This is a genomic window from Prescottella subtropica, assembly GCF_005434945.1.
Classification (GTDB): Bacteria; Actinomycetota; Actinomycetes; order Mycobacteriales; family Mycobacteriaceae; genus Prescottella; species Prescottella subtropica.
The window spans coordinates 1-57671 of the sequence record NZ_SKCH01000004.1 but is presented as its reverse complement, the minus strand read 5'-3'; the positions used below and the strand labels follow the sequence as shown (position 1 = coordinate 57671).

48 protein-coding genes and 3 pseudogenes (1 of these 51 running past the window's edge) are annotated in these 57671 nt (G+C 68.8%); 24 read left to right on the top strand and 27 right to left on the bottom strand.

The window, feature by feature from the left end; all coding sequences use genetic code 11:
• Positions 1–272, bottom strand: partial view of a MerR family transcriptional regulator gene (locus E0497_RS06170; protein WP_170312887.1) — the 5' portion only. 28 nt of this gene lie to the left of the window's left edge; 272 of the gene's 300 nt are visible here — the first part of the coding sequence; it begins with the start codon at positions 270–272; its stop codon lies off the left edge, out of view.
• Between the two features lie 575 nt (positions 273–847).
• Here E0497_RS06170 and E0497_RS06165 point away from each other — a divergent pair.
• The gene (locus E0497_RS06165) at positions 848–1147 is read left to right on the top strand and encodes a WhiB family transcriptional regulator (protein ID WP_137723913.1); all 300 of its coding nucleotides are present in this window, start codon (positions 848–850) and stop codon (positions 1145–1147) included.
• Between the two features lie 16 nt (positions 1148–1163).
• On the opposite strand, the gene E0497_RS06160 is transcribed toward E0497_RS06165, so the two are convergent.
• The 3 genes from E0497_RS06160 to E0497_RS06150 form a co-directional block, all read right to left on the bottom strand.
• On the bottom strand, positions 1164–1757 hold the full coding sequence (locus E0497_RS06160) for a TetR/AcrR family transcriptional regulator (RefSeq protein WP_137723912.1): 594 nt from the start codon (positions 1755–1757) through the stop codon (positions 1164–1166).
• 100 nt (positions 1758–1857) lie between these two features.
• On the bottom strand, positions 1858–3435 hold the full coding sequence (locus tag E0497_RS06155) for an alkaline phosphatase D family protein (protein ID WP_241665745.1): 1578 nt from the start codon (positions 3433–3435) through the stop codon (positions 1858–1860).
• A 126-nt stretch (positions 3436–3561) separates the two neighbouring features.
• Positions 3562–4749 (bottom strand): glycoside hydrolase family 3 N-terminal domain-containing protein, encoded by a 1188-nt coding sequence (locus tag E0497_RS06150; protein WP_137723911.1) that lies wholly within the window; start codon positions 4747–4749, stop codon positions 3562–3564.
• Between the two features lie 130 nt (positions 4750–4879).
• Between E0497_RS06150 and E0497_RS06145 the strand changes: the two genes are divergently transcribed.
• Positions 4880–5347, top strand: coding sequence for a universal stress protein (locus E0497_RS06145; protein ID WP_137723910.1), 468 nt, complete (start codon positions 4880–4882; stop codon positions 5345–5347).
• Between the two features lie 2 nt (positions 5348–5349).
• Here E0497_RS06145 and E0497_RS06140 read toward each other — a convergent pair whose 3' ends face one another.
• Positions 5350–6966 carry a DHA2 family efflux MFS transporter permease subunit gene (locus tag E0497_RS06140; RefSeq protein ID WP_137723909.1) on the bottom strand — a complete coding sequence of 539 codons (1617 nt, stop codon included), beginning with the start codon at positions 6964–6966 and terminating at the stop codon, positions 5350–5352.
• 125 nt (positions 6967–7091) lie between these two features.
• On the opposite strand from E0497_RS06140, the gene E0497_RS06135 reads away from it, so the two are divergent.
• The 3 genes from E0497_RS06135 to E0497_RS21085 are packed head-to-tail and all read left to right on the top strand — an operon-like array spanning position 7092 to position 12705.
• Positions 7092–8207, top strand: coding sequence for an isochorismate synthase (locus tag E0497_RS06135; RefSeq protein WP_137723908.1), 1116 nt, complete (start codon positions 7092–7094; stop codon positions 8205–8207).
• Positions 8208–8261: 54 nt separating this feature from the next.
• Positions 8262–8435, top strand: coding sequence for a DUF2613 domain-containing protein (locus tag E0497_RS06130; RefSeq protein WP_137723907.1), 174 nt, complete (start codon positions 8262–8264; stop codon positions 8433–8435).
• Positions 8416–12705, top strand: coding sequence for a DUF3367 domain-containing protein (locus E0497_RS21085; protein ID WP_421958312.1), 4290 nt, complete (start codon positions 8416–8418; stop codon positions 12703–12705). The genes E0497_RS06130 and E0497_RS21085 overlap by 20 nt, the downstream gene beginning before the upstream one ends.
• Positions 12706–12728: 23 nt before the next feature.
• Here the strand turns inward: E0497_RS21085 and E0497_RS06120 are convergent.
• Positions 12729–13766 (bottom strand): annotated as a pseudogene (locus E0497_RS06120) (acyltransferase family protein); the annotation flags it as partial.
• A gap of 167 nt (positions 13767–13933) precedes the next feature.
• On the opposite strand from E0497_RS06120, the gene pgfA reads away from it, so the two are divergent.
• Positions 13934–15079 carry a cell envelope lipid trafficking protein PgfA gene (pgfA, locus tag E0497_RS06115; protein ID WP_137723906.1) on the top strand — a complete coding sequence of 382 codons (1146 nt, stop codon included), beginning with the start codon at positions 13934–13936 and terminating at the stop codon, positions 15077–15079.
• A gap of 214 nt (positions 15080–15293) precedes the next feature.
• On the opposite strand, the gene E0497_RS06110 is transcribed toward pgfA, so the two are convergent.
• Entirely contained in the window at positions 15294–15776 is a 483-nt protein-coding gene (locus tag E0497_RS06110; RefSeq protein WP_137723905.1) for a hypothetical protein, read from the bottom strand.
• Between the two features lie 90 nt (positions 15777–15866).
• On the bottom strand, positions 15867–17081 hold the full coding sequence (locus E0497_RS06105) for a lipopolysaccharide biosynthesis protein (protein WP_137723904.1): 1215 nt from the start codon (positions 17079–17081) through the stop codon (positions 15867–15869).
• Positions 17082–17113: 32 nt separating this feature from the next.
• Between E0497_RS06105 and E0497_RS06100 the strand changes: the two genes are divergently transcribed.
• A complete protein-coding gene (locus tag E0497_RS06100) occupies positions 17114–18847 on the top strand; it encodes an MmpA family trehalose lipid delivery protein (RefSeq protein ID WP_137723903.1) in 1734 nt (577 codons plus the stop codon).
• On the opposite strand, the gene E0497_RS06095 is transcribed toward E0497_RS06100, so the two are convergent.
• Entirely contained in the window at positions 18792–20009 is a 1218-nt protein-coding gene (locus E0497_RS06095; protein ID WP_137723902.1) for a glycosyltransferase family 4 protein, read from the bottom strand. The two genes, E0497_RS06100 and E0497_RS06095, sit on opposite strands and share 56 nt — an antisense overlap.
• Before the next feature lie 91 nt (positions 20010–20100).
• Between E0497_RS06095 and E0497_RS06090 the strand changes: the two genes are divergently transcribed.
• From E0497_RS06090 to E0497_RS06075, 4 genes and pseudogenes are all read left to right on the top strand, one after another.
• Entirely contained in the window at positions 20101–20856 is a 756-nt protein-coding gene (locus E0497_RS06090) for a class I SAM-dependent methyltransferase (RefSeq protein WP_137723901.1), read from the top strand.
• 19 nt (positions 20857–20875) lie between these two features.
• Positions 20876–21763 (top strand): ROK family protein, encoded by an 888-nt coding sequence (locus E0497_RS06085; protein ID WP_137723900.1) that lies wholly within the window; start codon positions 20876–20878, stop codon positions 21761–21763.
• A 77-nt stretch (positions 21764–21840) separates the two neighbouring features.
• Positions 21841–23289, top strand: coding sequence for an aldehyde dehydrogenase (locus tag E0497_RS06080; RefSeq protein ID WP_137723899.1), 1449 nt, complete (start codon positions 21841–21843; stop codon positions 23287–23289).
• Between the two features lie 135 nt (positions 23290–23424).
• Positions 23425–25350 (top strand): annotated as a pseudogene (locus tag E0497_RS06075) (APC family permease); the annotation flags it as partial.
• 30 nt (positions 25351–25380) lie between these two features.
• Here E0497_RS06075 and E0497_RS06070 read toward each other — a convergent pair.
• Entirely contained in the window at positions 25381–25665 is a 285-nt protein-coding gene (locus E0497_RS06070) for a helix-turn-helix domain-containing protein (RefSeq protein ID WP_137723897.1), read from the bottom strand.
• A gap of 109 nt (positions 25666–25774) precedes the next feature.
• On the opposite strand from E0497_RS06070, the gene E0497_RS06065 reads away from it, so the two are divergent.
• A complete protein-coding gene (locus tag E0497_RS06065; protein WP_137723896.1) occupies positions 25775–28807 on the top strand; it encodes a BPTD_3080 family restriction endonuclease in 3033 nt (1010 codons plus the stop codon).
• A complete protein-coding gene (locus E0497_RS06060) occupies positions 28797–31499 on the top strand; it encodes a site-specific DNA-methyltransferase (protein WP_137723895.1) in 2703 nt (900 codons plus the stop codon). Before E0497_RS06065 ends, E0497_RS06060 begins: the two co-directional genes overlap by 11 nt.
• A 39-nt stretch (positions 31500–31538) precedes the next feature.
• On the opposite strand, the gene E0497_RS06055 is transcribed toward E0497_RS06060, so the two are convergent.
• The 10 genes from E0497_RS06055 to E0497_RS06010 form a co-directional block, all read right to left on the bottom strand.
• On the bottom strand, positions 31539–32159 hold the full coding sequence (locus E0497_RS06055; protein ID WP_137723894.1) for a PIN domain-containing protein: 621 nt from the start codon (positions 32157–32159) through the stop codon (positions 31539–31541).
• Entirely contained in the window at positions 32156–32983 is an 828-nt protein-coding gene (locus E0497_RS06050; protein ID WP_137723893.1) for an ImmA/IrrE family metallo-endopeptidase, read from the bottom strand. The genes E0497_RS06055 and E0497_RS06050 overlap by 4 nt, the downstream gene beginning before the upstream one ends.
• The gene (locus tag E0497_RS06045; protein ID WP_137723892.1) at positions 32980–33312 is read right to left on the bottom strand and encodes a helix-turn-helix domain-containing protein; all 333 of its coding nucleotides are present in this window, start codon (positions 33310–33312) and stop codon (positions 32980–32982) included. Before E0497_RS06045 ends, E0497_RS06050 begins: the two co-directional genes overlap by 4 nt.
• A 143-nt stretch (positions 33313–33455) precedes the next feature.
• Positions 33456–34070: a hypothetical protein gene (locus E0497_RS06040; protein WP_137723891.1), complete on the bottom strand. Its 615-nt coding sequence runs from the start codon at positions 34068–34070 to the stop codon at positions 33456–33458.
• 180 nt (positions 34071–34250) lie between these two features.
• A complete protein-coding gene (epsC, locus tag E0497_RS06035) occupies positions 34251–34829 on the bottom strand; it encodes a serine O-acetyltransferase EpsC (protein ID WP_137723890.1) in 579 nt (192 codons plus the stop codon).
• 5 nt (positions 34830–34834) lie between these two features.
• Positions 34835–35767, bottom strand: a complete 933-nt coding sequence (gene cysK, locus E0497_RS06030) for a cysteine synthase A (protein ID WP_137723889.1) — start codon at positions 35765–35767, stop codon at positions 34835–34837.
• A 240-nt stretch (positions 35768–36007) separates the two neighbouring features.
• A complete protein-coding gene (locus E0497_RS06025; RefSeq protein WP_137723888.1) occupies positions 36008–37837 on the bottom strand; it encodes a phosphoenolpyruvate carboxykinase (GTP) in 1830 nt (609 codons plus the stop codon).
• A 294-nt stretch (positions 37838–38131) separates the two neighbouring features.
• The gene (locus E0497_RS06020) at positions 38132–38437 is read right to left on the bottom strand and encodes a DUF6802 family protein (protein ID WP_137723887.1); all 306 of its coding nucleotides are present in this window, start codon (positions 38435–38437) and stop codon (positions 38132–38134) included.
• Between the two features lie 32 nt (positions 38438–38469).
• Entirely contained in the window at positions 38470–39906 is a 1437-nt protein-coding gene (locus E0497_RS06015) for a hypothetical protein (protein ID WP_137723886.1), read from the bottom strand.
• Positions 39903–40598 (bottom strand): hypothetical protein, encoded by a 696-nt coding sequence (locus E0497_RS06010; protein WP_137723885.1) that lies wholly within the window; start codon positions 40596–40598, stop codon positions 39903–39905. The genes E0497_RS06015 and E0497_RS06010 overlap by 4 nt, the downstream gene beginning before the upstream one ends.
• A gap of 181 nt (positions 40599–40779) precedes the next feature.
• On the opposite strand from E0497_RS06010, the gene trmB reads away from it, so the two are divergent.
• The 3 genes from trmB to E0497_RS05995 are packed head-to-tail and all read left to right on the top strand — an operon-like array spanning position 40780 to position 44773.
• Positions 40780–41562, top strand: a complete 783-nt coding sequence (gene trmB / locus E0497_RS06005) for a tRNA (guanosine(46)-N7)-methyltransferase TrmB (RefSeq protein WP_137724074.1) — start codon at positions 40780–40782, stop codon at positions 41560–41562.
• On the top strand, positions 41562–42218 hold the full coding sequence (locus tag E0497_RS06000) for an NYN domain-containing protein (RefSeq protein ID WP_137723884.1): 657 nt from the start codon (positions 41562–41564) through the stop codon (positions 42216–42218). The genes trmB and E0497_RS06000 overlap by 1 nt, the downstream gene beginning before the upstream one ends.
• An 11-nt stretch (positions 42219–42229) precedes the next feature.
• Positions 42230–44773, top strand: coding sequence for an MMPL family transporter (locus tag E0497_RS05995; protein WP_137723883.1), 2544 nt, complete (start codon positions 42230–42232; stop codon positions 44771–44773).
• Positions 44774–44792: 19 nt separating this feature from the next.
• Here E0497_RS05995 and folE read toward each other — a convergent pair whose 3' ends face one another.
• Both folE and E0497_RS05985 read right to left on the bottom strand, forming a co-directional pair.
• Positions 44793–45428: a GTP cyclohydrolase I FolE gene (gene folE / locus E0497_RS05990; protein WP_137723882.1), complete on the bottom strand. Its 636-nt coding sequence runs from the start codon at positions 45426–45428 to the stop codon at positions 44793–44795.
• Complete coding sequence (locus tag E0497_RS05985) at positions 45425–45856, bottom strand: DoxX family membrane protein (RefSeq protein WP_137723881.1); 432 nt, start codon at positions 45854–45856, stop codon at positions 45425–45427. Before E0497_RS05985 ends, folE begins: the two co-directional genes overlap by 4 nt.
• Positions 45857–45942: 86 nt before the next feature.
• Here E0497_RS05985 and E0497_RS05980 point away from each other — a divergent pair, with 86 nt between their 5' ends.
• On the top strand, positions 45943–46626 hold the full coding sequence (locus E0497_RS05980; RefSeq protein WP_241665743.1) for a helix-turn-helix transcriptional regulator: 684 nt from the start codon (positions 45943–45945) through the stop codon (positions 46624–46626).
• A gap of 13 nt (positions 46627–46639) precedes the next feature.
• Here the strand turns inward: E0497_RS05980 and E0497_RS05975 are convergent, their stop codons facing one another.
• The gene (locus tag E0497_RS05975) at positions 46640–47290 is read right to left on the bottom strand and encodes a DUF1707 SHOCT-like domain-containing protein (RefSeq protein ID WP_137723880.1); all 651 of its coding nucleotides are present in this window, start codon (positions 47288–47290) and stop codon (positions 46640–46642) included.
• Positions 47291–47305: 15 nt separating this feature from the next.
• The gene (locus tag E0497_RS05970) at positions 47306–48370 is read right to left on the bottom strand and encodes an AI-2E family transporter (protein WP_137723879.1); all 1065 of its coding nucleotides are present in this window, start codon (positions 48368–48370) and stop codon (positions 47306–47308) included.
• A 166-nt stretch (positions 48371–48536) separates the two neighbouring features.
• On the opposite strand from E0497_RS05970, the gene E0497_RS05965 reads away from it, so the two are divergent.
• Entirely contained in the window at positions 48537–50000 is a 1464-nt protein-coding gene (locus E0497_RS05965; protein ID WP_137724072.1) for an adenylate/guanylate cyclase domain-containing protein, read from the top strand.
• Positions 50001–50023: 23 nt separating this feature from the next.
• Positions 50024–51121, top strand: coding sequence for a lysylphosphatidylglycerol synthase transmembrane domain-containing protein (locus E0497_RS05960; RefSeq protein ID WP_137723878.1), 1098 nt, complete (start codon positions 50024–50026; stop codon positions 51119–51121).
• On the opposite strand, the gene E0497_RS05955 is transcribed toward E0497_RS05960, so the two are convergent.
• On the bottom strand, positions 51078–51761 hold the full coding sequence (locus E0497_RS05955) for a FadR/GntR family transcriptional regulator (protein ID WP_137723877.1): 684 nt from the start codon (positions 51759–51761) through the stop codon (positions 51078–51080). The genes E0497_RS05960 and E0497_RS05955 overlap by 44 nt on opposite strands.
• A 76-nt stretch (positions 51762–51837) precedes the next feature.
• Between E0497_RS05955 and E0497_RS05950 the strand changes: the two genes are divergently transcribed.
• Positions 51838–53553: a 2-isopropylmalate synthase gene (locus E0497_RS05950; RefSeq protein ID WP_137723876.1), complete on the top strand. Its 1716-nt coding sequence runs from the start codon at positions 51838–51840 to the stop codon at positions 53551–53553.
• Here E0497_RS05950 and E0497_RS05945 read toward each other — a convergent pair.
• Positions 53546–54319 (bottom strand): hypothetical protein, encoded by a 774-nt coding sequence (locus E0497_RS05945; protein ID WP_241665742.1) that lies wholly within the window; start codon positions 54317–54319, stop codon positions 53546–53548. The two genes, E0497_RS05950 and E0497_RS05945, sit on opposite strands and share 8 nt — an antisense overlap.
• Before the next feature lie 159 nt (positions 54320–54478).
• Here E0497_RS05945 and E0497_RS05940 point away from each other — a divergent pair, with 159 nt between their 5' ends.
• From E0497_RS05940 to E0497_RS05925, 4 genes are all read left to right on the top strand, one after another.
• The gene (locus E0497_RS05940) at positions 54479–55030 is read left to right on the top strand and encodes a YceI family protein (protein ID WP_137723875.1); all 552 of its coding nucleotides are present in this window, start codon (positions 54479–54481) and stop codon (positions 55028–55030) included.
• A gap of 51 nt (positions 55031–55081) precedes the next feature.
• Positions 55082–55450 carry an Imm51 family immunity protein gene (locus tag E0497_RS05935; RefSeq protein ID WP_137723874.1) on the top strand — a complete coding sequence of 123 codons (369 nt, stop codon included), beginning with the start codon at positions 55082–55084 and terminating at the stop codon, positions 55448–55450.
• A gap of 76 nt (positions 55451–55526) precedes the next feature.
• On the top strand, positions 55527–55910 hold the full coding sequence (locus E0497_RS05930; RefSeq protein ID WP_137723873.1) for a DUF3054 domain-containing protein: 384 nt from the start codon (positions 55527–55529) through the stop codon (positions 55908–55910).
• Positions 55907–57370 carry a peptide MFS transporter gene (locus E0497_RS05925; protein ID WP_137723872.1) on the top strand — a complete coding sequence of 488 codons (1464 nt, stop codon included), beginning with the start codon at positions 55907–55909 and terminating at the stop codon, positions 57368–57370. The genes E0497_RS05930 and E0497_RS05925 overlap by 4 nt, the downstream gene beginning before the upstream one ends.
• 168 nt (positions 57371–57538) lie before the next feature.
• Here the strand turns inward: E0497_RS05925 and E0497_RS20760 are convergent.
• A pseudogene (locus E0497_RS20760) lies at positions 57539–57671 on the bottom strand (phosphotransferase family protein); the annotation flags it as partial.

Below are 57671 nucleotides of genomic sequence, written 5' to 3'. Positions count from 1 at the left end.
TCGGCGAGCAACTCGCTGTTGGCGGCCTCGAGTTCGAGGATCTGCCGGATGCCAGTGAGATTGACCCCGGCCTTCACCAGTTCCGACACCCGCGACAGCCGGTAGATGTCGTCCTCGCTGTAACGGCGGGTACCGCCGTCCGTGCGGGACGGCATGATCAGGCCGCGGCGCTCGTAGAGCCGCAGGGTCTGCGGCCCTATTCCGGTCAGCTCCGAGGTGACCGAGATTCCATAGACTCCGCGAGTGGAGCGGGGCGGAGACTGCTGCGTCATCGTGGCCTTCAAATCCCGTCTGGGTCGTTCGAGGGGAGGGGAGGGTCCGACGTTCGCCCACCGTCACCTGCTGATGACTCGAGCCGCCGTCGATGCGACAACGGTAGCACCGAGGGTGCATCGAATGTGCGGCGGCAGACAAAGATTCCCCCGAGCGCATCCGGCCGAATGTCACATCGGTTCCGTTGGACTGAACCGATGTGACATTCGGTCACCGGACGGGCGGCCCCGGTACGACACTGCGGCCGCCGCTCATCGCTTTTGCTGCCTGAAACGTTACGCAGTGGGCCGTCGATATCGACCGGCCGACGGGTACACGGCACCTATCGGGCATCGCCCGAGAACCCACCCTCACCTGCTAAGACAGTTTATATGCTTTCGTCGACATAGATTTTGTTGTACGTTGCGTAGGTCAAAACTTCGAGATGCACGAGAAGAAGAGTGAGACGGCGGAGTACCCGACAGGCCGACACGGCCGGTCCGCACCGCCCATGCACCCGGCTTCCACAACCCGGACGGCACGTCGACCGACAGCGCCGCCACGGGTGAGCCGTATCAGAGAAGAGGAGAATTCCATGACCGGAACCCGACCGAACCTCGCCCCGCTGGCCGACACCTGGGAGTGGCAGCGCCACGGCAGCTGTCAGGGCATGAACGAATCCGTTTTCTTCCCGCCGACCGGGGAACGCGGCAACGCCCGCACGATGCGTGAGCGCCGCGCCAAGGCCGTCTGCGCGTCCTGCCCCGTCGCAGCCGCCTGCCTGCAGCACTCCCTCGCGGTGCCCGAACCGTTCGGGGTGTGGGGTGGGGTCGGCGAATCCGAGCGCGCCGTCATGCTGCGTGGACGCCGCGTCCGGAACCGGCGCGCCGCGTAGCGCGCCGGCCCGGCGGCTACTTCTTGGTGCCGGCCAGGCCGCGCCAGGCCAGCTTGTCGAGCAGATCGACGGCGGCGGCCACTTCGATCTCACCGCCGGCGACCCGGTCGGCGACCGCCTCGCCGGCACCGACGAGTGCCACCGCCATGATCGAGAAGTCGGTGTCCGGTTCCGGTTCCTTGGTGCTCGACTCGAGCAGTTTGGCGGTCAGTTCGATGAGCCGTTCGCGGCTGCCCCCGACCTGCGTGGCGAACGACTGCTGGCCGATCGCCTGCCGGTACAGCACCATCCAGGAGCGGCGGTTCTCGTCGACGAATCCGAGGAACCCGGCGAGCGCGGCCCGCAACTGTTCCCGCGGCGGCAGCGTGGGGTCGCCGGCCGGAGAGATCGCCTCGACGAACCGCAGCCCCTCCCGATGGATGCACGCGGAGAACAACTCGTCCTTGGAGCCGTAGTACAGGTACAGCATCGGCTTGGAGATGTTCGCCGTCGCCGCGATCTTGTCCATCGACGCGTCGTGAAATCCGTTGTCGGAGAACACCTCGATCGCGGCGTCGAGCATCTGCTGCTCACGCACCGCCCGCGGAAGTCGCTTGGTGCCGCCTGCCATGTCTCCTCCAGAGGTAAGACTCTCCATCTTACTCTAGAGTAAGAACGCGGGTATCTCCCCCATTCTGCCGGATCGGATCACCCGCCCCGGCAGCAACCCGTCAGGAGCGCGACGGCGGCGGCAGCACCTGCGTGAAGAGCACCTTCCCCGTCGCGTCGAGCAGGCGCACCGTCATCTCGCCCGTGTCACCGGCGATGTCGACCTCCCCGAAGTGCTGGAACCCGTCCATCGGGGACGCGCTCGGGGCGGGCGGCGCATGCACGAACACAGCCTCCGGACCGAACGTCGCATCCAGATCGTTCGGACCGAACCCGCCGGCGTTGAGCGGGCCGGACACGAACTCCCAGAACTCGTCGAAATCGGTGAACGCGGCCCGCTCGGGCGAGTAGTGGTGTGCGGCCGTGTAGTGGACGTCGGCGGTGAGCCACACCGTGCCGGTGACCCGGTTCGCCTTGATCGCCGACAGCACCCGCGCGATGTCGTGCTCCCGTCCGGACGGCGCACCCGGATCCCCGTTGGCGACCCCCTCGAACGCGGTGTCCCCGTCCGGGACTACCAACCCGATCGGCAGATCGGCGGCGATGATCTTCCAGGTGGCCGTCGAGCGACCGAGCTCGTCGATCAGCCAGCGCGTCTGTTCCGGGCCGAGGATGCGGCCGTCGGCCCCGGTGTTGGCGCCGTTGGCATCCTTGTACGTGCGCATGTCCAGGACGAAGACGTCGAGCAGCGGGCCGTACCCGATCTTGCGGTAGATCCGCCCGTCCACCGCCTCCGACGGCGCGATCGGCAGCCACTCGTGGAACGCCTGGAACGCGCGCGCCGCCAGCACGTCCACGTTCTTCTCGGTGTACGCGTCGAGGTCGAGGATCTCCCCCGGATACCAGTTGTTCACGGTCTCGTGGTCGTCCCACTGAACCACCTGCGCAACAGACGAATTGAACCTGCGGTAGTTCTCGTCCATGAGGTTGTAGGCGTACTGGCCGCGGTACTGATCGAGCGTTTGGGCGACTGCGCTCTTCGGCTCGGTCACGATGTTGCGCCACACCCGACCGTCCGGCAGTGTCACCGTCTCCTTCAACGGCCCGTCCGCGTACACGACGTCCCCGGAGTGCAGGAACAGGTGCGGGTCGCGGGACGCCATCGTGTCGAAGATCCGCATGCCGCCGAGGTCCGGGTTGATGCCGAAGCCCTGGCCGGCGGTGTCGCCCGACCACTGCAGACGGATGTCGCCGGGCATGTCCGGCGCGGTACGGAACACCCCGGTGACCGGCTCCGACGTGGCCCCGTCGTCGCCCTCGAGTGTCACCCGGTAGTGCACCTGCTGTCCGGCGGGCAGCCCCGTCAGCCGCAACCGCCCGGTGCCGTCCGACGCCGGCGTGAGTAGTCCACTCTCGGCGCGCGTGACATTCGAGAACGATTCGGACGCAGAGGTTTCCACGATCATTTTCGCCGGACGATCCGACCTGGCCCAGATCAGCGCCCCGTCCCGGCGGACGTCACCGGACGCCACCCCGTGCGTGAGGGTCGGCCGCGGCCGCACCAGCGTCGGCCCCACCGAACCCACCGAACTCGCCGACGACGGCGTCGAGCACGCCGACAGCACGGGGACCGCCAACGCGCCGAGGGCGGCGGAACGGAACAGGGCACGACGGGACAGACCACGACGGGGTTCGGACACGGAGACTCCTCGAGCTCGTCGGCCGACCCCCGACGGGCCGGCACTCAGCTCGTGAGCATCACGAAGGAACCTCTCGGGTCCGTGAACAACGGGTGAGCGGCGACCGTCGGCCCGGTGACGGTCCCGTCAGCAGCTGACGACGCCCTTCGCCCGCGCCATCGTCAGCACCGACGCGTCGACCTGCTCCTGCGACAGCCGGCCCTTCTCGACGGCCGCCTCGAGCCGGTCCAGCACCCGGGGGACGTCGTCGGTGGTCAGCCACAGCGCCGTCGTCGCGCCCGCCGACAGTGCCTGTTCGACGGCCTCGGCGATGTCGAACCGGTCGGTGATCGCCTTCATCCCGGACAGGTCGTCCGTGAAGATCGGGCCGGTGAACGCCGGCGCCCCGTAACCGGTGCCGTCACGCAGCAGGGCCACGGCCTCCGGGCTCAGGCTCGCCGGCAGCCCGTCCGTCGTCAGCCCCGGCACACTCAGATGCCCGAGCATCACCCCGACACCCGTGTCGACCAGGTTCCGGTACGGCACCAGGTCGGAGGTCTGCAACTGCTCGAGCGGCGGCGTCGTCACCGCCCCGGTGTGCGAATCACCGGACGCGGACCCGTGGCCGGGAAAGTGCTTGAGCACCGGCAGGATTCCCGAATCCCGCATGCCGCGGGCGTACGCGTCCGCATACGTCGTCACCACCTGTGGGTCGTCCGAGAAGGAGCGGTCACCGATCACCGTGTCGTCGGGCTGGCTGCTCACGTCGACGTCCGGGGCGAAGTTGACGGTGACACCGATCGACCGCAGGTTCCGGCCTCGTTCGAGCGCCATCTCGTACACCTGTTCGGGGGTCATCGTCCGCGCCGCCTCCCGCGCCGACGGGTCCGTACCGAACAACTGGTCGACCCGCGAGACCCGGCCGCCCTCCTCGTCGATCGTCACCATCAGCGGAATCGGGCTCTCCTCCGCGATCACCGCAGCATCACCGTTCGCGAGCATCGACTCGTCGGTCCAGCTGCCGATGAAGATGCCGCCGATCTGCTCGGATTCGACGATCTTCCGGGCGTCCTCGGTGCCGGTGACCCCGACCGTGAGCAGTTGCGCCAGCTTCTGCCGTTCGGTGAGCGACCGCAGCAGCCCCGGACCGCACATTGCCGACCCGAACGGTCCCGGCGCGGGCGGCACACTGCGCGTCGTCGTCGACTGTGTCGTCGTCTCGGACAACTCGGTCGTCTGTTGGGCGCCGGTCGTCGTGTCCGATCCGCCGCCCGACGAGCATCCGGCCGCCAGACCCGCCACCAACACGACCGCGACCGCATGTCGAATACGCATGTCTCGACGGTAGCGGAGACGGATTCGGTCCGTTCCCGAGCCGAGCGACACGGGTAATGGCAAGGTAATCTCGGGGGACGGAGAGTCACCGTCCGCGAACTCCGGTCGAACCTGATTTCAGGAGGTCACAGTGCCTGCAGATCTCATGCTCATTGCCTACGACGGCTCCGACAACGCCAAGCGCGCGATCGAATACGCCGGACGGTTCCTGTCCGCGAACCGCGCGGTCGTCGCCACCGCGTGGGAACCGATGGTCCGCCAGGCCGCCCGCATGTCCGGACTGTCCGGGGTGATGCAGCCCGAATGGGTGCCCGACGAATCGTCCGAGGACATCGCCCTCACCGACGCGAAAGCCACCAACGCCGAGGGCCTCGAACTCGCCCGACAGTCCGGGATGGCCGCCGAGGGCCGCTGCTGCGAATCGTCGACCGCGATCTGGGCGACGATCGTCGAATGCGCCGACGAACTCGACGCCGACATCATCGTCACCGGCACCCGCGGCACCACCGGCCTACGCTCACTGCTGCAGTCCAGCGTCGCCGACCACGTGCTGCGGCACAGCCACCGACCGGTGCTGATCGTCCCGCCGGGCAACTGACCTCACAGGCGGCGCCGTATGGCAACCGCCGCCCCGGCAGCGATCGTCACGGCACCGATCGGCAACAGAAGACTGGGCTTCACAGCGTTGGTGAAACCCTCGTCGAAGGTCTGTTTCACGAGGTCCTTCGCCTTGTCGACGACCTGCTCGGGTATCCCCGGCGGCGCTTGCGGCGCCTGATGCAACGCACTGTCGGCGGTCCCGGACGACGCACTGTCGAACGCGGCGACGAACGGCGCCTGCGCCTGCGCGGGCAGGGCGGCACTGTTCTCGACGGCCGCATCGTGCAGGGTGCCACCCATCATCGACTGCAGGATCGCGCCGGTCGCCGCCACGCCGAGCACCGGGCCGAGGTGGAGCATCGTGTTGAACACGCCCGACGAGGTGCCGGCCAGTTCCTTCGGAACACCGCGCATCGCGATCGTCGTCTGCAGCGACGACGCCAACCCCATGCCCGCACCGATCAGGACGAGTCCCGGAACGAATGCCCAGCGGCCGGAATCCGGTTGCAGGGTGAACGCCACCACCGCGATCCCACCCGCAAGAGTGAGCAGACCGCCGACCATCGGCCAGCGGGCGGTGTGGTGATCGGCCAGGCGTCCGGTGAACGGGGCGACCATCAACAGCGCCACGAACAGTGGGATCGTGACCAGACCGGCCTCGAACGCCGACAGTCCGAGCACGGTCTGCAGGTAGATCGTGAACGGCATCATCAATGCGGCCAGCGCCAACGACGTCGCGAACCCGACACCGCTCATGAGACCGAAGTTCCGGTCCCGGAAGAGACTGAACGGGACGAGTGGTTCGCTGCCCGGACGGCGTTGCATCCGCCACTCGTACACGATGAATCCGGCGACCGTGAGGGCACCGAGCGCGAGGATCGCCGGGATCGACACGACCCCCCAGATCCGGCCCCAGTTGTACCGTGAGCCCTCCATCAGGCCGAAGGCGATCAGTGCCAGACCGGTCGTGGAGAGCACGGCCCCGACCGGATCGAGGGACCGCGCGGTGCCGAAATGCAGGTCGGGCACGAGTCGTATCGCCAGCGCGAACACCACGACACCGATCGGAATGTTCAGCAGGAACACCCATTCCCATCCGAAACCGGTGACCAGCCAGCCACCGAGAATCGGCCCGGTCACGGCGGCGAGGCCGGAGACCGCCGACCACACCCCCATCGCCACACCGCGACGTCCCGCCGGGAAGATGCCGGTGATGATCGTGAGCGTCTGCGGCGCCATCAACGCACCACCGATGCCCATCGCGACGCTGAACACGATCAGCCACGCCGCGCTCGGTGCGAACCCGCCGGCGGTCGAGAAGACGGTGAACCAGACGACGCCCACCAGGAACAGGCGGCGCTGACCGAACAGATCACCGAGTCTGCCGCCGACCAGCAGCAGCGCGGCATAGGCCAGCAGGAAGCCGTTGAGCACCCACAGGCCCACGTCGATGGACACCCGGAAGGAACTCATGATCGCGGGCAGTGCCGCGTTCACCGCAGTGTTCGCCAACAGGATCATGAAGAATCCCATGCAGACGACCATCACGATGGTCCAATCGCGGACGGTCGGGGCGTCGTCGCCACGTGGGGCGACCTCGGTTGTCGGTGTGCTCATTCGGCGGTTCTCCTGTCTCCCCGGCGCAGGTAGGCAGGCCGACGCTAAGCCGATTCGCGGCAGATCACCTCACGCGTAGGGGGTGAGGACCACCGTCGGCGCCGACGACTATCGTCGGCAGCATCATGGACGGCTTTCTCCTCTCCCGCCCCGATCGCACTCTCCGCACCATCGGGGCGCGGGACCGCTTCGACACCGCGGCCGCCGCCGCCGCCGCACTCACCACCGGACGCGCCGACCTGATCGTCGGGGCGCTGCCGTTCGATCCGGCGGCACCGGCCGCGCTCACCGCCCCCGAGACGGTGTCGTGGACGGACGGGCCGTGGCGTCCCGCGGCCGTCGCACCGCTGCCGGCCGTCCGTGTCGCCGACGAACTTCCTTCTCCCGCAGAACATGTGGACCGGGTGCGGCGCCTCGTCGACCGGCTGGGACACGGTGGCCTCGACAAGGTCGTCGCCGCGCGGGCCGTCCGTCTCGTCGCCGACACCCCCCTGTCCCCCGAGGCCCTCGCGGCCCGCATGATCGCCCGGCACCCGGCCGCGAACGGGTACGCCGTCGACCTCACCCCGGCCGGGCGCGGCTACGTCGGGCACAGCCTCGTCGGGGCCAGCCCGGAGATCCTGCTGAGCCGCCGCGGCACGACCGTCACCTGCCACCCGCTGGCCGGGTCCGCGCCGCGGCGCACCGACCCGGACGCCGACCGCGCCGAGGGTGACGCGCTGCTCGCGTCCGCGAAGAACCTCGCCGAACACGCGTTCGTCGTCGACTGGATCCGCGACGTCCTGGCGCCGCTGTGCACCGACCTGGACGTGCCGGCGACACCACAACTGACCCGCACCGGCGAACTGTGGCATCTGGCCAGTCCCATCCGCGGACGGCTGCGTGACGCCTCCGTCGACTCCCTCGACCTCGCGACCCGCCTGCACCCGACACCCGCCGTGTGCGGCACCCCCACCGGCCGGGCCCTCGACACCATCCGCGACGTCGAGGGTGACCGCCGTTTCTACGGCGGCGCCGTCGGCTGGTGCGATGCGGCCGGTGACGGCGACTGGGTGGTCGCGATCCGCTGCGCCGAGATCGACGCCGCCGGCACCGGGGCGTTCGCGTGGGCCGGCGGCGGCATCGTCGCCGCCTCCGACCCCGTCGCCGAACTCGACGAAACCACCACCAAACTCGGCACCCTGCTCGGGGCGCTCGGTGTGGACGTCCACGCCGGGACACCCCCGCAGGTGATACCTTGACCCGGATATCTGCGTTTCCTGAGTAATCAGCGGCTCGACCATGGGAGATCCGAGATGGCGAAGTTCCTTGTCCCCGGCATTGCCAGTGCCGTGATCGGTGCGGTTCTCGGTGTCGGCGCCGTCTTCGGAGTCACCCAGGCCGCCCAGGACAACACTCTCCCGACCATCGACCGATCCGGGAACGCCAACTCGTCGCTGCTGAACCAGGTTGAATACGGCAGCCGCTGAGCCGTCCACCGAACCCCTCACCCGGCGCTGGCTGATCGGCGCCGGGTTCGTCGCGTTCGCCGCATGCCTGTTGCAGGCGCCCGGCCGGATCGTCGCCGACACCAAATACGACCTCACCGAGAACCCGATCGGGTTCCTCACCCGCGCCGCCCACCAGTGGTCGTCGATCGCGCCGCTCGGCCAAGTGCAGAACCAGGCGTACGGCTACTTCTTCCCGCACGGCGCGTTCTTCGCGTCCGGGCAGCTGCTGCACATTCCGCCGTGGATCACCCAACGCCTGTGGTGGGCACTGCTGATCACCGCCGGATTCTGGGGTGTCGTCCGCGTCGCCGAAGCCCTCGGCATCGGCTCCCGCAGCTCCCGCATCGTCGCCGCGGTCGCGTTCGCGCTGTCACCGCGTGTCCTCACCACCCTCGGCTCCATCTCGTCCGAATCCCTGCCGATGATGCTCGCGCCGTGGGTGCTGCTGCCGGTGATCCTGGCGACGACCCCCGGCCGCGGGCCTGGCACCGGTAGGAGCCTGCGGGTACTCGCCGCGCAATCCGCCGTCGCGGTCGCGTTCATGGGCGCCGTCAACGCCGTCGCCACCGCCGCCGCATGCCTGGTAGCGGGCCTGTGGTGGATCGTGCACCGACCCGACCGGCGCTGGTGGGTGTTCACCGCGTGGTGGATTCCGTGCCTGCTGCTGGCGACGCTGTGGTGGATCGTGCCGCTGTTGTTGCTGAGCCGGGTCAGCCCCCCGTTCCTGGACTTCATCGAATCGTCCGGTGTCACCACCCAGTGGACGTCGCTGACCGAGGTGCTGCGCGGCACCGACAGCTGGACACCGTTCGTGTCCCCCGAACGCGTCGCCGGCACCGTCCTGGTCACCGAACCGGTCGCGGTCGTCGCGACCGGGCTGATCGCGGCCGCCGGACTGGCCGGACTGTGCATGCGGCGCATGCCCGCGAAGGGTCGGCTGACGCTGATCCTGCTGGTCGGCATCGCCGGACTCGGCGCCGGGTACGTCGGCGATCTCGGCTCCCCGATCGCCGAGCAGGTGCGGGCGTTCCTCGACGGCACCGGCGCGCCGCTGCGCAACGTCCACAAGCTCGAGCCCCTGGTCCGGCTGCCGCTCGTCCTCGGGTTGGCGCACCTGTTGGCGCGGGTGCCGCTGCCCGGGTCGGTGCCGTGGCGCCGCTGGCGGTCCGCGTTCGCGCATCCCGAACGACAGCCGACGGTCGCGGTCACCAGCGTGCTGCTCGTCGCCCTCACCCTCACCACCTCCCTCGTCTGGACGGGCCGGCTCGCCCCCCGCGGCGCCTACGACGCGGTCCCGTCGTACTGGCACGACGCCGCCCGGTGGCTGTCCGACCACGCGTCCGGCACGACGGGCGCGGACGCAGAACGGGCCCTCGTCGTGCCGGGCGCCCCGTTCGGCACGCAGGTCTGGGGCCTGACCCGTGACGAGCCGCTGCAGGCGCTGGCGTCGACGCCGTGGGCGGTGCGCGACGCGGTCCCGCTGGTGCCGCCCGGCGCGATCCGCGCCCTCGACTCGGTGCAGCGGATCATCTCCGACGGCCGCCCGTCCGACGGGCTCGCCGACACCCTCCTCGCGCAGGGGGTCCGCTACGTCGTGGTCCGCAACGATCTCGACCCGGACACGTCCCGGTCGGCGCGCCCGATCCTGGTGCACCGGACGATCTCCGGGTCGCCGGGCCTCGAGAAGGTCGCCCGGTTCGGGGACGACATCGCCCCCGCGACCGCCGCCGACGACATCGTCGCCGACAGCGGACTGCGGCCCGCATATCCGGCGATCGAGATCTACCGGGTGACGTCCCCGACCGGTCCGACACCGCCGCCCGGCCCGTACACCGTCGATCTCGATGCGGTGCCCGTCGTGCAGGGCGGGTCCGAATCGCTGCTGCGGCTCGCCGGCAACGGCACCGTCACCGTCACCGGGCCGGCGCTCCTCGCCTCCGACGCGGACCGCGCCGGACTGCCGGTCGGCGAGGTGACCGTCACCGACACCCCCACCGACCGGGAAACCGATTTCGGTCAGGTCGACAACCATTCCTCCGCTCTCCGCAGCCCCGACGACGCCCGCCGCACCCACAATGCGGTCGCCGACTATCCGGTGCCGGGCGCGCACCTCGTCGAAGGCGAATGGTCCGGGGCGACACTGACGGTGTCCAGTTCCGCGGCCGACGCCACCCAACTCGGCGGCACCGCCCCCGGCAGCGGACCGGCCGCGACCGTCGACGGCGACCCCGCCACCGCCTGGCTGAGCAACGGCCTCGAGACCGCCCGCGGGCAGTGGCTGCGCGCCGACCTCGACACCCCGATCACCAGCGGCATGCTGCACGTGACGACCAGTCCCGCCGCGTTCGGTACCCCCGTGAAATGGATTCGCATCGAAACCGCGAACGGGTCGACGTCGGTGCGGATCGACAAGCCCGGCGAACCGGTGTCCGTGTCGCTGCCGTCCGGGACCACGGACTGGCTGCGGATCCTCGCCACCCACACCGAGGACGGCTCCCCCGGCTACCAGTTCGGGATCAGCGAACTGTCCGTCGACGATTACTCGTCCGGCAGCAAGGTGCCCGTCCCGATCGTGCACCGCACCGTGCTGCCCCCCACCCCGGACGGCGCCCACGTCCGCGGCTGGGACCTCGGCCCGGAACTGCCCGGGCGTGCCGGCTGCGTCGACGGCCCCGACCGCGTCCACTGCACACCCGCCCTCGGGTTGCCGCCCGAGGAACCCGGCACGTTCACCCGCACCCTGCAGGTGCCGGACGCGACCGCCGTCACCCCGTCGCTGACGGTGCGGCCACGTCCCGGTGCCGGACTCGACGCGCTGCTCACCGACCCCGCGGCGGTGACCGCGAGCGGCCCCGCCGACGGTGTCGAACCGCGCGGCACCGCCCGCGCCGCCGTCGACGGGGATCCCGCGACGTCGTGGACGGCGCCGGCCACGACCGCGACGCGCACCGAGGGTCTGCCGACGCTGACGATCCGGTTGCCGCAGCCGACCCTCGTCACCGGACTGCAACTGACCGCGAGCACCGGCACGCTCCCCGCCGCACCCACCCGGATCGCCGTCGACCTCGGTAACGGACCGCAGACCCGGGACCTCGACGACTCCCCGCAGACCGTGGAACTGGAACCGCATGTCACCGACCGGATCGTGCTGTCGCTGGTGCGGTGGGACGACGTCCTCGACCGCACCGGACTCGGGTTCCTGCAGGCCCAGCCGCCCGGGCTCGCCGAGATCGTCGCCCTCGGCGCCGACGGCACCCCCGTCCCCGGCACCGCGACCGCACCGTCCCAGCGGCCCGTCACCGTCGGCTGCGACACCGGACCCGTGATCTCGCTCGGTGGATCGACAGTGCACCTGTCGGTCACCGCGACCGCGCAGCAGTTGGCGTCCGGGCAGCCGGTCACCGCGACCGTGTGCAGCCCCGACCCGGTGCCGCTGCCGTCGGGCCGTCAGGACGTCGTCGTCGCCCCCGGACCCGCGTTCACCGTCGACAACCTGCAACTGACCGTCACCCCGGCGGCCACCACCCCGTCCGTTACCCCGCCGACCGTCGGCCGCTGGACCGAGAACCTGCGTGAACTCGCCGTGACCGCATCCGGCACCGACCGGCTGCTCGTGGTCCCCGAGAGCACCAACGTCGGCTGGATCGCCACCGCACCCGACGGCACCGAACTGCAGCCGATCGTCGTCGGCGGCTGGCAGCAGGGCTGGATCGTCCCGGCCGGCACCGACGGCGTCGTCACCCTCGAATTCGCGACCGACCGCTGGTATCGCGCCGGACTCGCGTTCGGGCTGCTGCTGCTGATTCCCCTCGCACTGCTGGCGTGGGTGCGGCCCCGCCGGACACCTCTCGACGGCCCCGCCCCGCGCACCTACCGCAGCGCCGTCGCCGGATTCGTCGGGGTCCTCGCGGTCGCGACACTCGTCGCCGGGATCGTCGGGTCCGTCGTCACGCTGCTCGTCGCAGCCGGCGCGGCAGCACTGACCCGGTGGCGCGGGAACACGTTCGCGGCCCGGGTCCTCGTCGGCACCGCGGGTGCATCCCTGACAGTTGCCTCCGTACTGCTGTCGACCGGACCGTGGCGGGCACCCGACGGCTACGTCGGGTACTCGCTGCTGATTCAGCTGTGCGCGCTGACCGGGGTGGTCTGCGCGGGTGTCGCCGCCCTGCCGCTGTCCCGGTCGCCGATGTGGCGACGCTTCTCCCAACGCTGGACGGCCCGCCGCGCCGGCTCTTCCACCAGCGCGTAGCTGGCCGACGCCACCGCGACACTCAGCACCGTGGTGACCGCGAGGACGAACCAGAAACGGCCGGCGAACGGGGGGATGTCGAACATCGGGAACACGATCGTCAGCACCGCCAGATGCCAGATGAACAGCCCGTACGACCAGCGGCCCACCGCCAGCGCGACCGGACTCGCCAGGATCCGGTGCCGGTGCCCGGCCAGCACCAGCGGCGCCAGCAACGCGACACTCAGCACCGCACCGAGCACGATCTTCGTGGCGTACTGCCACGGCTCCGGCCGCACCAGACCCTCCGGCCCGGCCAGCCACGTCGTCGACAACCCGAACGCGACCACCGCGATCGTCGCCATGACGAGTCGACGCCCCGCCAACCGGTGCATCCGGGTGCCGCTCACCATCGCGAGTTCGGCGAGCAGCATGCCCGCCGCGAACCACGGAATGTAGCCGGGCAGCCAGTTGTCGTGGTGGATACCGTCCGGTGCCGGTACCGGCAGGAACGCCCACGACAGGCTGACCAGCGACAGCCCCAGCAGCACCGGGATCCGCAGTCGGGCGTACCCGCCGCGCAGCCGCACCATCGCCAACGCGACGATCGGCAGCACCAGATAGAACGCCACCTCCACCGACAGCGACCACATCTGCGTCAACCCCTCGGTGAGGGTGAGCGGCACGAACACCTGCACCAACCCCAGATTCGCCGCCCACACCGTCCAGCCGCCGCTCGCCGCCGGCAGGAACGCCAGCACCAGCACCACCACCACCCAGTAGGCGGGCAGAATGCGGGCGGCCCGGTTGAACCAGTACTTCACGATCGTCGGCGGGACCCCGAGCCCGCGGGCCGCCGCCGCATGCGGACGCCACAGCAGGAACCCGGACAGCGCGAAGAACACCGCCACCGCCAGATCGAACCGCCCCCAGATCCGCCCGATCACCGGATCCCCCGCCGCACCCGTCTGGAACGCCACATGCGTCACCAGCACCCCGAACGCCGCGAACCCACGCATCCCCTCCAGTGCGGGCACGAACGCGCGCGGATTACCGACCGGGGCGGTGTCACGAATGCTCATCGCCGTTCAGTGTGCCCGCACCCGGCATCCCGCCGAAAGCAGATGGGATGCGGTGCTCCGACGCAAACAGGACACCGAGACTGTTAGTGTCTGGGCTCACGACCCGTGTAGCGTGCGCGCTGGCGGTAGGGGCACCTCAATTCAAGAACGTTGAGTTAGGAGACAGCATGGCCGAGCGCTCAGGCCCGAGCCGGATACTTGCGTGCGTCCTGGTAGGCCTCGGGACCTTCCTGCTGGCCATCGCGATCATGATCCCCGCGTTCACGGTGGACAAACTCAAGAAGACGCCCCTCGACCTCGAGGTCACCACGATCGCCACCGGCACCGGTGACGTGCTCGACTCGAAGGCCCTGCTCGCCGGCAAGGCCGAAGTGAACACGAACGTGCCGATCGTCGCGCAGCGCTACGTGATCACGCAGGAGCCGTCCGACTCGCAGGTCGTGTCCGTGCAGGCCGGTCAGACACTGATCCGCACCGACAAGCAGGGCGACACCGGACTGCTGTCCGCGACCGTCGACACCGTCACCCTCGACCGCGTCAGCTCCATGCCCGTCGAACCGCCCGTCGGCACCATCCAGACGTCGACGACCAGCCCGGCCACCAAGGTCAGCCACACCGGCCTGCAGTACAAGTGGCCGTTCGGCGCCGAACAGAAGAGCTACCCCTACTTCGACCTGAACATCCGCACCAGCCAGGACATCGATTTCGTCGAGGAAACCGAAATCAACGGCATGAAGGTGTACCACTACAGCCAGAAGATCGAACCCACCGATCTGTCGAAGGTGGTGCCCGAGCCCACCAACAAGCTGACACTGCCCGCCTCCACTTGGGGTGTGCCCGGCGACGAGCAGCCCATCACCATGACCCGCTGGTACCAGAACCAGCGCGACGTGTGGGTCGACCCCGTCACCGGTGTCGTCGTCAAAGGCCAGGAAAAGCTGTACCAGTACTACGCCCGCGACAAGGCCAAGCCCGAGGTCACCGTCCTGAAGGTGACGCTGCCGTTCGACGAGAACACCATCGAATACCAGATCAAGCAGGCCAAGGACGGCCAGGACAAGCTGTCGCTGTTCGGCCGCACCCTCCCCATCGTCGCCGCCGTCCTCGGCGTGATCTCCCTCGCCGCCGGCGCCTTCCTCGGACTCCGCGGCGGACGCGGCAACAAGGGTGCCGCCGCAGCCGGCGGCCCCGGCAATCCGCCCGCCGACGGCCCCGGCCAGACCGGCGACCACGACTGGACCACCGACAAGACCGAAGAATTCCCCACGGTCAACCTCGGCAAGGACGGATTCACCGAACCGCCCCGCCAGTAAACAGTTTTCGTAGAACGGCACCCCGCACGACGATTCGTGCGGGGTGCCGTTTTTTGTGTGGACGGGGCGCTCGGGGTCGTGCGGGTGGGGTGCGTCGGCGCACCCGCCTCCCCGCGCGTTTCGCGCACTTGACGCGAGGAAACCTGCCGAATCCGTCGCGCTAAGTGCGCGAAACGCGGGAAACCTGTTGCGCCGGGCGCGCTTTGCGCACTTATTACGGGGTGACGGCGGGGGTGGTCGCCGGCACCGGCCGCCGCGACCAGACCAGCCAGATCCCATACATCGCGGCAACGCTGAGCAGTACGAACGGGGTGGTGGCGACGATCGTGCCGGCGGTCGACAGTTTCGGTGCCCACGAGGTGCCGTCGTCGGGCCAGTCCGAACGGTCGGTGATCACCGAATCCACGAGACCGACAAGGATGAGCGGTAGAAATGCGGCCGGCAGCGCGAGTCCGACGGTCGCAACGACGCGCCCGAACACCGGCGGCTGCGGCAGCAGATAGGCGCCGTACGCAGTGAGCAGCATCGACGGCACGAAGAGGACCGAGCCGAATGCCAGGACGAGCGCCCAGTTACCTGCGACGTCATACAGGAAGCCCGCTGAATCCCCGATCACCACGCCGACGACGATCGCCACGACGAACAACACCAGCGGCGTCGCCGCCACCCCGTACACCCACCTCTGCACACTCCGCATCCGGTCAGCGTCGCACGGGATCACCCCGAAGTCCGGTATGCCTACATCGGTGTCGCTGCCCGGCGCGCCTGCCCTCCGCGTTTCGCGCACTTAGCGCGGAGTGGCAGGCGGGGCGGACGCGACGCGTACCGCCCGCACCGCCAGGACTGCGGCGACGGCGGCGGTGACGGTGGCGACGACCATGGCGACGGTGACGAATTGGCGGACGGTGTCGGCGACGGTGAACATCAGTGCCGCTTCGACGGCGAGTCCCACCCAGGCGACGACGGCGAGGCGGGTGCGTTCCCCGGCGATCGCGGACAGCAGCGCCCCCTGCAGGACGGCGAGGGCGGCGCCGTTCCACGCGAACATCCACAGGACGTCCTGCACCGACGCGTAATCGTCGCCGAAGAGGATCGGGGCGAGGGGCGCGCAGATCGCGGCCCCGCCGACGAGGACCACCCCGAGCGCGGTGAGCACCCCGAGCGCCGAGCGGACCGCGGACGCCGACTGCTGCGGATTCGCCATCCGCGGATACAGCACGACGCCGATGGCCTGTGGCAGCCAGAATGCCGCCTTGGTGGCGACCGCCCCGGCCGCGTACAGGCCGGCGTCGTGGGAGTCGAGGACTGCGCGGGCGATCACCAGGTCCATCGACGACAGCGCGATCAGCGCGAGTTGCACCTGCGACGCCCGCAGTACCGTCGCCACACCGAGTGGCATGCCGGAGTCGTCGGACGGTGTGCCCGAACGGCCCGTCACCGTCCGGGCGGCGACGGCCACGACACCGGTGCCGACGGCGGCCGCGAGAAGCGCGGGACCGGGTCCGCCGCCGACCGCGAGGACGGCGACGGCCGGGACCACTTTGCCGACCCCGGCCGCGGCCAGTACGACGCTCAGTTCCGCGAACCGGCCCGTCCCCTGCAGCAGTCCCTGTTCGGTGGCGAGCAGCACCAGCAGCGGTGCGGCGACGAGGGCGGCGGCGGTCGCGGCGAGGCTCGTGTGCAGCGCCCACGACAGCACCGGGACCAGCGCGCAGGCGAGGACGGTGACGATCGCGGCGCACCGATACCCGAGGGTCCGCAACTCGTGTGCGGAGCGTCCGTGCACGACGTCGCGGGCGACGACAGTCTGCAGGGCCAGTGCCGGCACCGCGAGGACCAGTTGGGCGGCGAGGAGACTCGCGAATTCGCCGTAGCCGGCGGGGCCGAGCCAGCGCAGGGCGGGCAGGGCCAGGAGGTAGGCGGCAATGTTCGCCGTCATCGACCCGAGGGTCACCAGTGTCATCCCGGCGACCGTCGAGCCGGACAGGGATTGACGTGGCACCCGCCCATGATGCACCACGTACAGTGCCGCCCATGACGCCCCGGCACCCGATTCTCGTCCGCGCGGTGCCGTCGCTGTACAGCCTGACGCTGACCGTCGTGATTCTCGGGCCGCTGCTCGGTCCCGGCTATCTGCTGTTGCGGGATGCGGTGAGCACGCCCCGCTCGTACGTCACGGATACGGCGTTGGGGGTGGCGGACGCGGCGGCGCGGGCGGTCCCGCAGGACTGGCTGATCGCGTCGCTGAGCACGGTGGTCGACGGCGGGATCGTGGTGAAGACGATTCTGGTCGGGGCGCTGTGGCTCGCGGGCTGGGGTGCGGCGCGGATGACGGCCGTCATGCTGCCCGGCGCCGGGCTCGGCCCGCAACTGGTGGCGTCGACGGTGACGCTGTGGAATCCGTACGTCGCCGAACGGCTGCTGCAGGGCCATTGGAGTCTGCTCACCGGCTATGCGGCGCTGCCGTGGATCGTGTGCGCGGCCGTCGCGATCCGACGCGGCCGACCGGGCGGCTGGTGGGCGCTGGCCCTGAGCCTCGCCGCGGCAGCCCTCACCCCGACCGGCGCCCTGCTGGCCGCGGTCCTGGCAGCTGCGCTGCTTGTGCGCCTTTTTGGTAGCTGGGACTACCGAAAAGGCGCACGGGCAGCGTGCTGCCTGCTGCTCGCGTCGGCGCCGTGGCTGACGGTGTCGCTGCTCGCGGCGGGTGGTGGGGCCGGGGCGACATCGGATCCGGCGGGGGTGGCGGCGTTCGCGGCGCGCGCCGAGCCGGGACTCGGGACGCTCGGCAGTGTCGCCGGTCTGGGCGGGATCTGGAATGCGGACGCAGTGCCGGGGTCGCGGACGTCGTGGTGGGCGCTGGTGGGGACGGTGCTGTTGCTGGCGGTGGTCGCGTGTGGGTTGCCGGCGTTGTGGCGCAGGCGGCGGCATCCGGTGATTGCGACGCTCGGGGTGCTCGCCGCGCTCGCGGTACTGCTGCCGGCGTTGGGGGCGACGGGGTGGGGGCTGACGGCCGGCGAGTGGGCCGTCGGGCAGGTGCCGGGGGCGGGGCTGCTGCGCGACACTCAGAAGTGGGTGGCGCTCGCGGTGCCGCTGTACGCGCTGGCCGCGGCGGCGGGGGCACGAGCCGTCACGGCGCGCACCGCCCGGCCGGCCGCGTCGCCGGTCGCCGCGATCGCCGTGGTGCTGGTGGCCCTACCCGACCTGGTGTGGGGGGTGGGGGGCGCCCTGAGACCCGTCCACTATCCGACGTCGTGGCAGCGGGTCGCCGAAACCCTTTCCGCGACGGACGGTTCCGGCGACGTCGCCGTTCTCCCGGCGGGCATGTTCCGCATCTTCCCGTACGGCGGGGACGCCCCCGTCCTCGATCCGGCGCCACGGATGCTGCCGGTGGACGTGCTGCAGACCGGACAGCTCGTCGTCGGACAGGCGTCGGCCGTCGCGGGCGAGGGGGCGCGGGCGTCCCGCGTCGAACAGCTGTTGCTGGCGGGGTCGTCGCCGCGGGATCTCGCCGACGAGCACGTCGGGTGGGTGCTCGTCGAACGCACCACGCCGGGACCGATCGGGGAGTCGCAGCGCACCCTCGATCGGCTCGAAAAAGCCTGGGGGGACGACGAACTAGCCCTGTACCGGGTTCCGGACGCCACGCACGCACCGCCGCCGACGCGATGGCCGGCCGTGGTCGCGCACCTGGTGTGGGCGGGGATGCTGGTCGTCAGCGCCGTGGGGCTGGGGTGGACCCGGACACGCTGGTCGCGTCGGGCACGCTGACGAGCCCCGAGACTCGCCGGCCCTCCGCCGACGCCGCGAGCACCGCGTGCACCCCGGCGGCGGTCTGTTCCCACGAGAACTCGTACGCCCGGATGCGGGCCTTGTCGCCGAGGTCGGCGCGCAGGTCCGGGTCGAGCAGCAGGGTGTCGACGGCCGTCGTGAGCGCCGCAACACGCTCACCACCACCGTCGACGAGCAGTCCGGTGACGCCGTCGACGATCGAGTCGGTGAGCCCCTTGGAGCTGCGGTAGCCGACGGTGGGCACCCCGTGCTGGGCGGCCTCGACGACCGCGAGCCCCCACCCTTCCTTGCGGGACGGCATGACGTGCACCCATGCGCGGGACAGTAATTCGTGCTTCCGCCCCTCGGGGACGTGCCCGTGGAAGGTGACGGCGTCGGCGATGCCGAGGGTGTCGGCGTGCTCGCGCAGGTTGTGTTCCCACCAGCCGCCGCCGATGACGTCGAGGTGCAGTCCGGGAATGCTGCGGCGCAACTGCGCGACGGCGGCGAGGGCGTCCTCGATCTGCTTGTGCGGCACCAGCCTCGACAGCACGCACAGGCTCGGATGCGGGGTGCGGGTGCGGCTGCCGCCGGGGGTGACGGTGTCCGGGATCGCGTCGGCGCCGTTGCGTACCACCGCGATCCGGTCACGTTCGACACCGAGGTCGGCGAGTTCGTCGGCGGACGGCAGCGACACCGTCAGGTACTGGCTGTCGCGGTGCACGCGCGGCGACAGCCACGATTCGATCCACCAGCCGACGCGTCCCATGAGCCGGCCGGCGACGGGCCACTGTTCGCGGTGGCAGTGATGCACGAGCACGGTGACGGGGGCGCCGGTCACCGCCGTCGAGAAGAAGGGGATGCCGTTCTGGGTGTCGACGACGGCGTCGGGGCGTAGTCCGGCGAGCGGGCCGAACCCGAGGCGTCCGGCGACGATCGCGGCGAGCGCACGCGGGTACACGGTGAGGCGTCCGCCGCCGCGCACGATGCGGACGCCGTCGACGATCTCCTCGCGGGGCGCACCCGGATAGGCGGCGGTGCGGAGGGTGACTGTGATGCCTCGGCGGGCCAGTCCGGCGCCGACCTCCTCGAGGTACCGCTCGCTGCCGCCGCCCTGGGGATGCCCCGTGTCGCGCCAGCACAGCAGGAGAACCTCTCGCACGTGCGTGCCTCCTCACTGCCTCCGCTCGGACGGTCGCCTGCGAGACACCTTATCGGCTCGCCGAGCCGTAAGGTTTCCTCCCGTGACCCGCGTGACCCGACATTTCGCCCGACGCGCCACCCTGAAACGGTCGTTCGGACTGCTGAGTGACTTCCGGTACGAACAGACCGATCCGGACCTGTTCTACGGCGCCCTGGCCCGTGACTCCGTCGAACTGATCGGCGACCTGCACCGCGGGCTCACCGACCGCGACCTCACCGGCACCACCGTCCTCGACGTCGGCGGCGGCCCCGGCTACTTCGCCGACGCCTTCGCCGCCGCCGGGGCCCGGTACGTCCCCGTCGAACCGGATCCGTCGGAGATGCACGCGGCCGGACTGAGCGTCGGCGATTCGATCCGCGGGTCCGGGCTGGCCCTGCCGATCCGCACCGGATCGGTGGACGTGTGCTTCTCGTCGAACGTCGCCGAGCACGTCGCGCAGCCGTGGGTGATGGCCGAGGAGATGCTGCGGGTCACCCGACCGGGCGGACTGACGGTGCTGTCGTACACGCTGTGGTGGGGGCCGTTCGGCGGCCACGAGACCGGGCCGTGGCACTACCTGGGCGGCGAGTACGCGGCCCGCCGGTACGCCCGCACGCAGGGCAAGGAGCCGAAGAACCGGTTCGGGGTGTCCCTGTTCGACGTCGGCGCGAAGGACGGGCTGCGCTGGGCGCGAACACAGACCGGAGGCGACGTCCTGGCCGCGTTCCCGCGCTACCACCCGCGCTGGGCGTGGTGGATGGTGAAGATCCCGGTGCTGCGGGAGGTGCTGGTCAGCAATCTCGTCCTGGTGCTGCGCAAGCGCTGAGCGGACTAGCCTCGAGCGCATGACCGCACTCGCCCTCGACGTCGGCGGCACCAAGATGGCGGCGGCCCGGGTCCGCCCGGACGGCACCCTCGACGACCCGGTCACCGTCCCGACACCGGCGTCCGGGGTGTGGGACGCGTGCGCGGGCCTGTTACGAAAAGTGGCGGACGGGCAGACGGTGACGGCGGTGGGGATCGCGTCGGCCGGACCGGTCGACACCGTCGCGGGTGTGGTCGCGCCGCTCAACATCAGGCAGTGGTGTGACGGGTTCCCGCTGGTCGACGCCGTCCGCGGACTCTTCCCGGACGCGTCCGTGCGGCTCGTGCTCGACGGGGCCGCCGCCGCGTACGCGGAACATCGGCTCGGTGCGGGCCGGGGCATCCCGGATCTGCTCGGTGTCGTGGTGTCGACGGGTGTCGGGGGCGGGCTGATCCGCGGCGGCCGGATCGACGGCGGCCGCACCGGCAACGCCGGCCACATCGGGCACATGGTGGTGCCGGACGCCGACGACCGCTGCGGCTGCGGCGCCGTCGGCTGCCTCGAGGCCGTCGCGAGCGGTTCGGGGGCGCTGCGCTGGGCGCGGGCGAACGGGTGGAGCGGGGCGACGGGCGCCGACCTGGCCGTCGACGCGGAACTCGGCGAGCCCACCGCGGCGGCGGCGCTCGAGCGGGCCGGGATCGCGCTGGGGCGGGCGTTCGCGTCGGCCGCGGCCCTGCTCGACGTGGACGTCGTCGTGATCGGCGGCGGGTTCGCGCAGTCCGGTCCGGCGCTGTGGGAGCCGATGACGGCGTCCGCCGCCGCACACGCCCGGCTGTCGTTCCTGCACGATCTGCGGCTCGCCCCCGCCGAACTCGGGGTGCTCGGCACCCTCTCGGGCGCCGGACTGGCCGCGATCGACGACGCCTGACCGGCCGGCCTGTTCCCTCGACCTGTAACGTGTTCTAGTGTGACCCAGGGCACTCCACACGAGCGAGGGATGAACTGATGACCGACTACGACAAACTCTTCATCGGCGGACGATGGGTGGCCCCGGCCACCGACCAGCGGTTGGAGGTGTTCTCCCCCGCCACCGAGGAGCGCGTCGGCAGCGTTCCCGTCGCGGCCCCGGCCGACATCGACGCCGCCGTCGCCGCGGCCCGCACCGCCCTCGGGTCGGGTGCGTGGGCCGAGACGTCGCCCGCCCAGCGCGGCGAGATCCTCGCCAACGTCGCCAAGCTCATCGAGGAGCGCAGCGCCGACCTGATCGCCACCCTCTCCGACGAGATGGGTGCCCCGGCGGGCGGCGTCGAGATGATGCAGAAGATGCCGTCGCTCGCGACGCTGAACTACTACGCCGGTCTCGCGACCGAGTTCGCGTTCGAGGAGACCCGCACCGGCCCGTTCGGCCAGACCCGTGTCCTCCGTGAACCGGTCGGTGTCGTCGGCGCCGTCATCGCCTGGAACGTCCCACTGTTCCTGATGATCAACAAGCTGGCCCCGGCTCTGCTCGCCGGCTGCACCGTCGTCCTCAAGCCGGCCCCCGAGACCCCGCTGGCCGCGAACCAGATCGCCGACATCTTCGCCGAGGCCGGCCTGCCCGAGGGCGTCCTGTCGGTCGTGCCCGGCGGCGCCGAGACCGGCGAATACCTGATCTCGCACCCCGACGTCGACAAGGTCACCTTCACCGGCAGCACCGCCGTCGGCCGCCGCATCGCCGCGATCGCCGGCGAGCAGCTCAAGCGCTGCTCTCTCGAGCTGGGCGGCAAGTCGGCCGCGATCCTGCTCGAGGACATGGACGTCGCCGCCACCATGCCGATGCTGGTGATGTCGGGCCTGATGAACACCGGTCAGGCATGTGTCGGCCAGACCCGCATCCTCGCGCCGCGGTCCCGCTACGACGAGATCCTCGAGGCGATGACGCAGTTCGCCGGATTCATGCCCGTCGGCCGCCCCGGCGACGAGGGCGCCCAACTCGGCCCCATCATCACCGAGAAGCAGCGCGACAAGATCCTCGGCTACATCGAGAAGGGCAAGGCCGAAGGCGCCCGCGTCGTCCTCGGCGGCGGCATCCCCGCCGGCCTCGACACGGGCTGGTTCGTCGAGCCGACGATCTTCGCGGACGTCGACAACTCGATGACCATCGCCCGCGAGGAGATCTTCGGCCCCGTCCTGTCGGTGCTCCCCTACGACACCCTCGACGAGGCCATCGCGATCGCCAACGACTCGGACTACGGCCTGGCCGGGTCGGTGTACACCACCGACATCGACAAGGGCATCGAGGTCGCCAAGCAGATCCGCACCGGCACGTACGCCATCAACTGGTATGCGTTCGATCCCGGTTCCCCGTTCGGCGGCTACAAGAACTCCGGCATCGGCCGCGAGAGCGGACCGGAGGGCCTCGAGGCGTACTGCGAACTCAAGTCCGTCCTCATGCCGCCCGGCTACACCGGATAGGACGACGTCCGTGCAGGCGCGGTCCCGGATTTCGGGGCCGCGCCTGACGCGTATCCGGGGTGCCGGCCCCGACCGCCGCGAGTACAACTGGAAGGAGCGTCATCGGTTCGGGTCGTCGTATCGGACGGAGCAGCCGTGGACCCCATCCTGCCCGAGAGGCTCGGTTACCGGATCAAGTGTCGTCTCCTCGGTCCGCCGCTCACCACTGCCCGCCTGCACCACGAACGGCTGTCGAAGACGACGGCGCTGGGGGTGCTGTCCCCGGACTGCATCTCGTCGTCGGCGTACGGTCCGGAACAGGCGCTCATCGAACTGCTGCCGTTCGCCGCAATGGGGGCGTTCGTGCTGTTGCTGCCGATCACCGGTGCCATCCTCGTCATCCTGCTGCTGCTGACCCTGTCGTACCGGCAGGTCGTCATGCTGTACACCCGCGCCGGCGGCTCGTACGTCGTCGCGCGGGAGAACTTCGGTCCCCGGATCGCCCAGATCGCAGCCGTCGCCCTGCTCATCGACTACGTGGTGACCGTCGCCGTGCAGTCCGCGGCCGGCACCGTCGCGGTGGTGTCCGCGATCCCGGCGCTCGGCCCGTACAGCCTCGAGATCACCGTCGGCGCCGTGCTGCTCCTCGCGTACGGGAATCTGCGCGGACTACGAGAAGCCGGTCGGGCCTTCGCATTCCCCATGTACTTCTTCACCGCGTCGATCGCCGTCGTCATCGTCGTCGGCGTCGTGCGCGCCGCGCTCGGCACCCTCGACCGGATCGATCCGACGACCCTGACCGGGACCGTCCCCGTCGGCCACGGTGACGGTGACGGCCTCGTCATGGGGGCGACGGTGCTGGTGATCCTGCGGGCATTCGCGAACGGCGGCACCTCCCTCACCGGTCTGGAGGCGATCAGCAACGGCGTCAGCGCTTTTCGTAAACCTGCCGGCCCCAACGCCCGACGCGCCCTGGTCGTCATGGCATCGATCCTCGCGTTCCTCGTCGCCGGCGTCTCCCTGCTCGCCTACCTCACCCACGCCACCCCGTACCTCTCCGGCTACCCGTCCGTGATCAGTCAGGAAGCCCGCATCGTGTTCGGGTCCGGCACCCTCGGCGACATCCTGTTCGTCGTCGTGCAGACCGCCACCGCACTGATCCTGTTCACCGGAGCCAACACCAGTTTCAACGGTTTTCCGTTCCTCGCCAGCTTCGTCGCCGACGACGCCTTCCTGCCCCGCCAACTGCGCCGACGCGGCCACCGCCTCGTGTTCTCCAACGCCATCATCATGTTGACGGCCGTCGCGATCGTATTGCTCGTCGTCACCGACGCCCGCGTCAACTCCCTCGTCCCGTTCTACGCGATCGGCGTGTTCACCGGGTTCACCATGGCCGGACTCGGTATGGCCCGGCATCATTCGCGGGTGCGCGGTCCCCACTGGCGGTGGGGTGTCGCATCGAACCTCGCCGCCGGCATCACCTCCGCGATCGTCGTCCTCGTGTTCGCCGTCGCCAAATTCACCGACGGCGCCTGGGTCGTCCTGCTCGTCTTCCCCACCCTCGTGTTCGTCCTCATCCGCCTCAACCGTGAATACCGCGACGAAGCCGTCGAACTCCGCAAACTCGATGACACCGAAGACGATTCGCCCGCCGTCTACTCGAACCACGTCGTCCTCGTCCTCGTCGACGCCTACGACCTCGCCACCGTCGAAGCCCTCCGCTACGGACGCAGCCTCCGCCCCAGCCGCCTCCGCGCCGTCCACTTCGCCCTCGACGACGCCCACGCCGCCCACCTCGCCCGTCAATGGGAGAACAGCAGCCTCGACATCCCCCTCGACGTCATGGACTGCCCCGACCGCCGCCTCGGCCACGCACTCCTGAAACTCATCGCCCGCACCGAAGCACCCCGCACCGAAATCAGCATCCTCCTCCCCCGCCGCACCTACAGCCCCCTCCTCGGCCGCCTCCTCCACGACCGCACCGCCGACCACCTCGCCGGACTCGTCAGCGACCTCCCCCACACCGTCGCCACCATCGTCCCCTTCGACGCCCGCCGACACCGCACGCTGCAGGCGTTACCGGCCGGCCCGGGAAAGAGCTGAAGGGACCGTTCAGCTGTAAACGTCGGCGTCGAGCGAGCCGAAGATGTCGTTCACCAGTGCGGGAACGGTCGTATCGAGGACCCTGCTGAGGGCGATCAGGGTGGACAACCGCGGGTTCGCCGGCGTCTTCCCCTCACGCTTGCCCCAGCCACTCTCGAGCAGTTGATAGTGCTGCCGACTGATTCCGGCTTCGTTCGCGACCGCGTCCTGACTGAGCCCCTTCGCCACGCGCAGTTGTTGCAGCCGACGGCCGAGGATCGCCGCGAGCTGTTTCTCGACGACGGAATCAGACACTCGAACGAGGCTTCCGAGCGATCCGCCCGAGGTCGACCATCTATAGATGGCTAAAATCCACCCCGTTGTCGAGTGCCGTCTATAGACGGCGGCAAGGTGGGGTGTTCCAGTGTCCGAGGCGATCGAGAATCCGATCCTGAACTCTCCGTACGAGCCGCCCGCGCAGCACTTCGTCGTGGGTGATTTCGGTCCGACGGGTGAGATCGCCGATGGTCGTCGTCCCAGCGAGTCGTTCATTCCGATCGCACCGACTCGGAAGCGTGGGGTCGGCGTCCAGGAACAGTTCGATCTCGGAACTCGGGAGCGCACCGAACGCAACACGTTGATCAACAGCCTGCGCCGGGATGTCGCGCAGTGGCGCCAACGCGACTACGAACGCGCGACGCCGATCAGCCGCAAACTGCTCCAGCACTGGGCCGACCCCACCCGCGACAACCGTGTCCTGTTCTGCCAGCGTGAAGCCGCAGAGACCGCGATCTTCCTTGCCGAGGTCGCCGGCCGTCACGGGTACAACGATTGGCGGCAACGACTTGCCGAGGCCAATGACGAGCACAACAACGGCCTGCCCCGCGTCGCCCTGAAGATGGCCACGGGATCGGGCAAGACCGTGGTCATGGCGATGCTCATCGCGTGGCAGACGCTGAACAAGGCCTTCGCACCGCGCGATGCACGGTTCACGAACAAGTTCCTCGTCGTCGCACCAGGTATCACGATCCGCGATCGTCTGCGGGTGCTGCAACCCAGCGACCCGGGCAACTACTACTCGGCCCGCGACCTCATCCCCGCCGATCTGCAGGGTGCGCTCACACAGGCCCAGATCATCGTCACGAACTATCACGCTTTCCTGCCTCGGGATGCCAAGGAGATCAAGGGTGTCAGCGCAACCACACGGAAGGTGCTGCTGGCCGGCAAGTCCGAGGACCCTTTCAAGGAAACGCCCGACGCGATAGTCGCGCGAGTCCTCCGCGGCTTCGGTTCCGTCAAGGGAGAGATCCTCGTACTCAACGACGAGGCGCATCACTGCTACCAGGACAAGCCCGTCGGCACCGGCAAGCTGTCGAAGGACGAAACAGACGCGAACGTCGAGGCGCGTGTCTGGTTCAAAGGAATTCAGGCGATCACCCGCAAACTCGGGGTCAAGCAGGTCTACGACCTGTCTGCGACGCCGTTCTACCTGTCCGGATCCGGCTACCAGGAGGGGTTCATCTTCCCCTGGACCGTCAGCGATTTCTCACTGATGGACGCCATCGAGGCCGGCATCGTCAAGGTGCCGCGGACTCCCGTTGACGACGATGCAGCCGGCGAACTGGTCACCTACCTCAACCTGTGGTCGCACGTCGGCAAAGATCTTCCGAAACGCAAGTCCGGCAAGGATACTCATACCGGCTGGATTCCCCCGGAAGTCCTCGAGGGTGCTCTGCGCAGCCTGTACACCAGCTACCAGCGCTCGTACGAGCATTGGCAGCGTGAACTGGCACCGCTCGGCCAGACGCCACCGGTCTTCATCGTGGTGTGCCCCAACACCGTCGTGTCCAAGCTGGTGTACGGCTGGATTGCTGGAACCGACATCGAGATCGACGGCACCACCGTCCACCGCCCCGGACAACTCACGCTGTTCAGCAATGTCGAGAACGGTGCGCCGTTGGCTCGGCCCCGCACGATCCTGGTCGACTCGGCGCAACTCGAGTCCGGCGAGGCACTCAAGGGTGACTTCAAGACCGCAGCGGCCGCGGAGATCGAGGCGTTCAAGGCGCAGTATCGGCTCGACCACCCCGGCGCCGACACGGAGAAAATCACCGACGAGGACATCCTGCGTGAGGTGATGAACACGGTCGGCAAACCTGGACTGCTCGGTGCCGGCGTGCGCTGCGTGGTGAGCGTCGCGATGCTCACCGAGGGCTGGGATGCGAACACCGTCACCCACATTCTCGGTATCCGCGCATTCAACAGTCAGTTGCTGTGCGAGCAGGTGGTCGGTCGCGGTCTGCGCCGCCGCTCGTACGACGTGAACGACGAGGGTCTGTTCGAACCCGAGTACGCGAACGTCTACGGAATCCCGTTCGCCTTCATCCCCTCCGATCGCGTGGTGAAGGAACCGACGCCGAAACCTCCCGCACTCGAGGTGCGTTCACTCGAGGGACGAGAGCATCTGCGGATCGAGTTCCCGCGACTCGACGGCTACCGCATGGAGGTTCCCGACCCCGAACTGCTGTTCGACACGACCGACCTCCCGACGTTCGTGATCGGCGTCAACGAGGTTCCGACCCGGACCGACGTCGAGGGTGTCGTCGGCTCGGCAGAACGGGTCGAGGACACCGATCCGCATGCGATCCGACGGCAGGAGATCGCCTTCGCTCTCGCGAAACACTTGCTGGAGAGGCACTTCCAGGAGGGTGACAATCGTGCGCCGTGGCGATTCCCGCAGCTCGTCCGGATCGCACAGCGGTGGCTGACGGACTGCGTCGCGGTCCGAGACGGCTGCAGTGTCGGCAGCCTGGTCACCTCGACGCAGTTGCGGGCCCGCGCCTGCGAGGACATCGTCAACGCGATCTCCGTGCAGGAGAGCAGCCGACGCGGACGTCTACGCGCGGTGCTGCGCCGGTTCGACCCGGTCGGCTCCACCGCCGACATCCGGTTCCTCACCCGCAAGCACGCAGAACCGACGGAGAAGTCGGAGGTCAGCCACGTCGTGCTCGACGGCATCGACGGAAATACGTGGGAGCAGATTCTCGCGCTGCAGTGCGAGTTGCATCCGAGGGTCGCGGCGTACGCAAAGAACGACCGTTTGGGATTCGAGATCCCGTACGTACACAACGGACGCAGCCATTCCTATGTCCCGGACTTCCTGCTGCGATTGCAGCGTGTCGAGGGCGAGGACTTCGACCGGCATCTGATCGTCGAGGTCTCCGGCGGACAGAAGAGTCCCGGCCCGACGCGGGAGAAGGCGCGCACCGCGCGGGATCAGTGGTGCCCGGCGGTGAACAACCACGGCGGGTTCGGCAGGTGGGGGTATGTCGAGATCACCGACATGACCGCGGCCCGCGCCGACCTGAACGACGCGATCGCGCGTCTCTACGACGACCAGCCGATCATCGGCAACCCGGATCTATTGGATTTCAACGAGGTGCAGCGTGGCGCGTAACAGCAAGTCGACCGGACCGACCCCGGTGGATGCGATCCAGCATCAGGACAAGCGGACCAACATTCCGACCGCCGACGCACACGACTTCGTCGACCACAGCTCACAGAAGCTCGAACCCGTTCGCTATCAGCGTGATCCAAGTCTCGACCCACAGTTGGTATGGCGCGGCAAGGACCAGCAGGATGCTGACGATCTGGTCGTGGATGCGCCGCCGATCTACATTCAGGAGAAGATCGACCCACGGGTGCTCGTGGAGAACTTGCGCCGCACCGCCGAACGCCCCGAGGACGAACCGGAACTGTCGCTGTTCGACGAATTCGACGGTCTCGACGAGCTGTCGCAGATCGAGTTCTACGAGCATCAGGCCAACTGGTCCAACCGGATGATCCTCGGCGACTCACTGCAGGCAATGACCTCGCTCGCGGAGCGCGAGAGGCTGCGCGGCCAGGTGCAGATGGTCTACCTCGACCCGCCGTACGGCATCAAATTCGGCTCCAACTGGCAGGCCTCGGCACGCAAGCGGGACGTCAAGGACGGCAAACTCGAAGATGCGGCCCGAGAAGCCGAGCAGATCAAGGCCTTTCGCGACACCTGGGAACTCGGCATCCACTCCTACCTGCCCTATCTGCGGGACCGACTGATCGTCGCACGAGACCTGCTCACCGAGAGCGGATCCTGCTTCGTGCAGATCGGCGACGAGAACGTGCACCTCGTGCGAAGTTTGATGGACGAGGTCTTCGGGAGTGAGAACTTCGTCAGCCAGATCGTCTTCACGAAAACGGGTGGGTTCAGTTCGGCAGCCTTGGATGGCGTCTACGACTTGATCCTCTGGTATGCGCGTGACACGAAGAAGCTGAAGTACCACCAACTACATGATCCGAAGATCTATGGCGGCCAGGGCACAAGTGGCTATACAGCCGTCGAACTCGCCGACGGAACTATTCGATCGATGACTGCTGCGGAGAAGAAGGCCGGCCGGGTCGATGGCGGACGCATTCTCGACGGAACTCCATTGATCAGCACAGGCGTCACGAAAGAGGGTTCGTTCGAGGTCGAGTTCGAAGGTCGCACACACCGTCCTCCGAGCAATTCCCATTGGAAGACAACCCCTCACGGTGTTGAAAACCTGCGGCATGCCGGACGTCTTGTCCGGCTTGGCAATACACTTGAATACAAGCGGTACCTGGACGACTTCCCATACATCTCTTTCACCAACGTCTGGCTGGGCCTCGGCGAGCGCGGCTTCTCAGGCAAACCCATCTACGTGGTACAGACGGACTCCACGGCCATCGAGCGCTGCATGCTCATGTGTACCGATCCCGGCGATCTTGTCGTCGATCCTACTTGCGGTTCGGGCACAACGGCTTTCGTCGCCGAGCAGTGGGGCCGACGTTGGATCACGATGGACACGTCCCGGGTCGCGCTGGCGTTGGCGCGTCAGCGTCTGATGGGGGCGAAGTTCCCGTACTACCTCATGGCCGATTCCACGGAGGGGCGTGCGAAGGAAGCCGCGCTGAGCGGCAAGCCTGCGGCCCCGAATCAGTCTGCCGGCCACGACATTCGATACGGCTTCGTGTACGAGCGCGTCCAGCACGTCACGCTCAAGTCGATCTCGAACAACCCTGACATCGTCGAGGGTATGTCCCGCGAAGAGATCGACGCCGCAATCAAACGTCACGCCGACTTCGAGTACCTCTACGACCGCCCCTACGAGGACAAGAAGAAGGTCCGTGTCACCGGACCGTTCACCGTCGAGAGCCTGTCACCACACCGGTCGATCTCCTTCCCCGGCGATGTAGCCGAAGAGGACCGCGACACCATCAGCACAGCCAAGGCCGCTACCGATCCCGAGAACCCCGACTTCGAGCGGTCGATCCTCGACAACCTCGCCAAGGCCGGCATCCAGAACGGAAAGCGGAACGAGCGCATCACGTTTGCGTTCGTCGAAAGCTACGCCGGAGAGTACGTGCAGGCCGTCGGCGAACGCCCCGGCGGCGACAGCACCGCGTCGGGACGTGTCGCACTCGCGATCGGCCCGCAGTACGGAACCGTCGACCCGCAGTTCGTGAAGAACGCTGCCCGCGAAGCGATCCGGGACAGCAGTGTCGATCTGCTGTGCATCCTCGGCTTCTCGTTCGATCCGCAGGCCACCGGAGTCACCGAGGACGACGGCATCACAGTCGCCGCCAGCGACGAGAGCTTCGCGAACGTCGCGGGCGAACGCAAACTCGGCCGCATCCCGGTCCTGATGGTGCGAATGAACTCCGATCTGCTCATGGGTGAGGACCTGAAGAAGACCGGCGCCGGCAACCTGTTCACCGTCTTCGGTGAACCCGACATCGAACTGCACACCACGGATACCGGCGACATCGTCGTCGACCTGCTCGGCGTCGACGTCTACGACCCCACCACCGGCGAGGTGCGCAGCAACGACACCGGACGCATCGCGCTGTGGATGATCGACACCAACTACAACGAGGAGTCGTTCTTCGTCCGGCACTGCTACTTCACCGGCGGCAACGACCCGTACAAGCGGCTGAAAACCGCACTGCGGGCCGACATCGACGCGGACTCGTGGTCGAGCCTGTACTCGACCACATCGCGGCCGTTCGTCAAGCCCGACACCGGCAAGATCGCGGTCAAAGTCATCAACGACTACGGCGACGAGGTCATGAAGGTGTTCGAAGTGTGATCCGATGATGGGCCGGTCCGGGCAACGGACCGGCCCGTCTCACCTCCAGAGTTCCGTGGAGAGCAGCGGAGTCCGCTCGATCGGCGGCAGGCCGTCGTCGCACTCCCTGAGTCTTCGGTACACGTCCCGCATCACGCCCTTGTCGGGCAGGTACTCACCGCCCGCGGCGCGTTGAAGGATCGTGCCGGTGTTCACCAGGGTGATGGACCCGCACTGTGTTCCCTGTTGCCGTAGCCGTTCCAGTCGCCGCATCTCGACCGTCGCGGTGCGGGCACCGTCCTGATCGTCGATGATCACCGTCACCTGTCGGCCGGCCTCTGCCGCCACGACGGCATGGGCGATCACCATCAGCTCGCCGAGGTCCTTAGCGCTCCCCCTACGCTGCACCAGCGGCAGCCCACTGATACGCGCCACTGCAGCGTCGAGATCGGGTACGACGTCGTCGGACATGACCTGAATCCACTTCGGCGTCAATTTGTTCCACACCGACTCGACCCGAGCGAATCGCGTGCCAGTCCCCGATCTGGCGTACCGGAGGACCTCCTGCTCGACTGTTTCGGGGGTACTGATCTGCCCGAGCACGCTGAACAGGAGCCGTTCCTTGTTGATGGCGAGAAAGTTGAGCGCTGGGCCGGCATCGATGATCGGCCGCGTGCTCAACAGCCCGGATCCTCGAGCATGTCGAGTTCGCTGAGGTCCACGTCGACTGCCGGCAGCGCGGACGCATCCCCCCAGTCAGCCGTCAGCGGGCGTGGCTCGACACCCACGCTACGCAACTCGTCCTCCACCTCACGAGCGTCGACCCTCCGTAGTGCTGCGATGGTCTGCGGCGACACGACGTTCTCGATGTATCCCTCGATCGCACGAGCCAGGAGACGCTGCGGGGCGCGGGCCTGCATGGAGTCGTGCTGCAGCGCACGGTACTGGTCCGACCAGCCGTATCTCCCCGCCAACCCCGGTGTCGTGAGCTTGCGCCACGCGTCCTTGGTCGCCGGATCGATGTACCCGCCCTGCTCGAGTGCGATCGCGGCCACCGCCGGAGAGACCTCGAAACGTTGGACGACCAATGACAGGGTGTCTACGTCCAGCCCGGTGGACGCTCTCAGGACCTCTGCCAATCCTTCGACCGGGATGAGGAGATGCCTGGCGAAGGCGTCCGCCCTGATCTCCTCGTACGGCCTCGGCCCCGCGCTCCCGACCGGCTGCGTGGTCCAATCCTCGAACAGGATGTGCCCCAACTCGTGGGCTAGCGTACTGCGCTGGCGCATAGGCCGGTCGGTACGAGCAACCGCAACGAAGACGGCACCGCGCGCCGGGTCTCGCATCGTCAGACCGTGCTCGTCCGGCCCGGCATCGAGCACCGCGACGTCGATACCCGTTGTCTGCTCGATGATGGTGATCAGATCGCCGAGTGGCTGCGTCCCCAGATGGTGATCCCTACGGAACTGCCGAGCGGCAACTGCGCCTTCTGTCTCTGCACTCATCGCGCTACTGCGATTCCCTGATCGTCGAGATACGCATCGAGTTCGAGGTAGTGGAGCAGCGCTCGCCGCATCTGTTCCATACTCGCGCCGTTCGTGGCCCGGGCCGCCATCTGAACACGTTCGGCGACCTTAGACCGACCGGTGATCTCCCCCACCGTGCATCCCGTAGCGATCGCGATTGCAAGCAATTCGTTCGTCTTCGGCTCGCGTGCACCCGCGATGATCCGACACAGCGTGGGCTGCGAGATCCCTGTTTCGTCGGCAAGCGCGCGCTGACTCAGCCTCGCCCGCCCCTGCGCCTCGACGATTCGTTCACCGATCCCCGACATCACCACACCCCTTGAATCAGTTCAATCAAACCTGATTCAAGGGTACTTCTCCGCGGAACGTTCCGCCACCCACACACAGCTGAAGGGGTCCTTCGTTCGCCGTGAACGAAGGACCCCTTCAGCTGATACGAGAAAGGTGCAGACTAGCTGCCGGCGCCCGCGCCACCGGCGAGCGAGCCGAGCAGCGGGAGCAGAGCCGCGAGGTCGGCCCCGGACTCGAGGACGGTGCTGCCGAAGGCGAGGCCCGGCTCGATGCTGCCGATACCGGACGGCACGATGACCGGCTTGAGGGAGACACCGACGTTGCCCGGTTCGAGGGACTTGATGCCGCCGCAGGTGCCGAGGTAGATGTAGACGCCGTTGTCGACCTTGACGGTCTTGGTGTCGGAGTTCGGACCGTGACTCGTGATGCCGTTGCTCGCCGCGGGGCCGAGACGCAGGCCCGGCGACAGCATGATGTCGATGAGCTTGCCGAAGTCCTTGTTGTTGTAGGCGACGAACGCCTCGAGGCCCTGCGCACCGTCGAGCAGCGCCGACGTGCAGCTGGAACCGTCGCCGATCGAGTCCCACACGTTCGGGTTCGTCAGCGTCAGCTCGACGTTCTTGCCGTCGAAGTCGCCCTGCTCGACCTTGAGCTCCGGCCCCTTGTAGCTGTCGGCTGCTGCCGCGGTGCCCGTTCCGGCAACCGCGAGACCCGCGACCATCGCTGCCGACGCGACCACACTCGCCGCAACCTTCTTCGTCTTGCGAAGCTTCATATTGTTCCCTCCGTACACGATGTGGCTCCCCGAAACGATCCCCACGGACAAGCGTGAGGATCGGCATTATCGTGCCACGCCATCGCCGGAAACGGGCTGAAGGGTCCCTTCGTGCGCCAGGAGCGAACGAAGGGACCCTTCAGCTGAAACATCCAGGAGGTCCCGGAATTCGGGCAAACCTCAGATATACATGGCCGGGTCGATGTAGGACGTCGGGTCGACGAGTTGTTCGTGTTTCTTGCGGGGTCGCATGGAGGCGGGGATGCCGGTGGCGATGTGGTCGGGGGCGATGTCGCGGGTGACGACGGCGTTGGCTCCGATGGCGCTGTCGTCACCGATGACGATGGGGCCGAGGACTTTGGCGCCGGCGCCGATGGTGACGCGGTTGCCGATGGTGGGGTGTCGTTTGGTTTTGGCGAGGGAGCGGCCGCCGAGGGTGACGCCGTGGTAGATCATGACGTCGTCGCCGATTTCGGTGGTTTCGCCGATGACGACGCCCATGCCGTGGTCGATGAAGAAGCGTCGGCCGATGGTGGCGCCGGGGTGGATTTCGATGCCGGTGAGGAATCGGGTGAACTGCGACAGGACGCGTGCCGGGCCGCGCAGTGTGGGTACGGCCCACATGCGGTGCGCGACCCGGTGCGACCAGATGGCGTGCAGTCCGGAGTAGACGACGGCGTTCTCGGCGTCGCTGCGCGCGGCCGGGTCGTGGCCTCGTGCCGCCTGGAGGTCTTCCCGGATCGTGCGCAGGACGGTCATGGTTTTCAGCCTCGGATGTGTTCGAACAGTGGGGTGGAGATGTAGCGCTCACCGAAGTCGGGGACGACGACGACGATCGTCTTGCCGGCGTTCTCGGGGCGCTTGGCGAGTTGCAGTGCCGCCCACACGTTGGCGCCGGCGGAGATGCCGCCGAGGATGCCTTCGTCGGTGCCGAGGCTGCGGGCGGTGGTGATGGCGTCGTCGAACTGGACGTCGATGATCTCGTCGTAGATGTCGCGGTCGAGGACGTCGGGGACGAAGTTGGCGCCGAGGCCCTGGATCTTGTGGGGGCCGGGGTTGCCGCCGGTGAGGATGGGTGAGTCGGCGGGTTCGACACCGACGACGGTGACCTCCGGCTTGTATTTGCGGAGGGTGCGGCCGGTGCCGGTGAGGGTGCCGCCGGTGCCGATGCCGGCGACGAAGATGTCGACGGCGCCGTCGGTGTCGGCCCAGATCTCCTCGCCGGTGGTGCGGGCGTGGACGTCGGGGTTCGCGGGGTTCCCGAACTGGCGGGCGAGGACGGCGTTGTCGGTCTGCGCGACGATCTCCTCGGCCTTCTTCACGGCACCGGCCATGCCCTCGGCGCCGGGGGTGAGGACGATCTCGGCGCCGTACGCGCGCAGCATCACCCGACGTTCGGTGGATGCCGTCTCGGGCATCGTGAAGATCGCCTTGTAGCCGCGGGACGCCGCGACCATCGCGAGCGCAATACCGGTGTTGCCGGACGTGCCCTCGACGATGGTGCCGCCGGGCTGCAGTTCACCGGACGCCTCGGCGGCGTCGATGATCGCGACACCGATACGGTCCTTGACGCTGTTGGCCGGGTTGTAGAACTCGAGCTTCGCCACGACCTGGGCGCCGGCGCCCTCGGTGACACGGTTCAGGCGCACCAGCGGGGTGCGTCCGACCAGTTCGGTGACGTTGTTGTAGATCCCCATGCCGGATCCTCCTCGTGGCCACGGCTCGCTGCCGGGTCGGTGTCTGTATCGGTTGGTGTTATTGCACCATCTTGTCGACGTCCGCATGTCATCGGGTCCACTCACATACGAACGTATACGCAGAAGGGCGTCGTGTGTGCACCGATCCCGCCGTACCCCCACCCCCTGAAACGCCGAATGTCACATCGGTTCAGTCCAACTGAACCGATGTGACATTCGGTCACATCACGAACGGGCGGATCAGCCCAGGCGCTGCTTCAGGGCCTCGAACTCGTCGCGGACACCCGACGGCACCTTCTCGCCGAGGAACTCGAGCCACTCCTCGATGAGCGGGATCTCGGCCTTCCACTCGTCGACGTCGACGGCCAGGGCCTCGTTCACGTCGGCGGCGTCGACATCGAGGCCGTCGAGGGTGAGGTCGGCGGCGGTCGGCACGTAGCCGATCGGGGTGCTGACGGCGTCGGCCTTGTGCTCGATGCGGTCGATGATCCACTTGAGCACGCGGGAGTTCTCACCGAAACCGGGCCACAGGAAGCGGCCGTCGTCGCCGCGACGGAACCAGTTCACGTAGAAGATCTTGGGGAGCTTGTCCGCGTCGGCGTTCTTGCCGAGGGTGATCCAGTGGTTGATGTAGTCACCGGCGTTGTAGCCGATGAACGGGATCATGGCCATCGGGTCGCGGCGGACGGCGCCGACCTTGCCCTCGGCGGCCGCGGTCTGCTCGGATGACAGCGTCGCACCGAGGAAGGTGCCGTGCTGCCAGTCGAACGCCTCGCTGACCAGGGGAACCGTGGTCTTGCGGCGGCCACCGAACAGGATCGCCGAGATCGGCACACCCTGCGGGTCGTCCCACTCGGGGGCGAGGATCGGGCACTGCGACATCGGGGTGCAGTAGCGCGAGTTCGGGTGGGCGGCCTTCTCGCCGGACTCGGGGGTCCAGTCGTTGCCCTTCCAGTCCACGAGGTGCTCGGGGGTCCCGTCGAGGCCCTCCCACCACACGTCACCGTCGTCGGTGAGCGCCACATTGGTGTACAGCGTGTTGCCGGCCTCGACGGTCTTCATGGCGTTCGGGTTGGACTCGTGGTTGGTGCCCGGCGCGACGCCGAAGAAACCGAACTCCGGGTTGACCGCGTACAGGCGGCCGTCCTCACCGAAACGCATCCACGCGATGTCGTCGCCGAGGGTTTCGGCGCGCCAACCGGGGATGGTCGGCTGGATCATCGCCAGGTTGGTCTTGCCACACGCCGACGGGAACGCCGCGGCGACGTAGTAAGCCTTGTCCTCCGGCGAGATCAGCTTGAGGATCAGCATGTGCTCGGCCAGCCAGCCCTCGTCGTGGGCCATGGCCGACGCGATACGCAGCGAGTAGCACTTCTTGCCGAGCAGCGCGTTGCCGCCGTAGCCGGAACCGTAGGACCAGATCTCGCGGTCCTCGGGGAAGTGGGTGATGTACTTGGTGTCGCTGCACGGCCAGGGAACATCCGCCTGGCCGTCGGCGAGCGGCGCACCCACGGAGTGCAGCGCCTTCACGAACGGGCGGTCGGTGCCCAGCTTCTCGAGCGCGGCCGAACCCATGCGGGTCATGATGCGCATCGACACGACGACGTACTCGGAGTCGGTGAGCTCGACACCCAGCTTCGGGTCGTCGGCGCCGAGCGGGCCCATGCAGAACGGCACGACGTACATGGTGCGTCCGCGCATGCAGCCCTTGTACAGGCCCGTCATCAGGCCGCGCATCTCGGCCGGGTCCATCCAGTTGTTGGTGGGGCCGGCGTCGATCTCGTCGCGCGAGCAGATGTAGGTGCGCGACTCGACGCGGGCGACGTCCGACGGATCGGAGTTACCGACGAACGAGTTCGGCTTCTTCTCGTCGTTCAGTCGGGTGAACGTCCCGGCCTCGACGAGCTTGGTGGTCAGACGGTCCCACTCCTCGTCGGAACCGTCGGCGAAGACGACACGGTCGGGCTGGGTCAGCTCGGCCACCTCGCGAACCCAGGCGAGCAGCTCAGCATGCTCAGTGGGAAGCGTGTCGTCAGTTCCGTTCAGACCGGGAATGGTCGCTGAGGTCATCAAACTCTCCTGGGGTGGGGCCGGGAACCGGATAGACCACGACAGCCCCCGCATCATGTGGGGCCGATGGGTCGAATCCGACTTCCCCCTCTCTGCGGGGTGCAGCCCGCCCACTCCGCCTGCCGCCCGCGTATGCCACCGCGGACAAAGAACGAAGGACACGGGTGCCGGGTGTCCTGAATAGAGGTTAACGCCGCGCGTCGAACTCGGGGGAACCGGGTGTCGTCGGATAGGTCACAGGAACGATTCAGACCGGTCCGGTCACCGATACCGGCAGCTCACCCACCTATTCGGTCAGTCGTCCAGACGGCCGTCGTCGACTTGCTCCCACCGGTGGCCGCCGTCGGCGTCCCGATGGAACTCCCAGGCCGCATACCCGCCGGCGCCTCCCACCATCGTGACGTGGTCGGCGTCCCCGTCCCCGTCGACGTCGGTCGCGACGACCAGCGTGTCACCCGCCTCGAACGTGACGGTGTCGAGGATGCCGTCGCCGTCGATGTCGTACTGGAGCTCCGTCAACCGGACGGCGTCCGCGTCGGTGTCGAAGGTGCCCGGGTCGAGGGTCGCCAGGTCGCCCGTCAACTCGTCCGTCGTGATCATGATGTCTCCCGTTCGGGGCCGTGCAACTGTCGTCACGGGGTTGGACGCACCGCGGCCGCATCCGGTTCCGTCCGGTCCCCGAGCGACGCGAGGACGGCGGCGAGTGCGGCCCGATCCCGCTCACACGAGCCGATCCGCCCGGTGCGCTGCGCGGCGAGCCGGCGCAGTTCGGCGTCGACGGCGGCGAGTTCCTCGTCGGCGGTGAGTCCGGCGGCCCGCCCGTCCGCGAGGATCCGTGCGCCGACGGCCGCCTCGGTTTCCAGGATCCGGCCCAGCACCCGCTGTTCGAGTTGCGCCCGCAGGTGCGCGGTGGCCTCGGCCGCCCACTGCCGCACGTGCGCCCGGTCCGCGGCCAGCCGGCGCGACCGGGCTATCCCCCACGCGGCCGCCCCGCCGAGCGCGAGGGTGACCGGGATCGTCGCGATGTCCAGGGCGGGGACCATCGCGATCGGGGTGACCGCCAGACGCCCCAATCCGACACCGGCGGACGCACCGACGACGACCATCACCCGGTCCTCGACACCCCGGTGCCGCGGTTCCGGACCCGCGAACCCCAGCTCGATCGGCGGGGCCGCGGCCGGCGGCAGGTCCGACGTACCGGCCCGGACGGCGAGGTCCGCGAGTCGCGGCGACACCACGGCGTCGACGTCGGCGACCGCCGCCCGCGACAGTTCCGCCATCCGGACCGGGTAGTCCCGCAACTCGACGCGTCCGGCCCGGTCGATCTCCGCGCGGGCGGTCGCCGCGACCGCACGCACCCGGGCACCCGCCTCGTGCAGCAGGTCCATCCGGGCCCGCTGCACCTCGGCCCGCAGCTCCGCGGACCGTTCGACGCGTCCGCCGTCCCGGGCTGCGACGAGCCGCGCGCGTCGGGCCCGCAACTCGACGGTGCCGGTGTCGTTGCCGGCGCGCAGGGCGTCCGCCACCTGCCCGATCCGACGGCACGTCCGGGTGAGCAGCACCGACACCGCCCGCCGGTCGCCCCGGTCGGCGGTCGTGGCGGGATCGGCGGCGAGTGCGTCGGACACGGCGGCCGTCAACGCGTCGACATCGGTCAGGATCCGCGCGTCCGCATATCGGGTGTGGTGCGCCCGGAGCAGTTCCTCGTCACGACGGTGCACGGCGTCACGGCCCGGTTCGCCGACGTCGGTGAGCACGAAGAGCACGTGTTCGACGCCGGCGGCGGCCTCATCGAGCGCGGCCAGTTCGTCGCGTCCGAGCACGGACGCCCCGTCGAGCACCGGCACGACGACGGCGGCGCCGCCGTCCCGGGCGTCGGTCACCGGGTCCTGCCCGGCCAGCGCCGAGAGGACCGGGCCGGCGTCGATGCCGGGTACCGCGACGACGTGTACGGCCCGCCCGCCCGAGGTCCGGTCTCGCCACCGCTGCAGCCCGTCCGGATCCCAGCGTTCGACGACCCGCTGCGCGTCGAGCGGGAACCAGGGCGGGTCCGACCGGTCCGGCGTCACGGGCGCACCCGTGCCGCGAGCTCGCGGCGCCGCCGACCCGCCGCACCGTCTCCGGCCACCGTGGCCGAGGCCGCGCGCAGCCGGGCGGCCTCGGCGCTGCGCAGATAGTTCTCGAGGACGTCCCGGTCCGGCCCGCGGGCCGCGGCCTCGGCGAGGGCCGTCAGCGCCGACCGGGCGCGGTAGGCACCCGCCGTGCGGACCGCGGTGGCGACGGCGTCGAGGGCACGTGCCCGCCCGTCCTCACCACCGGACGCGGCGGCGTCGTGCGCGACGAGCGGCAGCGTCGGCACCCCGGTCCCGGATTCGGTTTCGACGGCGATCCGGGTCGCCTCCGCCCACGACCGCTGCAGGTCCGCCTTGCCCACGACCGCGACGGTGACCCCGGCCGGTGCGGCCCGCAGTGCCGCGACGTCGGGGGTGCGCGGCGCACCGGACAGTACGTAGACGATCACGTCACCGTCGAGCGTCGGATCGTCGCTGCCGGGTGCGTCCACCGGTGAGGTCTCGACGAGTGACATGTCGACGGCGTCCCACCCCGCCTGTTCGAGGAGTCGCACCACCGAACTGCGGCCGACACCGGCCCGTCCTGCTACCTGGATACGGATCGGCGCCGCGAGGTCCGACGCCGCCTGCCGCGCCGCCCCACCGACGTCGGAGCCGACCCGATGCAGCAGTTCGCACGTGCCCACCACTGTGTTCTCCCCCGCTTTCCCCCTGGTCCGTGACCGACGACGCCGATGCCCGATCGGAGGATCGGGAACGCTGTCACCAGCCATGATGCCGCGAAAACCCTGCTCGGCACCGTCGAATCGGACCAAATCGTCCAGATTATCGACCGACTGCAACCGCCCAAGTCGGCCCGTACTCGCGGACATACGTGACAATGGTGCGGTGAACCACCCCGACCAGGAAACCTCGGCCGAGCCTGTGGCCGAGTCGAGCATCGAGTCCGACACCACCCCACGAGAAGAATCCGGGAAGGGGTCGCGGCTGTATCCGCGGGTCACCAGCTTCCGGTCCCGCCGCGGCGCGCTCACCGAGCCGCAGCAGTCCGCATGGGATCGGCAGTGGCCTCAGATCGGCCGGGACGTCGGTGACGACCTGATCGACACCACGGCGTGGTTCGGCCGCGAGGCCCCGCTGATCGTCGAGATCGGCTCCGGCACCGGCACCGCGACCGCGGCGATGGCGAAGGCCGAGCCGCACGTGAACCTGATGGCCGTCGAGGTGTACCGGCCGGGTCTGGCACAGCTGCTGCAGCTCGTCGAGCGCAACGAACTCTCGAACGTGCGAGTGCTGCGCGGCGACGCCGTCGAGGTGCTCGAGCACATGGTGGCGCCGGAATCGCTGACGGGTGTGCGGGTGTTCTTCCCGGATCCGTGGCCCAAGGCCCGGCACCACAAGCGCCGGCTGCTGCAGGGGCCGACGTTCGCGCTGATCGCGAGCCGGTTGAAGCCGGGCGGCGTGTTGCACGTCGCGACCGATCACGCCGAGTACGCGGAGGCGATCCGCGAGGCCGGCGACGCGGAACCGCTGCTCACCGAGCTGGACTGGGAGTCGCCGATGACGCACGAGCGCCCGGTCACGAAGTTCGAGGACAAGGCGCACAGGGTCGGAAGCACCATCACGGAACTCATTTGGGGGAAGATCAAGTAATGAGTCTCAGTGAAGGCGGCAACGGCCAGGACACCGCGCGGAACAAGCGGGTGTTGCTGGTGTGGGACGCCCCGAACCTCGACATGGGTCTGGGTGCGATCCTCGGCGGCCGCCCCACGGCCGCGTACCGTCCGCGGTTCGACGCCCTGGGCCGCTGGCTGCTGTCCCGGACTGCGGAGCTGTCCGCGACCGAGTCGGCGACGCTCGAGCCCGAGGCGACGGTGTTCACCAACATCGCCCCCGGTAGCGCCGATGTCGTCCGCCCGTGGGTCGAAGCCTTGCGTAACGTGGGTTTCGCGGTGTTCGCCAAGCCCAAGGTGGAGGAGGACAGCGACGTCGACTCCGACATGCTCCACCACATCGCGATGCGTCGTGGTGAGGGCCTGGCCGGTGTCATGGTCGCGTCCGCCGACGGCCAGGCGTTCCGGGAACCGTTGGAGGACATCGCCGCAGCCGGGGTTCCGGTGCAGGTGCTCGGGTTCCGGGAGCATGCGAGTTGGGCGGTCTCCTCGGAGGTCCTCGAGTTCGTCGATCTCGAGGACATTCCGGGTGTGTTCCGTGAGCCGCTGCCTCGGGTGAGCCTCGAGTCTCTGCCCGACGAGGGCGCCTGGCTGCAGCCGTTCCGTCCACTGTCCGCGCTGCTCGTCAGTCGCTGAGGAGTCGATACGTGTTCGCTCGCTGGGGAGATCTGGTTTACCGAGCTCGGTTCACCGTCATCGCGGTCATGGTTGCGGGACTGTTGGCGCTGGGCGCCTACGGATCCGGTCTGGCCGATCACCTCAGTCAGAGCGGTTGGGACGATCCCGGCTCGGAGTCGGTGGCGGCCGCGAAACTCGCGGACGGCACGTTCGGCCGGGACACGGGCGGTGACGTCGTCGCGATGTACACCGCCCCCGAGGGCACGACCGTCGACGATCCCGCGTTCGGCGCGAAGGTCTCCGACAGCCTGCAGCAGGTGCTGCGGGATCATCCCGACGAGATCGCGAAGGTCAACGGCAGTTACTTCTCGATTCCGAACACGCCACGGCTACCGGCCCTGGCGACACCGGATCGCAGTCACGCCATCGCGAGTATCGCGCTCAAGGGCGACACCGACACCGCGATCACCAACAACTTTCGTGCGGTCCGGGATTCGTTCGCGATCGACGGCGTCGAGGTGCAACTCGCCGGCATGCAGCCGGTGGCGAGCGCCATCAACGACACGATGGCCAACGACATCAAGCGCATGGAGTTGCTCGCGATCCCCGCGGTCGCGGTGCTGTTGTTCTTCGTGTTCGGCGGCGTGATCGCGGCGGCGCTACCGCTGATCGTCGGTGGCCTGACGATCGTCGGGGCCAACGGTATCGTCCGGGTCATCACCCACTTCACCGAGGTCAACGCGTTCGTGGCGTCGGTGGTGTCGCTGATCGGCCTGGGCATGGCGATCGACTACGGCCTGTTCATCGTGAGCCGGTTCCGGGAGGAACTCGGCGAGGGCTACGACACCCGCACGGCGGTGCGCCGCACGGTGATGACCGCCGGCCGGACGGTCCTGTTCTCGTCGACGATGATCGCGGTGAGCCTGGGCGGGCTGATCCTGTTCCCGCAGGGCTTCCTCAAGTCGGTGGCGTACGGCGCGATCGCGACGGTGCTGCTGGCGGCGTTCACGTCGGTGACGGTGCTGCCGGCGATGCTGAGTATCCTGGGCCGCCGGATCGACAAGTTCGGCCTGAAACGGTTCGGCCAGATCAAGTCGGCCGAGGAGATCGAGGCGAGCTTCTGGGGACGCCTCACCCGCTGGGTGATGCGGCACCCGCTCAAGGTGACGATCCCGATCGTGGTGGGTCTGCTGCTGCTGATCATCCCGATGGCGGGCATCAAGTTCGGCGGCATCAACGAGGACTACCTGCCGTCGGACAACCCGACCCGGGTCGCGCAGGAGCAGTTCGACGAACTGTTTCCGGGCCAGCGCACCGAACCGGTCAAACTGGTCATCGAGGGTGCCAGCGGTATGCAGGTCGGCCAGATCCTCCAGACCGCGAGCGGCGCCCCCGGGTTGGTGGAGAAGTTCACCGTCACCGGCCCCGCAAAGGACGGCGTCCAGGTCCTCAAGGCCGGTCTGGTGGACCGCAACAACTCCGCCGAGACCATCGACTACCTGCGTGCGATGCCGGTCCCGGACGGCGCGACGGTGCTGGTCGGCGGCACCCCGGCGATCGAACAGGATTCCATCGCCGCCCTGCTGGACAACCTGCCGCTCATGATCTTCCTGGTGCTGTCGATCACGACGCTGCTGATGTTCCTGGCGTTCGGGTCGATCGTGCTGCCGATCAAGGCGGTGCTGATGAGCGCGCTGGGCCTGGGTGCCACGCTCGGCATTCTCACGTGGGTCTTCGTCGACGGGCACGGGTCGGGTCTGCTGAACTTCACGCCGGGTCCGATCACGTCGCCGGTGCTGGTGCTCATCGTCGCGATCATCTACGGCCTGTCCATCGACTACGAGGTGTTCCTGCTCTCCCGCATGGTCGAGGCCCGGTCGCTCGGGGCGAGCACCACCGAGGCCATCCGGGTCGGCACCGCGCACACGGGCCGCATCATCACCGCGGCCGCGCTGATCCTCATCGTCGTCACCGGCGCGTTCGGTTTCTCCGAACTGGTGATGATGAAGTACATCGCGTACGGCATGATCGCCGCACTCGTCATCGACGCGACGCTGATCCGCATGTTCCTGGTGCCCGCGGTGATGAAGATGCTCGGCGACGACTGCTGGTGGGCACCGGCGTGGATGAAGCGGGTCCAGCAGAAGATCGGCCTCGGCGAACCGGTACTCGAGAGCGAACTCGTCGCCGACGACGTCCCGCAGGTCGCGACGGTCGGCAACGATCCCCTCACGCAGCCGATCCCCCGGATCTCGGCGGCGCCGCGCGCCCGGTCGGCGACCCGCCGTCCGAAGCCTGCACCCGCACCCACACCGGCACCGGCCCTGCAGCAGGCGCGGCGCGACGACGGTGACGAGGTGGCGTGGCTCACGGCGCTGCGGGCACCGAACACGGGCACCGTCCCGGCGGTGACCCCGACGCCGGAACCCGAGTCCGGGCCGGCGCCGAAGCCGGAACCCGTGGCCCGGCCGGACGACGAGGTTCCGGGCCGGCATCGCACCGGCACGGACGTCGCGCTCAGTGTCAGTGAACTGCTCGCCCGGATCGAGGAAGCCCGCCGGTCGAAGGACTGAGCGCGACGCCCGGTCCGGGTCAGCCCCGGATCAGGTCGAGGAATTCGCGTCGGGCCGATTCGCGTTCCCGGAGCAGGCCGCGGACGGCGGAGGTGACGGTCTTCGTGCCGGTGGCCTGGACGCCGCGCATCGACATGCACAGGTGTTCGGCCTCGATCACCACCCCGATTCCTCGTGGATGCAGGTGGTCGTCGAGCCAGTCGGCGACCTGCATCGTGAGCCGTTCCTGCACCTGCAGGTCGCGGGCGAACAGTTCGACGACCCGCGCGAGTTTCGACAGCCCGAGGATGCGTTCGCCGGGCAGGTATGCCACATGGGCGACGCCGCGGAACGGCAGCATGTGGTGTTCGCACAGCGACGTCATCGGGATGTCGCGGGCGAGGACGAGTTCGTCGTAGCCGGCGTCGTTGGGGAACGTGGTGAGGTCGAAGTCCCGCGGGGTGAGCAGTTCCCGGTAGGCGGCTGCCACCCGCTGCGGGGTCTCGGCGAGGTGCACGCTGTCGGGGTCGCGGCCGAGGGCCCGGAGCAGATCGGCGACGGCCTGCTCCGCGGCGCCCTGGTCGACGTCCGGGACCTGGCGGCCGGATCGGAGCCGGGCCGGTACCGCGGCGTCGATGCCGGTGAGGTCGGGTTCGGGGAGGTCGGCGAGGCTCATCGCAGCGCCTTCGGGCCGGTGTAGACGACCGCCAGTCGGGCGAGGGCGAGGGCGCCGACGAGCAGGCCGAAGTCGCGCAGTGCGACGTCGTAGAACCCGGACAGGGTCAGCAGGTCGACGATGATGCCGGCCAGCCAGGCCGTGACGACGAGGGCGCCGTAGCGGGGGGCGATCGCGACGAGGACGCCGGCGACGATCTCGATCACGCCGATGATGTACATGCCCTGTTGGGCGCTGCCGGGCAGGATGCCGTCGATCCACGGTGCGAGGTACTGCGGCCAGTCCGTCATCACGTTGAAGAACTTGTCGAGGCCGAACAGGATCGGTGCCGCGGTGAACACGGTCCGCAGCAGCAGGAACGCCTGGTAGCCGGGCTCGGACAGGCGTGACGAATCGATGAACTTGCTGGTGGGGGCACTGGTGGACATGACTCTCTCCTTCTAACGTCAACTCTCATTGACGTTAGAAGGAGAGAGTCCATAAAGTCAACACTCACAAGTTTTAGAATGCGAGTATGAATGTGGGTATGCACGCGAACCCGGACATCACCGCCGTCGCAGCCCTCGACGAACCCGCCCGCCGGAGGCTGTACGACTACGTGTGCGCACAGCCGGACCCCGTCGGGCGCGACGAGGCGTCGGAGGCACTCGGTATCCCCCGGCAGACCGCCGCGTTCCACCTCGACAAGCTCGCCGACGCTGGGCTGCTCACGATCGAATTCGCCCGCCGCGGTGGCCGCAGCGGCCCCGGCGCGGGCCGGCCGTCGAAGTTCTATCGGCGCAGCGACCACCCGATCACGGTGCAACTACCCGAACGGTCGTACGAGCTGGCCGGGCAGCTCCTCGCGCAGGCCGTCGACGACGCCGAGGCCACCGGACGGTCCCCGCGGGAGAGCCTGAACGCCCGGGCCGCCGAGTTGGGGCGCTCCGTCGGCGCCGCCACCGACCCCACGGATGCCGGCATCCTCGCGGCGCTCGCCCGCTGCGGCTACGAGCCGCGGACCGAGGACACGGACATCGTGCTGGGCAACTGCCCGTTCCATGCACTCGCGCAACAGCACACCGCCCTGGTGTGCGGCATGAATCTGGGGCTCGTCGAGGGTCTGCTCGACGGTGCGCAGTGCACGTCGCGGCGGGCCCGCCTGGCCCCCCACGAGCGGTACTGCTGCGTCCGGATCGAACCGACGCAGTTGAAGTGAATACGGCCGGCGCTCAGCCGAGCATGCGTCGCAGTGCGGTGCCGTACGAGTAGCGGGCGGTGATCGACCCGAAACGGATCCGGCCGCGGACGACGACGTGCAGCGGGCCGTAGGGCGGGCCGGTGCGCACCTTGTTCGACGTCGATCCGGCGACGGAGTCGATGTCGCCCAAGTCGGCAGTGGCCTCGGGCGGCAGGATCAGGGTGACGGAGCCGGCGATGTCGTCGACCGTCAGGTGCACCACCTGGGTCTGCATGACGGCCTCGGTGAAGTCGAGGGTGGTGCTGCCCAGTCGGGTGTCGAGGTGCAGGGCGGGCGGCACGTGCCAGCGACCCTTACGGGTGATCGTGGACATGCGGCCGCGGATGACGTACGGCTGACCGTGCGGGCCGACGGCCGGTACCGGAGCGGGGACCGTGGTGGCGGGGGCCGGGGGTGCTACGGGGGTGGCGGGCGGACCGGCCAGGTAACCGGGGTCGATCTGCATGCCGGGCAGGTCCACGACGACGGCGTTGAGTTCGCCGCGGGTCTTCGCGGCGAGCACGGTGTCCATGCGTTCGGTGAACTCGCCGAGCGAGAGCATGCCCTGTCCTACGGCACGCTGGAGCAGTTCACCGACGTGTTCCCGTTCGGCATCGGACACTCGTAGATCTCTCGCCTCCATGGGGGCAAGGATAGGTCAGCCGTCCGGTTCGTCGGCACACAGCGATCGGACGGCGGTGTTGAGGAACGCGACGATCGGTACCGCCAGCAGGCCGCCGACGATGCCGGCGAGGACGATGCCGGTGGTGATCGACAGGACGACGGCGAGCGGGTGCACGCGGACGGCACGGCCCAGCAACAGTGGCTGCAGCACGTGCCCTTCCAACTGCATGATGCCGACGATGAGGCCGAGCACGATCACCGCCGTCAGCATGCCCTCGGTCACGAGCGCGACGAGGACGGCGAGGAAGCCGGTGACGAACGCGCCGACGATCGGGACGAACGCGCCGACGAAGACGAGCGACGCCAGCGGCAACGCGAGCGGGACGCCGAGGATCGCCAGGCCGGTGCCGATTCCGACGGCGTCGACCGCGGCGACGGCGACGGTGGCCCGGGTGTAGCCGACGAGGGAGTGGAAGCCCTGCCGGCCGGCCAGACGGACCCGGCCGCGGGTGTCGCGCGGGACGAGTCGGGTGACGAACTCCCAGATCCGGTCGCCGCCGTACAGGAAGAACACGAGGGTGAACAGGGTGAGGAACGCGCCGGCGAAGATCTCCCCGACGACGGTGACAGTGGTGAGCGCCCCGGTGGTGAGCGCCTCCTGGTTGTCCTGGACGACCTTGACGATGCTGTCGCCGATGCGGCGGATCTGGTCCTCGCTGAAATGCAGGGGTCCGTCGCTCAACCACTCCTGCGCTTTGGTGATGCTGGTGGTGAACTGGTCGCTGAGCCCGGGCAGGCCGTCGACGAACTGTTCGACGACGAACGACAGGATCGCCCCCACGATCCCGATCGCGCCGACGACGGCGAGGAGCACCGCGGCCGAGCGCGGCATCCCTCGCCGGTGCATCCGGTCGACGGCCGGAACGAGGAACGCCGCCATCAGCAGTGCGAGTGCGACGGGGATGACGACGGTCTCGAGGGTGGAGACGACGTAGCCGAAGGCGAGGACCGCGGCGAGCAGGACGAGCAGCCGCCACGCCCAGGCTGCGCTCACACGGACGAGCGGGGGGACGGCCTCGTCCGGGCTCTTCTCGCTCACCGCGCGAGCGTATCGGGACGGCCGTGTTCGTGTCGCCGATCGCACGTCGACCGGCGCGGCACGGTGTGCGTTGCCCGGTCGCGCGGAATGTCCCGCTAAATTAAAGGTCGTGTGGGCATCGTATCGAGCAGTGACGCTGACGATTCGCAGTCGTTGGCCGCTCTACATGCTCTCGATGTTGGGCGCGAACCTGATCGGCGCGGTGCTGGTGTTCGCGTTCGTCCGGTACGGCATCCCGCTTCCGGAGTCCGCGAACATCATCGCCGACCGGGTCCGCAACGTCGCGATCTTCGGCGCCTACCTGGTGTTCGCGGGTGTGGTGAGCCTGTCGGCGGCGGCGATGATGCTGCGGTCGGTGATCCGATGGCAGTTGCGGGGCGGCCCACCGAACCGGACGGAGCAGATGGCGGCGTTGCACGCACCGCTGCGGCAGGCGATCGTGCATCTGGGGTTGTGGTTCCTCGGCGGCGTGCTGTTCGTGTTCCTCACCATCGAGGAGATGCCGGAGTTGGCGATCGCGGTCGTCATCACCGTCTGTATGGCCGCGACGACGACGTTCGGTTTCACGTACATGCTCGGCGAGCGGATTCTGCGGCCGGTGGCGGCACAGGCGCTGAGCGAGGGCCAGTTCGATCGGACGATGGCGCCCGGTGTCGGCACCCGCATGGCGATGACGTGGGGGTTGGGCACGTTGATGCCGGTCATCGGCATCGTCCTGCTGTGTGTCACCCAGTTGACGACGGAACTCGAGTTCGCGCCGGGCGCGTTGGCGTGGGCAATCCTGCTGCTGGCGATCATGACGATCGGGCAGGCGTTCGCGCTGTCGATGCTCACGGCGAGCCAGATCTCCGATCCGATCAGGCAGCTGCGCCGGGCGATCGAGCGGGTGCAGCGCGGCGAACGGGACGTGCGGGTCGACGTGTTCGACGGTTCCGAACTCGGCCGGCTGCAGGTCGGCTTCAACAGGATGATGCGCGAGTCCGACGAGCGGAAGCTGCTGCGGGAACTGTTCGGCCAGCATGTCGGCGAGGACGTGGCCCGGCGCGCCCTGCAGTTCGGTACCGAGCTGGGCGGTGAGACGCGGTTCGTGGCGGTGCTGTTCGTCGACATGGTCGGCTCCACCGGGGCCGCGGCGGAACGCCCGCCGAGTGAGGTCGTCGAGTTGCTCAACGAGTTCTTCCGGGTGATCGTCGACGTCGTCGACCGGCATCACGGGTTCGTCAACAAGTTCATGGGCGATGCCGCGCTCGCGATCTTCGGCGCCCCGCTGGACCGCCCGGACGCACCGACGGCGGCGCTGGCCGCGGCCCGCGAGCTGCGGTTCGCGCTCGACGAGATCACCGGTCTCGACATCGGGATCGGGGTGTCGGCGGGGCTCGCGGTCGCCGGCAACATCGGTGCGGCCGAGCGGTTCGAGTACACGGTGATCGGGGATCCGGTGAACGAGGCGGCCCGTCTCACCGAGCTCGCGAAGCTGCGGCCGAGCCGCACGCTCGCGTCGACGAGCGCCCTGTACTTCGCGGACGACGAGGAGCAGGCGCACTGGGAACTCGGCGACCAGGTGCAGCTGCGGGGCCGGCGCCGCAACACGCACCTGGCCTGGCCGGTGCTGTACCCACACTCGCCGTGACCGATCCTCGTTACGCTGAGCGCGTGGCACAGCCCGAAACGGATCCCGGCGGTGTGGGCCGTCCTCGCGGCCGGTTCCGGTGGGTGAAGTGGGTGACCGGCGTCCTGCTGGTGGCACTGCTCGCAGGTGAGGGCGCCTATCTGTGGCCGCAGCTGCACGACTCGTGGCAGGCGCTCACCGAGATCCACTGGGGGTGGCTCGCGGTGGCCGTGGCGGCGCAGGCGGTGTCGCTGAGCGGGTACAGCCGCGTCCAGAAGCAGTTGCTGCACGCCGGTGGCGTGTCGGTGAGCCAGGGCAGGTCGGTGTCGGTGATCTACGGGTCGACGGCGATGTCGCTGACACTGCCGGCCGGGCAGGTGTTCTCGACGGCGTTCACGTACCGGGAGACCCGCCGCTGGGGTGCGACGCCGGTGGTCGCGTCGTGGCAGCTCGCGATCTCCGGGGTGGTGGCGGCGGCCGGGCTGGCCGCGATCGGTATGGCGGGCGCGCTGCTGGTCGGCGGTTCGATCAGCCCGTTCACACTGGTGTTCTCGGTGGCGGGGCTGGTGGCGCTCGGCTGTGCGGGCCGCTACGTGTCGGCGCATCCGGACGTCGTCGGACGTGTGGCCCGGTGGGTGCTCGCCCGGGTGAACCGGCTGCGACGCAAGCCCGCCGACACCGGCATGGATGCGGTGCGGACCACGATCGAGCAACTCGATTCGGTGCGGCTCGGCAAGCGGGACGCGGCATGGACGGTGGTGTGGGCGTCGGTGCACCGGGTCGCGGACATCGTGTGCCTCGGCGCGGCCTGTCTGGCGATCGGCGCCGACCCGCTACCGGCGGGCCTGCTCATCGCGTTCGCAGCGGGCAAGGCGGTCGCCACCATCCCGGGTGCGCCGGGCGGTCTGGTGTACGTGGACGCGGCCCTGATCGCGACGCTCGCGACGGCCGCGGGGATCGGGGCATCGCAGGCAGTGGCGGCGGCGTTCGTGTACCGCATGGTGAGTTTCATCCTGGTCGCGATCGTCGGCTGGATCGTCTTCGCATTCCTGTTCCGGGGCCGACAGCAGGGGGACATCGAGTTCGACGAGGAGACGATCAGCCCAGGTCTCCGGCCATCCCCTCGAGGTGCGCGCGACTGATCCGGGCGGCAGCCTCCACGTCACCGGACGCGATGGCGTCGACGAGGTCGGCGTGCTCGTCGGAGTTCGGTTCGGTGTCCCGGTCCCGCAGCCCGAGCAGACCGATCATCTCGACCATGGCGTCCGCGAGTCGCGGTACGAACGTCGCGAACAGTTCCGAGAGCACCGGGTTGTGTGCGGCGTCGACGATCGCCCGGTGGACGGCGATGTCGGCGGTGACGAACTCGCGGTCGGAGGCCTCCGCAGCTGCCGCCCGCAGATCGAGGGCCCGTCGCATCGCGGTGATGTCGGCGTCGGTGGCACGCCGCGCTGCGAGGCGGGCCGCCTCGATCTCGAGCGCGGCGCGCACCTCGACGACGGCGGTGATCGCCCCGCGTCGGAGCACGTCCTCCCAGCCGTCGGCCTCGGGTTCGGTGCGTTCGACGAACACCCCGGCCCCCTGCCGCGGCCGCAGCATCCCCTGTCCGGCGAGCATGCGCAGCGCCTCCCGGATCGTGGACCGTCCGACGCCGAGCTGTGCGGCGAGAGTGGTCTCACCGGGCAGCTTCGTGCCGATCGCCCACTCCCCCGACTGCAACCGGCGTCGTAGCTGGTCGGCGGCCTGATCGGCGAGCAGATTCCGGTTGAGTGCAGCAGGCACGCCAACTCCTCAGGTTGTCAGACAAGTTGCTTTCCTCTAGCTTAGCCGACACGCCGATCCCGCAGGAGCATCCACCATGAACTGGAACCCCCAACGCCCCTCCCCCATGCCGAGCCACCGCTACCGCCCGTACAGCGAACGCGTCCCGGTGCCGCTCACCGACCGCATCTGGCCCACCGTCCGCACCACCGAGGCCCCACTGTGGGTGCCGGTCGACCTGCGCGACGGCAACCAGGCACTCGCGGAGCCGATGGACCCGGCCCGCAAACGCCGACTGTTCGAACTGATGATCGCCATGGGCTACAAGGAGATCGAGGTCGGCTACCCGTCGGCGAGTCGCACCGACTTCGACTTCGTGCGCGACCTCGTCGAGCACGACCTGGTACCCGACGATGTCACGATCGTCGTGTTCACCGCCGCCCGCACCGACCTGATCGCCCGGACGTACGAGTCCGTCCGTGGACTCGGATCCGTGGTGGTGCACATGTACACCGCGACAGCCCCGACGTGGCGCGACGTCGTCCTGGGTCAGGACCGGGAAGCGTTGCACCGCTTGATCGTCGATGCCGCCCAGGATGTCGCCCGCGGAGGTGACACACAGCCCGGGGTGCGGTTCGAGTTCTCCCCCGAAGTGTTCAACCTGACCGAGCCCGACTACGTCCTGCAGGTGTGCGACAGCCTCACCGAGCTGTGGGATGCGTCACCGGACCGCCCCGTGATCCACAACCTCCCTGCGACAGTAGAGGTTTCGACACCGAACGTGTACGCCGACCAGATCGAGTACATGCACCGCCATCTGACACGACGCGATTCGGTGATCCTGTCGGTACATCCGCACAACGATCGCGGGACCGGTGTCGCCTGCGCAGAACTGGCGGTACTGGCCGGCGCGCAGCGTGTCGAGGGCTGCCTGTTCGGCAACGGTGAACGCACCGGCAACGTCGACCTGGTGACGCTCGCACTGAACCTGCACGCACAGGGTGTCGACCCGATGATCGACTTCTCCGACATCGACGAGGTGCGCCGAACAGTGGAGCATTGCAACAGGATCGAGGTGCACCCCCGGCACCCGTACGGCGGCGACCTCGTATACACCGCATTCTCGGGGACACATCAGGATGCGATCAAGAAGGGCTTCGCCCACCACTATGCGGCCGCGGAGGCGGCCGGACTCGATCCCGGGAAGACACCGTGGGACGTGCCGTACCTGCCGATCGATCCGCGGGACGTCGGACGCGACTACGAGGCTGTGATCCGGGTGAACAGCCAGTCCGGCAAGGGCGGTATGGCGTATCTGCTGCAGACGGGATACGGCGTCGACCTACCGCGGCCGCTGCAGATCGATTTCGCGCGCCGAGTGCAGGACGCCGTCGATGACAGCGGCACCGAAATCACCGCCGAACAGTTGTGGGAGTTGTTGCTGGCCGAGTACGGGTTCACGGGCCGGCTGGGGCAGTGGTCGGTCGAGCACCTCGAGGACTGCGATCGCCTGCGTCTGCGCTCGGACCTCGGCGGTTCCGTGATCGACGGGACGGCATTCGCCGGCGGACCGGTCGAGGCGCTGACGAAGATCCTGACCGACCACGGTCACCCGGTGGAGGTGCTGTCCCTGGTCCAGCAATCGGTGGGCGAGGGCAGCGCGGGCCGGGCGGCGACGTTCGCGCTGTGCGACAGCGGCGGCCGTCGCCGGTGGGGCGTCGGCTTCGATCAGTCGGTGACGGCGTCGGCCCTGCAGGCAGTCCTGGCGGCGGCCACCGGAATCGTGGCCACCGCCGGAGTTCACGTCAGCTGAGCGCCCCGGACAGCATGCTGCTGCCGGCACCGCTGGTCAGCAGGTTGGCGATGATCTTGGCGGCGCCGTCCGTCTTCAGGGTGGCGCTGCCGAGTCCGAGGGCCTGGCCCAGGCTGCCGACGCCGCCGGGAGAGAACACGATCTGGTAGCTGTAGGACAGGATCTTGTCCTGCTTGTTGGGGTCGGCGTCCACGCACGCACCGACGACGGCGTACGCGCCGGGGGTGATCGGCTTGAGCAGGTCCGGGTTGACCTCGCCCTCGGCAGCGCCGGTGGTGCTCTCCGATGTCGGCGCCGCGTCGGAGGTGGGAGTGCCGATGTAGTAGACCGAGCCGAGGAGTTCGACGAAGTTCGGCCACTGGTCCGGTGCGGTGGCGGCGAGCGGCAGCGCCGACTCCGCGTCGAGGACGAGGGGGACGCACATGACGCTCTGCCCCTTGCTCGTCTGGGTGAGGGTCATGTCGATGACGTCACCGTCGGTGGTCGCGGAGATCTTCGGGGCCGGCACCGTGGCGTCGGCGGCGGAGGCGATTCCGGGCAGGACGAGAGCGGATGCGGCGGCGACCGCCGCGGCGGCACCGATGGAGCGGGTGATACGGACCTTCTTCGACAACGTCTTCTCCTTGACTTCCGGGATGACTTCCAGGATCGGCGCGCTGCCCTGCCCGGCCTCGTCGATACGAAAAACGGATCGGCAGAAGCGAATCCACGGCAGCCCGTGCGGGTGAACGAGCGGTAGAGAGTCGGAACCCGGCGAACGTATCACGGCATACTTACCGGGCAGTAGGAAACGGGCGAGAAAGTTCGCCGAGCGAAGCCCCCCCCCCTGAATGGTGACTCACGTCACACTCGATGCCGGAATGGCTCCGGCGATGACATGGTTGAGGAAGTTGAATTCTCAACTACATCCGGAGGAGCCTCCCCCATGACCGCCAGCATCACCCTTCCGAACCTGTCCGCCGGCACGTGGGCCGTCGACCCGGTCCACTCGACCGTCGGCTTCACCGTCCGCCACCTCGTGGTGAGCAAGGTGCGCGGCACGTTCGACGACTTCACCGGCACCATCACCGTCGACGAGAACGGTGTCCCGGCCGTGCGGGCCGAGATCCAGGTCGCATCGGTCAACACCCGCAACGCACAGCGTGACGGGCACATCGCGTCGGCCGATTTCTTCGACGTCGAGCAGTTCCCCACCGCGACGTTCGTGTCCACCGCGGTCCGGCCGGCCGGTGACAACCTCGTCGTCGAGGGCGATTTCACGCTGCACGGCGTCACCCGCCCGGTCGAACTGGCCGTCGAGTTCCTCGGTGTCAACCCGGGCATGGGCAACGGCCCGGTCGCCGGTTTCGAGGCCACCACCACCATCAACCGCAAGGACTTCGGCATCAGCATCGACATGCCGCTCGAGGGTGGCGGCGCCGTCGTCGGCGACAAGATCACCATCAACCTCGAGCTCGAGGCCGGCCTGCAGGCCTGATCCGCCGCAGCGGAACGAGAACTGTCGGTCGGGTTCGCTACGGTCCCTGCCATGACGACCCCCGACGACTTCGCCGGCCTCGAACCCGTTCTCCTCGTGCACGGCGCCGACAGCTCGAGCATCATCTACTCGCCGGGCGGGCCGGAGTACCACCGGCACCGTCCGGCGCTCGACGCCCACGGCATCGAGGGCTCGGGATACGACTTCACCGGGGCCCTGCGCGCGGCCCTGACCGACGAGGCGTCGGACACGCTCGACGCGGTCGGCTTCGATCCGGAGGCCGGCATGGTCAGCGTGTACGGCACCGATCTCGGCGCACTGCTCGTCGCCGCGAAGACCCTGCAGCGCATCGTCCTCGACGCCGACGCCCTGGACACCGCCCTCACCCGGTCGGCCGAACTCGGCATCGAGGAGGACTAGAACCGGAACGGGAACCGACTTCTCGGTTCTCCGTTGCCGCGTCGGGCGATCTACCACTGCCTTTAGTCTGGTGGTCGTGAAAAAGTACGTACCTGCCGCCGTCGTCGACGTCCTGCTGGTGCTCGCGTTCGCTGCCGCGGGTCGCCGGAGCCACCAGGAAGGCGTCGACGCCGCCGGCCTCCTGACGACCGCGTGGCCGTTCCTGACCGGCGCGGCCGTCGGCTGGGTCGCGACGCTGCTGCTCCACCGCGGCAAGTTCGACGCCCGTCTCGTGGTGCCCACCGGTGTTCTCGTGTGGGTGTGCGCGCTCGTCGTGGGCATGGGGTTGCGGGTGGTCAGCGGCCAGGGCACCGCCTTCTCGTTCGTTCTCGTCGCGGCGTCGGTCCTCGCCTTGTTCCTCATCGGGTGGCGCGCACTGTTCCGGGTCGCCGCCCGGCAACGCGATCGGAGTGCCCGATGAGTTCCACGGTCGATCAACAATCCGAGTCCGGCAGGAAGTTCCTCGGGCAGCCGTTCGCGCTGGCAAATCTGTTCGGCGTCGAGATGTGGGAACGCTTCTCGTTCTACGGCATGCAGGGCATCCTGCTGTACTACCTGTACTACCAGACCACCGACGGTGGACTCGGCCTCGACAAGGTGGCCGCGACCAGCATCGTCGGCGCGTACGGCGGCACCGTCTACCTGTCGACGATTCTCGGGGCGTGGATCGCGGACCGGATCCTCGGCTCCGAACGCACCCTGTTCTACAGTGCGTGCCTGATCATGCTCGGGCACATCGCGCTGTCGGCGCTGCCTGGGTTCGCCGGTGTCGGTGTGGGCCTGATCCTGATCGCGTTCGGTAGCGGTGGCCTCAAGGCCAATGCCACGTCCCTCGTCGGCGACCTGTACTCAGCCGACGACGACCGCCGCGACGCCGGCTTCTCCCTCTTCTACATGGGCATCAACATCGGCGGCCTGATCGGGCCGCTGGTCACCGGTTGGGCGATGGACGACTTCGGTTTCCACATCGGCTTCGCGACCGCCGCGGTCGGCATGGCGCTCGGCCTGATCCAGTACACGATCGGGCGACGCAACCTGCACGGCATCGGCTCGCGCGTGCCGAACCCGCTGCCGGCATCGGCCCGCCCGAAGGTGATCGGCGTGGCGGTCGTCGCCGTCGTCGCGGTCGTGGTGCTCGCTCTGACCGGGGTGGTCCGCGCCGACAACCTGTCGGACATCGTGGTCGCGCTCACGGTCGTCGCGACCGTCGCGTACTTCGCGGTGATCCTCACCAGTCGCCGCATCACGGCCGTCGAACGCAGCCGGGTGATCGCGTTCATCCCGATGTTCATCGCGAGTGCCGCGTTCTGGTCGCTGTTCCAGCAGCAGTTCACGACGGTCGCGATCCTCGCCGACACCTGGCTCGATCGGAACCTGTTCGGGTGGGAGTTCCCGGCGACGTGGGTGCAGTCCATCAACCCGGTGTTCATCATCGTCTTCGCGGGTGTGTTCGCTGCCGCGTGGACGAAACTGGGTCCGCGGCAGCCGTCGACGCCGATCAAGTTCGCGCTCGGCACCGGCATCATGGGTGTCGCGTTCCTGTGCTTCATCCCGATGTCCGGGGGCGGCCCGAACAGTGCGCCACTCCTCGGACTGGCCGGGATCCTGCTGCTGTTCACGTTCGCGGAACTGATGCTGTCCCCGGTGGGTCTGTCGCTGTCGACGAAGCTCGCGCCGCAGGCGTTCCACACCCAGATGGTGGCCCTGTTCTTCCTGTCGCTGGCGCTCGGCTCGAGCCTCGCCGGCACCCTGTCCGGATACTACGACGAGGACAATGCGGTGCCGTTCTTCGCGACGATCGGCCTCGCCTCCATCGCGATCGGTGTTCTCCTGGCCGTCCTGTCGCCGTGGATTCGCCGCCTCATGCACGGCGTGCACTGACGGACACCCTGTTCTTCCGTGACGAGGGAACCCCGGAGCCTCCCCGCTCCGGGGTTCCCGCGTTTTGCGCACCTATCGCGCCCCCGACGCCCGGTCCCCCGCGTTTCGCGCACTTGGCGCGCCGGATCCGGGCCGGGAAACCGCGGTAAGTGCGCGAAACGCGGGAGGTCAGAGGGCGGCGAGTCCGGCGGCGACCAGCGGTGGAACGGCTTCACAAGCGAGGGCGAACCCGTCACCGGTGGTGGCACCCGCCCGATACCGGTACGTGATGCCCTCCGCGATCACCGCGAGTTTGAAGTTC

Excerpts from the sequence above, each read along its gene's own strand:
- E0497_RS06165 (WP_137723913.1), top strand. The coding sequence starts at position 848 with ATGACCGGAACCCGACCGAACCTCGCCCCGCTGGCCGACACCTGGGAG.
- E0497_RS06160 (WP_137723912.1), bottom strand. The coding sequence starts at position 1,757 with ATGGCAGGCGGCACCAAGCGACTTCCGCGGGCGGTGCGTGAGCAGCAG.
- E0497_RS06150 (WP_137723911.1), bottom strand. The coding sequence starts at position 4,749 with ATGCGTATTCGACATGCGGTCGCGGTCGTGTTGGTGGCGGGTCTGGCG.
- E0497_RS06140 (WP_137723909.1), bottom strand. The coding sequence starts at position 6,966 with ATGAGCACACCGACAACCGAGGTCGCCCCACGTGGCGACGACGCCCCG.
- E0497_RS06135 (WP_137723908.1), top strand. The coding sequence starts at position 7,092 with ATGGACGGCTTTCTCCTCTCCCGCCCCGATCGCACTCTCCGCACCATC.
- E0497_RS06130 (WP_137723907.1), top strand. The coding sequence starts at position 8,262 with ATGGCGAAGTTCCTTGTCCCCGGCATTGCCAGTGCCGTGATCGGTGCG.
- pgfA (WP_137723906.1), top strand. The coding sequence starts at position 13,934 with ATGGCCGAGCGCTCAGGCCCGAGCCGGATACTTGCGTGCGTCCTGGTA.
- E0497_RS06110 (WP_137723905.1), bottom strand. The coding sequence starts at position 15,776 with ATGCGGAGTGTGCAGAGGTGGGTGTACGGGGTGGCGGCGACGCCGCTG.
- E0497_RS06100 (WP_137723903.1), top strand. The coding sequence starts at position 17,114 with ATGACGCCCCGGCACCCGATTCTCGTCCGCGCGGTGCCGTCGCTGTAC.
- E0497_RS06085 (WP_137723900.1), top strand. The coding sequence starts at position 20,876 with ATGACCGCACTCGCCCTCGACGTCGGCGGCACCAAGATGGCGGCGGCC.
- E0497_RS06080 (WP_137723899.1), top strand. The coding sequence starts at position 21,841 with ATGACCGACTACGACAAACTCTTCATCGGCGGACGATGGGTGGCCCCG.
- E0497_RS06050 (WP_137723893.1), bottom strand. The coding sequence starts at position 32,983 with ATGAGTGCAGAGACAGAAGGCGCAGTTGCCGCTCGGCAGTTCCGTAGG.
- E0497_RS06045 (WP_137723892.1), bottom strand. The coding sequence starts at position 33,312 with ATGTCGGGGATCGGTGAACGAATCGTCGAGGCGCAGGGGCGGGCGAGG.
- E0497_RS06040 (WP_137723891.1), bottom strand. The coding sequence starts at position 34,070 with ATGAAGCTTCGCAAGACGAAGAAGGTTGCGGCGAGTGTGGTCGCGTCG.
- epsC (WP_137723890.1), bottom strand. The coding sequence starts at position 34,829 with ATGACCGTCCTGCGCACGATCCGGGAAGACCTCCAGGCGGCACGAGGC.
- cysK (WP_137723889.1), bottom strand. The coding sequence starts at position 35,767 with ATGGGGATCTACAACAACGTCACCGAACTGGTCGGACGCACCCCGCTG.
- E0497_RS06025 (WP_137723888.1), bottom strand. The coding sequence starts at position 37,837 with ATGACCTCAGCGACCATTCCCGGTCTGAACGGAACTGACGACACGCTT.
- E0497_RS06020 (WP_137723887.1), bottom strand. The coding sequence starts at position 38,437 with ATGATCACGACGGACGAGTTGACGGGCGACCTGGCGACCCTCGACCCG.
- E0497_RS06000 (WP_137723884.1), top strand. The coding sequence starts at position 41,562 with ATGAGTCTCAGTGAAGGCGGCAACGGCCAGGACACCGCGCGGAACAAG.
- folE (WP_137723882.1), bottom strand. The coding sequence starts at position 45,428 with ATGAGCCTCGCCGACCTCCCCGAACCCGACCTCACCGGCATCGACGCC.
- E0497_RS05985 (WP_137723881.1), bottom strand. The coding sequence starts at position 45,856 with ATGTCCACCAGTGCCCCCACCAGCAAGTTCATCGATTCGTCACGCCTG.
- E0497_RS05980 (WP_241665743.1), top strand. The coding sequence starts at position 45,943 with ATGAATGTGGGTATGCACGCGAACCCGGACATCACCGCCGTCGCAGCC.
- E0497_RS05975 (WP_137723880.1), bottom strand. The coding sequence starts at position 47,290 with ATGGAGGCGAGAGATCTACGAGTGTCCGATGCCGAACGGGAACACGTC.
- E0497_RS05965 (WP_137724072.1), top strand. The coding sequence starts at position 48,537 with ATGCTCTCGATGTTGGGCGCGAACCTGATCGGCGCGGTGCTGGTGTTC.
- E0497_RS05950 (WP_137723876.1), top strand. The coding sequence starts at position 51,838 with ATGAACTGGAACCCCCAACGCCCCTCCCCCATGCCGAGCCACCGCTAC.
- E0497_RS05940 (WP_137723875.1), top strand. The coding sequence starts at position 54,479 with ATGACCGCCAGCATCACCCTTCCGAACCTGTCCGCCGGCACGTGGGCC.
- E0497_RS05935 (WP_137723874.1), top strand. The coding sequence starts at position 55,082 with ATGACGACCCCCGACGACTTCGCCGGCCTCGAACCCGTTCTCCTCGTG.
- E0497_RS05925 (WP_137723872.1), top strand. The coding sequence starts at position 55,907 with ATGAGTTCCACGGTCGATCAACAATCCGAGTCCGGCAGGAAGTTCCTC.